This window comes from Microbispora cellulosiformans, from assembly GCF_008728085.1.
Lineage (GTDB): Bacteria > Actinomycetota > Actinomycetes > Streptosporangiales > Streptosporangiaceae > Microbispora > Microbispora amethystogenes.
The window spans coordinates 56,338-114,008 of record NZ_VYTZ01000009.1; the positions used below are offsets into that span (position 1 = coordinate 56,338).

Annotated in this window: 49 protein-coding genes (1 of these 49 running past the window's edge); 30 read left to right on the forward strand and 19 right to left on the reverse strand. The window is 67.3% G+C overall.

The window, feature by feature from the left end:
* Nucleotides 1-663: 663 nt before the first annotated feature.
* Nucleotides 664-963, reverse strand: a complete 300-nt coding sequence (locus tag F5972_RS24825) for a hypothetical protein (RefSeq protein WP_150936433.1) — start codon at nt 961-963, stop codon at nt 664-666.
* Nucleotides 964-1,123: 160 nt separating this feature from the next.
* On the opposite strand from F5972_RS24825, the gene F5972_RS37465 reads away from it, so the two are divergent.
* Both F5972_RS37465 and F5972_RS24835 read left to right on the forward strand, forming a co-directional pair.
* Nucleotides 1,124-1,438, forward strand: coding sequence for a hypothetical protein (locus F5972_RS37465; RefSeq protein WP_191910316.1), 315 nt, complete (start codon nt 1,124-1,126; stop codon nt 1,436-1,438).
* A gap of 780 nt (nt 1,439-2,218) precedes the next feature.
* Nucleotides 2,219-3,925 (forward strand): SpoIIE family protein phosphatase, encoded by a 1,707-nt coding sequence (locus tag F5972_RS24835; protein ID WP_150936437.1) that lies wholly within the window; start codon nt 2,219-2,221, stop codon nt 3,923-3,925.
* 109 nt (nt 3,926-4,034) lie between these two features.
* Here the strand turns inward: F5972_RS24835 and F5972_RS24840 are convergent, their stop codons facing one another.
* Both F5972_RS24840 and F5972_RS24845 read right to left on the reverse strand, forming a co-directional pair.
* On the reverse strand, nt 4,035-5,144 hold the full coding sequence (locus tag F5972_RS24840; RefSeq protein WP_150936438.1) for a fatty acid desaturase family protein: 1,110 nt from the start codon (nt 5,142-5,144) through the stop codon (nt 4,035-4,037).
* An 11-nt stretch (nt 5,145-5,155) separates the two neighbouring features.
* Nucleotides 5,156-6,250 (reverse strand): ferredoxin reductase, encoded by a 1,095-nt coding sequence (locus F5972_RS24845; protein WP_225311830.1) that lies wholly within the window; start codon nt 6,248-6,250, stop codon nt 5,156-5,158.
* Between the two features lie 270 nt (nt 6,251-6,520).
* On the opposite strand from F5972_RS24845, the gene F5972_RS24850 reads away from it, so the two are divergent.
* Nucleotides 6,521-6,772 carry a hypothetical protein gene (locus F5972_RS24850; protein WP_138461629.1) on the forward strand — a complete coding sequence of 84 codons (252 nt, stop codon included), beginning with the start codon at nt 6,521-6,523 and terminating at the stop codon, nt 6,770-6,772.
* A gap of 135 nt (nt 6,773-6,907) precedes the next feature.
* Here the strand turns inward: F5972_RS24850 and F5972_RS38360 are convergent, their stop codons facing one another.
* Together F5972_RS38360 and F5972_RS24860 are read right to left on the reverse strand one after the other, a co-directional pair.
* On the reverse strand, nt 6,908-7,858 hold the full coding sequence (locus F5972_RS38360; protein WP_225311832.1) for an STAS domain-containing protein: 951 nt from the start codon (nt 7,856-7,858) through the stop codon (nt 6,908-6,910).
* Nucleotides 7,859-8,433: 575 nt separating this feature from the next.
* The gene (locus F5972_RS24860) at nt 8,434-9,270 is read right to left on the reverse strand and encodes a sensor histidine kinase (RefSeq protein WP_167521535.1); all 837 of its coding nucleotides are present in this window, start codon (nt 9,268-9,270) and stop codon (nt 8,434-8,436) included.
* A 361-nt stretch (nt 9,271-9,631) separates the two neighbouring features.
* On the opposite strand from F5972_RS24860, the gene F5972_RS24865 reads away from it, so the two are divergent.
* The 8 genes from F5972_RS24865 (at nt 9,632) to F5972_RS24900 (ending at nt 20,809) form a co-directional block, all read left to right on the forward strand.
* Nucleotides 9,632-10,240, forward strand: coding sequence for a site-specific integrase (locus F5972_RS24865; RefSeq protein WP_225311833.1), 609 nt, complete (start codon nt 9,632-9,634; stop codon nt 10,238-10,240).
* A 318-nt stretch (nt 10,241-10,558) separates the two neighbouring features.
* A complete protein-coding gene (locus tag F5972_RS24870) occupies nt 10,559-11,908 on the forward strand; it encodes a hypothetical protein (RefSeq protein WP_150936441.1) in 1,350 nt (449 codons plus the stop codon).
* A gap of 364 nt (nt 11,909-12,272) precedes the next feature.
* Entirely contained in the window at nt 12,273-14,633 is a 2,361-nt protein-coding gene (locus F5972_RS24875) for a hypothetical protein (RefSeq protein WP_150936443.1), read from the forward strand.
* Nucleotides 14,634-14,950: 317 nt separating this feature from the next.
* A complete protein-coding gene (locus F5972_RS24880; protein WP_150936445.1) occupies nt 14,951-15,172 on the forward strand; it encodes a hypothetical protein in 222 nt (73 codons plus the stop codon).
* A gap of 29 nt (nt 15,173-15,201) precedes the next feature.
* On the forward strand, nt 15,202-16,350 hold the full coding sequence (locus F5972_RS24885; protein ID WP_225311835.1) for a hypothetical protein: 1,149 nt from the start codon (nt 15,202-15,204) through the stop codon (nt 16,348-16,350).
* Nucleotides 16,347-17,057 carry an SDR family NAD(P)-dependent oxidoreductase gene (locus F5972_RS24890; protein ID WP_150936447.1) on the forward strand — a complete coding sequence of 237 codons (711 nt, stop codon included), beginning with the start codon at nt 16,347-16,349 and terminating at the stop codon, nt 17,055-17,057. Before F5972_RS24885 ends, F5972_RS24890 begins: the two co-directional genes overlap by 4 nt.
* Nucleotides 17,058-18,037: 980 nt before the next feature.
* Entirely contained in the window at nt 18,038-18,427 is a 390-nt protein-coding gene (locus F5972_RS24895; protein WP_150936450.1) for a DUF397 domain-containing protein, read from the forward strand.
* Between the two features lie 1,686 nt (nt 18,428-20,113).
* Nucleotides 20,114-20,809, forward strand: coding sequence for an AfsR/SARP family transcriptional regulator (locus F5972_RS24900; RefSeq protein ID WP_191910304.1), 696 nt, complete (start codon nt 20,114-20,116; stop codon nt 20,807-20,809).
* Between the two features lie 136 nt (nt 20,810-20,945).
* On the opposite strand, the gene F5972_RS24905 is transcribed toward F5972_RS24900, so the two are convergent.
* A complete protein-coding gene (locus F5972_RS24905; protein WP_150936453.1) occupies nt 20,946-21,329 on the reverse strand; it encodes a hypothetical protein in 384 nt (127 codons plus the stop codon).
* A 264-nt stretch (nt 21,330-21,593) separates the two neighbouring features.
* On the opposite strand from F5972_RS24905, the gene F5972_RS24910 reads away from it, so the two are divergent.
* The 8 genes from F5972_RS24910 to F5972_RS24945 all read left to right on the forward strand — a co-directional run bounded on the left by F5972_RS24910 (nt 21,594) and on the right by F5972_RS24945 (nt 28,813).
* Complete coding sequence (locus F5972_RS24910) at nt 21,594-22,127, forward strand: ATP-binding protein (RefSeq protein WP_150936455.1); 534 nt, start codon at nt 21,594-21,596, stop codon at nt 22,125-22,127.
* Nucleotides 22,128-23,875: 1,748 nt separating this feature from the next.
* Complete coding sequence (locus F5972_RS24915; protein WP_150936457.1) at nt 23,876-25,030, forward strand: MarR family transcriptional regulator; 1,155 nt, start codon at nt 23,876-23,878, stop codon at nt 25,028-25,030.
* Nucleotides 25,031-25,287: 257 nt separating this feature from the next.
* Nucleotides 25,288-26,289, forward strand: coding sequence for a DUF932 domain-containing protein (locus tag F5972_RS24920; protein WP_191910305.1), 1,002 nt, complete (start codon nt 25,288-25,290; stop codon nt 26,287-26,289).
* Between the two features lie 153 nt (nt 26,290-26,442).
* The gene (locus F5972_RS24925; RefSeq protein ID WP_150936461.1) at nt 26,443-26,877 is read left to right on the forward strand and encodes a hypothetical protein; all 435 of its coding nucleotides are present in this window, start codon (nt 26,443-26,445) and stop codon (nt 26,875-26,877) included.
* Nucleotides 26,874-27,533, forward strand: a complete 660-nt coding sequence (locus F5972_RS24930; RefSeq protein WP_150936463.1) for a hypothetical protein — start codon at nt 26,874-26,876, stop codon at nt 27,531-27,533. The genes F5972_RS24925 and F5972_RS24930 overlap by 4 nt, the downstream gene beginning before the upstream one ends.
* An 82-nt stretch (nt 27,534-27,615) precedes the next feature.
* Nucleotides 27,616-27,996, forward strand: a complete 381-nt coding sequence (locus F5972_RS24935; RefSeq protein WP_150936464.1) for a hypothetical protein — start codon at nt 27,616-27,618, stop codon at nt 27,994-27,996.
* 65 nt (nt 27,997-28,061) lie between these two features.
* On the forward strand, nt 28,062-28,463 hold the full coding sequence (locus F5972_RS24940; RefSeq protein ID WP_150936466.1) for a hypothetical protein: 402 nt from the start codon (nt 28,062-28,064) through the stop codon (nt 28,461-28,463).
* Nucleotides 28,460-28,813: a hypothetical protein gene (locus F5972_RS24945; protein ID WP_150936468.1), complete on the forward strand. Its 354-nt coding sequence runs from the start codon at nt 28,460-28,462 to the stop codon at nt 28,811-28,813. Before F5972_RS24940 ends, F5972_RS24945 begins: the two co-directional genes overlap by 4 nt.
* Nucleotides 28,814-28,916: 103 nt before the next feature.
* Here F5972_RS24945 and F5972_RS24950 read toward each other — a convergent pair whose 3' ends face one another.
* Nucleotides 28,917-29,867 (reverse strand): restriction system modified-DNA reader domain-containing protein, encoded by a 951-nt coding sequence (locus tag F5972_RS24950; protein ID WP_165900527.1) that lies wholly within the window; start codon nt 29,865-29,867, stop codon nt 28,917-28,919.
* A gap of 234 nt (nt 29,868-30,101) precedes the next feature.
* Here F5972_RS24950 and F5972_RS24955 point away from each other — a divergent pair, with 234 nt between their 5' ends.
* Entirely contained in the window at nt 30,102-30,824 is a 723-nt protein-coding gene (locus F5972_RS24955; RefSeq protein ID WP_111699066.1) for a hypothetical protein, read from the forward strand.
* A gap of 198 nt (nt 30,825-31,022) precedes the next feature.
* On the opposite strand, the gene F5972_RS24960 is transcribed toward F5972_RS24955, so the two are convergent.
* The 8 genes from F5972_RS24960 to F5972_RS24995 all read right to left on the reverse strand — a co-directional run bounded on the left by F5972_RS24960 (nt 31,023) and on the right by F5972_RS24995 (nt 41,254).
* The gene (locus F5972_RS24960; RefSeq protein ID WP_150936470.1) at nt 31,023-31,940 is read right to left on the reverse strand and encodes a C40 family peptidase; all 918 of its coding nucleotides are present in this window, start codon (nt 31,938-31,940) and stop codon (nt 31,023-31,025) included.
* Nucleotides 31,937-32,830, reverse strand: coding sequence for a replication-relaxation family protein (locus tag F5972_RS24965; RefSeq protein WP_167521540.1), 894 nt, complete (start codon nt 32,828-32,830; stop codon nt 31,937-31,939). The genes F5972_RS24960 and F5972_RS24965 overlap by 4 nt, the downstream gene beginning before the upstream one ends.
* Before the next feature lie 100 nt (nt 32,831-32,930).
* The gene (locus F5972_RS24970; protein WP_138461654.1) at nt 32,931-35,402 is read right to left on the reverse strand and encodes a type IV secretory system conjugative DNA transfer family protein; all 2,472 of its coding nucleotides are present in this window, start codon (nt 35,400-35,402) and stop codon (nt 32,931-32,933) included.
* Nucleotides 35,399-37,219, reverse strand: a complete 1,821-nt coding sequence (locus F5972_RS24975; protein ID WP_138461655.1) for a VirB4 family type IV secretion system protein — start codon at nt 37,217-37,219, stop codon at nt 35,399-35,401. Before F5972_RS24975 ends, F5972_RS24970 begins: the two co-directional genes overlap by 4 nt.
* Entirely contained in the window at nt 37,216-38,163 is a 948-nt protein-coding gene (locus tag F5972_RS24980) for a PrgI family protein (protein WP_138461656.1), read from the reverse strand. Before F5972_RS24980 ends, F5972_RS24975 begins: the two co-directional genes overlap by 4 nt.
* A complete protein-coding gene (locus F5972_RS24985; RefSeq protein WP_138461657.1) occupies nt 38,160-39,803 on the reverse strand; it encodes a conjugal transfer protein TrbL family protein in 1,644 nt (547 codons plus the stop codon). The genes F5972_RS24980 and F5972_RS24985 overlap by 4 nt, the downstream gene beginning before the upstream one ends.
* A 2-nt stretch (nt 39,804-39,805) precedes the next feature.
* Entirely contained in the window at nt 39,806-40,183 is a 378-nt protein-coding gene (locus F5972_RS24990) for a pilin (RefSeq protein WP_225311837.1), read from the reverse strand.
* Nucleotides 40,184-40,429: 246 nt separating this feature from the next.
* Nucleotides 40,430-41,254, reverse strand: a complete 825-nt coding sequence (locus F5972_RS24995; protein WP_138461658.1) for a hypothetical protein — start codon at nt 41,252-41,254, stop codon at nt 40,430-40,432.
* A gap of 747 nt (nt 41,255-42,001) precedes the next feature.
* On the opposite strand from F5972_RS24995, the gene F5972_RS25000 reads away from it, so the two are divergent.
* Nucleotides 42,002-44,320 (forward strand): Hint domain-containing protein, encoded by a 2,319-nt coding sequence (locus tag F5972_RS25000; protein ID WP_138461659.1) that lies wholly within the window; start codon nt 42,002-42,004, stop codon nt 44,318-44,320.
* A 176-nt stretch (nt 44,321-44,496) separates the two neighbouring features.
* On the forward strand, nt 44,497-44,814 hold the full coding sequence (locus F5972_RS25005) for a hypothetical protein (RefSeq protein ID WP_138461660.1): 318 nt from the start codon (nt 44,497-44,499) through the stop codon (nt 44,812-44,814).
* 244 nt (nt 44,815-45,058) lie between these two features.
* Here the strand turns inward: F5972_RS25005 and F5972_RS25010 are convergent, their stop codons facing one another.
* Both F5972_RS25010 and F5972_RS25015 read right to left on the reverse strand, forming a co-directional pair.
* Nucleotides 45,059-45,262 carry a DUF397 domain-containing protein gene (locus tag F5972_RS25010; RefSeq protein ID WP_138461661.1) on the reverse strand — a complete coding sequence of 68 codons (204 nt, stop codon included), beginning with the start codon at nt 45,260-45,262 and terminating at the stop codon, nt 45,059-45,061.
* A complete protein-coding gene (locus F5972_RS25015) occupies nt 45,253-46,080 on the reverse strand; it encodes a helix-turn-helix domain-containing protein (RefSeq protein ID WP_138461662.1) in 828 nt (275 codons plus the stop codon). The genes F5972_RS25010 and F5972_RS25015 overlap by 10 nt, the downstream gene beginning before the upstream one ends.
* Before the next feature lie 280 nt (nt 46,081-46,360).
* Here F5972_RS25015 and F5972_RS25020 point away from each other — a divergent pair, with 280 nt between their 5' ends.
* The 8 genes from F5972_RS25020 (at nt 46,361) to F5972_RS25055 (ending at nt 52,974) form a co-directional block, all read left to right on the forward strand.
* Complete coding sequence (locus F5972_RS25020; RefSeq protein WP_138461663.1) at nt 46,361-46,648, forward strand: hypothetical protein; 288 nt, start codon at nt 46,361-46,363, stop codon at nt 46,646-46,648.
* Nucleotides 46,645-47,154, forward strand: a complete 510-nt coding sequence (locus F5972_RS25025) for an ATP-binding protein (protein ID WP_138461664.1) — start codon at nt 46,645-46,647, stop codon at nt 47,152-47,154. The genes F5972_RS25020 and F5972_RS25025 overlap by 4 nt, the downstream gene beginning before the upstream one ends.
* Before the next feature lie 549 nt (nt 47,155-47,703).
* On the forward strand, nt 47,704-48,408 hold the full coding sequence (locus F5972_RS25030) for a hypothetical protein (RefSeq protein WP_138461665.1): 705 nt from the start codon (nt 47,704-47,706) through the stop codon (nt 48,406-48,408).
* Nucleotides 48,408-49,295 carry a TRM11 family SAM-dependent methyltransferase gene (locus tag F5972_RS25035; protein ID WP_138461666.1) on the forward strand — a complete coding sequence of 296 codons (888 nt, stop codon included), beginning with the start codon at nt 48,408-48,410 and terminating at the stop codon, nt 49,293-49,295. The genes F5972_RS25030 and F5972_RS25035 overlap by 1 nt, the downstream gene beginning before the upstream one ends.
* A 241-nt stretch (nt 49,296-49,536) precedes the next feature.
* Nucleotides 49,537-49,764: a MerR family transcriptional regulator gene (locus F5972_RS25040; RefSeq protein WP_208759079.1), complete on the forward strand. Its 228-nt coding sequence runs from the start codon at nt 49,537-49,539 to the stop codon at nt 49,762-49,764.
* Nucleotides 49,761-51,377: a tyrosine-type recombinase/integrase gene (locus tag F5972_RS25045; protein WP_138461668.1), complete on the forward strand. Its 1,617-nt coding sequence runs from the start codon at nt 49,761-49,763 to the stop codon at nt 51,375-51,377. The genes F5972_RS25040 and F5972_RS25045 overlap by 4 nt, the downstream gene beginning before the upstream one ends.
* A gap of 226 nt (nt 51,378-51,603) precedes the next feature.
* Nucleotides 51,604-52,302, forward strand: a complete 699-nt coding sequence (locus F5972_RS25050) for a class I SAM-dependent methyltransferase (protein WP_208759080.1) — start codon at nt 51,604-51,606, stop codon at nt 52,300-52,302.
* Nucleotides 52,303-52,458: 156 nt separating this feature from the next.
* Nucleotides 52,459-52,974 carry a hypothetical protein gene (locus tag F5972_RS25055; protein WP_138461669.1) on the forward strand — a complete coding sequence of 172 codons (516 nt, stop codon included), beginning with the start codon at nt 52,459-52,461 and terminating at the stop codon, nt 52,972-52,974.
* Between the two features lie 686 nt (nt 52,975-53,660).
* Here the strand turns inward: F5972_RS25055 and F5972_RS25060 are convergent.
* Entirely contained in the window at nt 53,661-55,259 is a 1,599-nt protein-coding gene (locus tag F5972_RS25060) for a ThuA domain-containing protein (RefSeq protein WP_138461670.1), read from the reverse strand.
* 121 nt (nt 55,260-55,380) lie between these two features.
* On the reverse strand, nt 55,381-57,671 hold the 3' portion of the coding sequence (locus F5972_RS25065; RefSeq protein WP_138461671.1) for a PQQ-dependent sugar dehydrogenase. 574 nt of this gene lie beyond the right edge of the window; 2,291 of the gene's 2,865 nt are visible here — the last part of the coding sequence; its start codon lies beyond the right edge, outside the window; the stop codon is at nt 55,381-55,383.

Sequence of the window (57,671 nt, forward strand, 5' to 3'; positions counted from 1 at the left end):
TTGGGCAGCCCTACCTGCCGGCAGCCCGCGGAGTCGGCTCTCCTACGCTCCGCCAACGCGGCAGGAGTGCTGCTCTGGGCGAGGACTGCGGATGGTGGATGTCATGGCGGACGCCTGGGGCGTTCACCATGACGACGAGGCGGGGTTATCTGGTGGACATGAGGGTGGGGCGGGGTGCCGGCTGGATGCTGGCCGGCTCGGTGGTGTCGGTTGCGGGCGGCGTGGCTACGAATCGGGTTGAAGGGCCGTGGTGGGTACAAGGGGGCATGGTTCGTCGCTGCGGTGGTGCTGGCGGTGGTGGGCCAGTGGGTGGCGCGGCGCACCCCCCGAGCGTGATCGCCCTGGCGCGTCTGTCACAGGGTTCCCGGTGGTGGTGCAGGTGTCCGCCGCTGTCTCGGATGAGGCGAGGCAGGGTGAGGGCGGTCCGGTGGTGGTGGGGGAGCTTCCGCGCGAGCCGGTGGGCTTTCAGCCTCGGCCGGAGTTGATGGCGCGGTTGGAGGAGGAGGTCTTCACCGCGGGCAAGCGCCACCTGCTACGCCCATACATGAACAAGTCCTCCGCTTCTAGGCTCCACAGCAGAACCAGTGATCCTGTGTTCCATGTCGGGTGGTCGAACCCGGTTGCCCGAGCCCGACCCCCCACAAGCATCGCCGATGGGCTGCTTCAGCAGCCCGCGACGTAGTTCAAGCTGCCGAGGTGATAGGTGAAGGTGTAGCTGTCGCCCAGCTTGTTCAGCGTGATGCAGTTACTGTCCGGGCCCCAGTCGATGACGACCTTGGAGCGGACCGGGTTGCCACCGCAGTAGTTGTCCCGGTACTCGACGTAGACGCGGCCGGGGGACGGGAAGTACTCGAGGCAGTCGCGGACCTGCTGGTCGGTCGACGCCTGCGAAGGCGTCGGGAAAGCCAGGATGGCCCCACCGATGAAGGTGGCGGTGAGGATGGATTTCAACTTCCGGTTCATCAAACCTCCATGCGTTTCAGGTGATGACCGGAGTCTTGCGTCACACGAGATCCCAATCGAGGAGCTTGACCGGAGGTTAACCGGCATTTACGACTTCCGCCTCAGCGCCCGTACGAGTGACCGATGTGCTCGGCGTTGCTGTCGGCCCTGGCGCGAGGTGATGCTGCCCCGCACCGAGGTGGAGTTCATGGCGGCCGACACGGCGCTGGCCGAGGCCGCGATCCTCGCCGCCGCCATGCCGCAATCACGACCGCTGATGTTGCGGGTGCCCGCCCGGCCGAACAGGTCGGGCGGGCGCACAGACGGCCGGCGGTTCCGCTGGTCGACCGGGCGGCGCTCGGCCAGGGGCCGGGTGGTGTTCGCCTTCACCCCGGCGCACGACATCGTCACGACCGCCCGGCGGGTGGCGCTGTTACGGGAGGAGTTGCGGCGCCGTCACTCCTACTCCCGGTACATCCAGGACGGCCGCGCATGATGCCCCCGGAGCATTTCAGTCCTCACGTGCCGTTTCCTCCCATGCCCACCGGTCGGGAACTCGTTCTGGCCTGGACATGCGATTGCCTGGTGACCTTCTTCGAGCTGATCCAGTCGGGCGGGGTCGCGTTCATCAGGAGAACGATCCAGGACGAGCGTGCCCGCGCCGTCGCGCCTCATCCTGCCCACGGCGCCGGCTGGGCCGGCGCTGTGGGACGAGTGAACCGGCGACTGCACAACTGCAACCGGGCAGGCTTCCGAACGATCACAAGTCGGGAGTCTGCCCAGGTCATTGAGGGTGGGGCGCCAGGGACTCGAACCCTGAACCGACGGATCAAAAGCGTCCTTGATGGGCGTCGCCTAATGTCATCGAGTGCCGCATCATGCCGTTCTGTCCGCCTTTGCCTCCCGGCGAATGTCGGACGATGACGCCGTGTGTCACGCCGTATCCCGTACACGCGAGCGACCACCGAGCAACCATGCGTCCTGACCACTGAATTCGTCGACGACTCTGCGCACTCGCCGACACTGGTGCCGTCATTACAGTCGGAGCGTAGGTCGCTTCGAAAGCGTGGTGCAGGCGCTCAGCGCGGCGTTTCGCCGGGATGACCCACTATGGGACGGCCTCCTCGACGACTATTGCCCACGCCTCGTCGAGATGGGATTCTCAGGCTTCTTCAGGGGAGCCGGCTGGCTCGATATGGCCGCCGGTTGCCCAGCGTGCTCGGCGTATCGGCGGGTAGGGCGTAGGCAGCGATGACCGGAGGGAGGCAGGGCGGCGATGAGGCGGCATCTGCCCAGCGCGCATGGCCATGCCGGGCTGCCCGACCAGAGGTTGCTGCAGGCGGCCTTCGACAGCGCGGGGGCGGGCATCTATCTGACTGATCTTGCTGGCCTTATCACTATGGCGAACCTGCAGGCCGGGGCGTTGCTGGGCCGTCCCGTGGCGGAGATGCTGGGCGCCGATGCCCACGATCTGCTGCACAGGGGTGCTGACGACGGGCTGACTCCTCGCTCCCCCTGTCGGCTGATGGGAGTGCTGGAGCACGGTCGTCCGGCGCGTGGCGACGAGTCGATCTTCCTGCGGGGTGACGGCGGCCTGCTGCCGGTCTCCTTGTCGGCCGCTCCGATAGTGCAGGAGGGCGGGCAGGTACTCGGGGTGATCGTCGTCTTCACCGACATCACGGAGCGGCTGAACCTCTCTCGTCAGCAGGCCGGCCATCTTGCCATGTTGGAGGACTTCAACGCCCGCCTGACGCTGCTTACCGAGATCACGTCCGTGCTGACCCAGACGCTGGAAGTAGACGAGGCCCTGCAACGGCTGGGCAGGCTGATCGTCCCCCGGTTGGCCGACTGGGCGATGGTGGATCTGCGTGTCGAGCACGACGAGGTGGAGCGGGTGGTGGTGATCCCTCCTGCTGATCAGGCGGCGGGGTCCCCGCTGCCCGAGCCTCCCGGTTCCCTGCTGGCGCGGGTGCTGGATCGAGGTGAGACCGTCTTGCTGGGGCCGGGTGACATAGCCCGCAAACCTGACTCCGGCATGGCCGCCGCACAGCGTGAGCTGTTCGCGGCGCGGGGAGCGGTGTCGGCGATCATCACGCCGCTACGCACCCAGCGGCAGGTGCTGGGAGCTCTCACCGTGGCGCGTACCGACCCGGCCCGCCCCTTCGACGCCACCGATGTGACGCTGGTCACCGACATCGGACGTCGCGCGGGGTTGGCGGTGGGCAACGCGCGCCTGTTCGGCCGGCAACGCGAGGTGGCCGAAATGATGCAACGTCACCTGTTGGCTCCGCTGCCGCAGGTGGGCCACCTTGAGATGGCCGCACGCTACCTTCCGGCCTCGGTGGGGTCTCAGGTCGGGGGCGATTGGTACGACGCCTTCCTGCTGCCCGACGGCGTCACCGCCCTGGTCATCGGTGACGTGGTCGGCCACGACATCAGGGCCGCCGCTGAGATGGCCCAGCTGCGCAGCATGGTGCGCACGCTGGCGTGGGACCGCTGCGTGTCGCCCAGCCTGGTCGTCAACCGGGTGGACCAGGCGATGTCCGCCGTCACGGACGTGCCCATGGCGACGATGATCTTGGCACGTGTGGAAGGCTCCGAAGATGGTCCCTGGCGGTTGCGCTGGAGCAACGCCGGGCATCCGCCGCCCCTGCTGGTCACCCCTGACGGGTATGCCCGTTATCTGGAACAAGGGCAGGATCTGCTGCTCGGGCTCCGCCTGGGCATCGAGTCAACCAGGCGCGACGCCGTCGAGCCGATGCCCGCTGGGAGCACCCTCGTGCTCTATACCGACGGCCTCGTCGAAAGTCCCGGCAGCGACCTGGCCACCGGACTGGCCCGGCTGCGGGCGCAGGCCGCGGCCATAGCTCACCTCCCGCTGGAGGACGTGTGCGACGAGATCGTGCGACGCATACCCCACGGGACCACCGACGACGTCGCTCTTCTCGCGTTACGCCTTCCCGCGTGCGGCGCCGGCGCCTGATCGTGTACGCGCCCGGCCTACGGCTTGTTCCCGGTATCCGACGGCCATGCGGCCCCGGACTCTCGCCGAGCCCGGGGCTCTCTCATGCCACAGGTTGACCCGCCCGTGCTCATGCCGCGGCCTTGAGCGCACTCGCCGACGGTTCGGCCGCCGAAGGCCGGCCCGGCCCCGGCAGGGCCATCCGCAGGACACGCTTCCAGACCGAGCCGGCCTGCCGGACCAGTGAGCCGGACACGTAGGGGAGGCCGAACCGCTCGCACAGCGCGTGGACCCGCGGCGCGATCTCGCCGTACCGGTTGCTGGGCAGGTCGGGGAACAGGTGATGCTCGATCTGGTGGCTGAGGTTGCCGCTCATGATGTGGAAGAGGCGTCCGCCGTCGATGTTGCACGAACCGAGCAGTTGGCGTACGTACCACTCGCCGCGGGTCTCGTTCTCGAGCCGGTCCTCGGTGAAGACCTCGGCGCCCTCAGGGAAGTGGCCGCAGAAGATGATGGTGTGCGCCCACACGTTGCGTGCCATGTTCGCGGTCAGGTTGCCGAGCAGGACGGGCAGGAAGGCCGGGCCGGCGAGCAGCGGGAACGCGACGTAATCCTTGATGATCTGGCGCCGTATCTTGGCCGCCACGACGCGAAGCTGGGCCAGCGCCTCCTTCGGATCCTTTCGTCCCGACGGGATGCGCTCCAGCTCCAGATCGTAGATCGCTATGCCGTACTCGAAGAAGAGCGCCAGCAGCGCGTTGTACAGCGGCTGGGCGAGATAGATCGGATGCCACCGCTGCTCGGGGCTGATTCGCACCACCGAATAGCCGATGTCGCGATCCTTGCCGAGCACGTTCGTCCAGGTGTGGTGGACGAAGTTGTGCGAGTGTTTCCACTGGCCGGCGGGGGAGGCGGTGTCCCACTCCCACGTGGTCGAATGGATCTTCGGGTCCCGCATCCAGTCCCACTGCCCGTGCAGGACGTTGTGACCGATCTCCATGTTCTCCAGGATCTTCGCGACCGCCAGTGCCGCCGTTCCGGCGATCCATGCGGGAGGCAACCAGGAGGCGAACAGCAGCGTCCTGCCGCCCAGCTCCAGCTTGCGCTGGACGGCGATGAGACCCCGGATGTAAGCCGCGTCCCGATCACCGAGGCTCGCGAGCACCTCGTCGCGGATCTTGTCCAGCTCGCGGCCGAACCTTTCGGCGTCGACAGAGGCCGGATCGAATGTGGCAGACATGTCTGTTCCTTTCACAGCTCGATCTCGACCGGCCCGGCCGCCACCGACACGCAGGGCTGGATCATCTCCCCTGCGTCTCCGTGCACCTGGCCGGTCCGTACGTCACGTACCTGACCGGAGCGAAGGCGCGCGACGCATCCGTAGCAGATGCCCATGCGACAGCCGCTCGGCATGAGCACCCCCGCGTTCTCGCCGACGGCCAGCAACGGCGTCTCGCCGTCGGCCTCGGCTTCTCGGCCGCTCCTGGTGAAGCGGACGTGTCCCCCCGAACCCGCTGCCGCTGCCGGCACCAGACTGAAGCGCTCGACATGGAGGCCGTCCGCGGGCCCGGTCCAGTACGCCGTGATGTCGTCGAGCATCGCCGGTGGCCCGCACGCCCAGACGGACCGCTCGGTCCAGTCCGGGCAGAGTCGGGCCAGCTCTGCGGGCCGCAGCCGTCCCTGAGAGCGCGTGTGCCGTTCGCGCAGTCGTAGCCGCGGACACCGTTCGGCCAGGCTCCGGAGCCGCCCGCCGAAGATGACGTCGCCGGGTGCCGGCGCCGAATGGACCAGCACGACGTCCGGCCCCGTCACGGCCGGAACACCGTCCAGGAGGCTGTCCAGCATGGCCATCACGGGGGTGATTCCGCTCCCGGCGGTCACGAACAGCAGGCGAGGGGGCGGTGGCTCCGGGAGGACGAACGTCCCATCGGGCCGGCCCAGCCTGAGCACCGCCCCGGGCGCCGTGCTCCGCACGAGGTGGTCGGAGACGAGTCCGCCGCGCACGGCCTTGACCGTGACGGTGACGCAACCACCGGACCTACCCGGGGCCGACGACAGGGAGAAGGTGCGCCAGTGTCGCCGCCCGCCGATATCGACGCCGATCCGCACCCACTGACCGGGACGGTGAGTGACCCAGCCTCGCCCCGGGAGGATCACCAGGGTCACCACATCGGCCGTTTCCGCACGAACCGCCTCGACCCGGCCGCACAACTCCCCTTCCGCCCAGAGGGGATTGATCAACGCGAGGTAGTCCTCGGGAAGCAGCGGTGACGTCAGCCAGTGCGCGGCTGTCGCCAGCCGGCACAGGAGAGTCGCAGGGGACGCGGACGCGCGTGTAAGGATCACGGAGCCTTCCCGAGGCAGTCGAGGATCCAGTCGACGGACGGGCCATCCGTGCGGACATGTACCCGGTGCCCGCCTCCGGCACCCGCAGGCCGGAGCCACGAGGGGCACAGCAAGCGACCCAGGACCGGTAACGGAGTGGTAGGCGGCAGGCCCGTGACAGCACGGCTACGGGAAGAGGTGGCCCGCAGAAGCGGCGACGCGCATGCTACGCGGGGGGCTCTGCGGGGATACCCACGTGGACCCGGTCAATCCTTCGATGAGGAGCAGCGTATGACCACGGACGCTCCCACCGGGCTGCTCCACTTGCTGAGTGTTGGCAAGGAAAAGGAACTGATTCTCCGCGTGCACGGCACGATGCCCGCAGCCGAGAGACTCGTCAGCTGGATGGAGCAGGGCGCCGTCGTGTCCCTTCAGGTCTCTCATGAGGGAGAGCCGGGCACATTCACCTACGTGGTCAACTTCAGGCACGTGGTGGCAGCCCGCTTCGCTCCCTACGCGAGGACACGGATCAGCAGCTTCTGAACCCTCGCGTAGGGCACCTGTGCGGCTACGACGACGCTTCCTTCGTCTTCCGGGCCCACCCCGGCTGGGCTCGTTCGCGGCCCCGCCTCTCCTATGGCGGGGCTTGCCGCCTGCGTCGTGGGTCCGGGCCTTCGGCTACGTCAGCATCGGTATGGTGCGGTCCAGGCCGGTTACATGCAGCAACCGATACATGTACGGGCGGGCTGCGGTCAGGGAGAGAGTGATCCCCATCGTCTTGGCGCGGCGCTGGATGCCGACCAGGACTCCCAACCCGCAGGCGTCGCATGCCGCCACACCCGAAAGGTCGAGAATGAGCAGGCTTCTGCTGTAACGCAGGACGTCGAGCAGATCCTCGCGCAGGCCGGGACTAGTGACAATGTCGATTTCACCGGACAGCCGGATGGTCGTCGGGGCCGACCGGTCGGCTCTGCCAAGTGGCGCGGGGTCGCGGATGGAGACGGAATGCTCCGGCTGGCTACGAGACGGGGCCTCTGGCGGCAGGCTTGGCAGGTGGGCGTCCGATCGGCGGTGTCGGCACCCGTGGAGCAGGTCCGCCGGCAGCGTAGTGATGTGCACCCCCTCGTTCTCCCCGTCCGCATCCCGTGTACCGATGGCGTGGTGGGCTGCGGTGGTGAGGAGGTCGACCGGGAGCGGGCCGAACCTGCCCTGACTGGCGAGCATGAGCGCCGCCCCCGCAGGACCGTCCGCGGTGTATGGCGGGACGACCAGCAGGATGACAGGCTCGGCGTCCGCGAATGTCAGGGTGACGAGGCGAGGATCGGCACTGTGGAACCAGCCCACTTTGACCTGGCGTCCGCCGGCCTCGACACGGTGGGGGATGCGGTCCCATGCGTCGACGTGCACGCCGACGCGCAGCGTCGTCAGGCCCAGTCGCTGGTCGACGGCGGCGATGAGACCCGGTAGTTCCACCGTGGCGTCACGGGAATGCGGCCACCACGCCCCGTCCACGGTGCCCCGCGGGCCAGGGACGGGAGCCAACCGTAGTCGAACCTCAGAGCCGATGACGGGGGCTGTGCCGGCTGGGGCGCTGGGCGGCGTGAAACGAGAGAGCAGCGTCGGTGTCATGATCGCCTGGCCTGTCTTGGTCCTCGAAAGAACCGCGTCCTGATATATCGCCGCGGGCGACGCCGACCTGAGTGCCAACGCACGAAAAATCCTCGGTTCCTAAACGCTACCTCCTGGTTTTCTGGAATGGCACCGTTCCGGAAGTAAAATGTCCCCTATTTTCAGAGACACGCAGGAGCGGGTGCGTGGGTCGGGGACCGTTGTCGCGTCCGGAATTCTATGTGGATTAGGCCACTCGCCGGAGCGGCCTCACTGGCGGGTGAGGTTCGTCGCCGGGCGCGACGTCGCATCCCTCACCCTTATCGGGCCGCCGCCGGAGGCGACTGGGCTCGCGATCTCTACCCTGCCCGCCGCTGTCCCGCCTGGACGGCGGACCCTGAACGAACTGGCCGAGACTGCCCGGCGCGCTGGCCGGCACCCCGCCTGCCTGTGACCGCTCATGGTTTCAGCGGCCAACGATTTTCAGGCTGAGTCTCAACCTCTCGTGTAGCCGTGACATCAGACGTTCGGTCCGAGGTCGATAAATCAGAACAGTTTCCAGTTTGGACGCCATTGCCCTTTACGCCCGTGGTGGTTCAGGGGGCGGCGATGGGCAATTGGAGGATGAAGCAGGCGCCGCCGAGCGGGGAGGGCTCGACCCAGACGGCTCCGTAGTGGGCTTTCGCTATATCCCGGGTGATGGTCAAGCCGAGGCCGGTGCCGGGGCCGCCCCGCTGGGAAATGGCTTTGAGCTGGTACATCCGGTCGAAGATGCGTTCCCTGTCCTTCTCCGGCACGCCGGGGCCATCGTCGGACACCGCCAGCCGGGCACTGCCGTCGCTGCGGCCGACGTGGACCTGCACCTGGTGGGTGGCGTGGTGCTGAGCGTTGTCCAGCAGATTGGTGATGATCTGGCAGATCCGCGTGCGCATGGCTGTGACCTCGACACCGGGAGTGCAGATGACTTCGATCGAGATGGGGTCGTTCCGGTCCGCGACCTCCTGCCTGACCAGTTCGCACAGGTCGATCCGTTCCCAGTCGGCTTGGGCGGCGCGGGAACGGGCGATCATAAGAAGTGCGGTAGCCAGCGCATCCAGTCGATCCACTCCACGTAGTACCGCCTCCAGCACGCGGGGGTAGTCGGCTTCGCCGGGACGAGTAGTCGCTTCTTCCACCGTGACGCGTATCCCGGCCAACGGGGAGCGGATCTCGTGGGCGATGTTGGAGGTGAACTCCCGCTCACGGTCCAGCATGTCCAAGCTCACGTTGATGTTGTCGACCAGCTGCGTCACCTCCTGCGGGCCATGCTGCCGAGCGATTTGGGCGCGTTCATCGCTGACGTTGATCTCGGCGAGGTCACCGGAGATAGAACGCACGCGTCGCAGCAGCCGGCGGACAAGCACCTGGCCCGCAACCGCGGCGGCCAGCACCATGGCGAGATTCCACCACCGTTTGTGAGAACTGGTGTCCCTCCCTGGACTTGCGCGCTCCAGCCGCTCGCTCAGAATTGATCTGCCCATCAGATACTCCCCACGAATCCCGCCGCGTAGGCTCCCTACCCTTCGATCAACCATTCACCACGATCGATTGCCGGCACAGCGGGTCAATACTCCGTCGACCTCGTCGCGTACGTCGAGCTCGGTGCGCGACCTGACCGGCGCCCGCACCGGAGGGCGGATCAACGCTCGGCGCTCGACGGATCGTCGTTCCTCTCTCTGGGAGGAAGGTGATGGCGATGCGTGAGAGCCATCCAGTGGTCTACAAACGGTGCGGGTGCACCGAACGGAGCGGGCGGTGGCCGCGGCACGCGGGCTTCGCCGGGGCGAACTGGCCGGCCTGCGCTGGGTGGATCTCAGCCTGGAGACGGCCGAACTCAACGTGGTCGAGCAGTTGGTGCACGTCGGCTGGAAGTTGGTCCTGTTCCCGCCGAAGAGCGCGGCCAGCAGGCGCACGGTCGCGCTGGATTCGGAGACGGTGCGGTTGCTACGCCGTCATGAACGCGACCGGCGGGCGGAGAAGATCCGTCGCGGGGAGGCCTGGGACGATAGGGAACACGTCTTCACTCGTCCGGATGGCGCTGCGGTGGCGCCGGACTACCTGAGCTACCGGTTCCATAGGCTGGTGCGCAGGAGCGGGCTGCCGCCGGTGCGGTTGCACGACCTGCGGCATGGTGCGGTCACGCTGGCGCTGGCCGCGCACGTGGATCTGCCGGTGGTTCAGGACCAAGTCGGCCACGCCGGCATCGTGTTGACCGCCGATACCTACACCTCGGTGCTGCCGGAGCTGCATCATCGGGCGGCCGGGGCGACGGCGCGGCTGGTGCTGTCGGCAGCGCGCGGGACCGCTCGGAAGGTGCTCAGGGGGCGATGCGGCTGGATGACCCATCCGTGTCCCAGGCCATGATCGAGTGATCTCCGGTTGAGGTGAACACCCAGTTCAGAGGTGGTGGGGCGCCAGGGACTCGAACCCTGAACCGACGGATTAAAAGCGCCCTTGGTCAATGCCGTCTACTGCCGGCGTGTGCCGTCTTCTGTCATTCCGTCCTCCATTGTCCCCCGTGGTCTGCCGCCCAATCACGCTGTGTGCCGCACCGTGTTCCGTACACACGAGCAACCACCGAGCAATCAGCCGTCCTTGACCACCCATGTTGTGGCACTCTGGTCTGCTCGCCACTGGCGCGCCCTGGTTACCAGGCATGCTCGGCGAACAGGAGCCCTGTCAATGACCACCCAGTACGAGGACGTGCGAGAGGCCGCTGCTGCACTCATGGAGGCGATTTTGGAAGAGCTCGCTTCGGTCGAGGTGGAGCCAGCCTTCGTTGAGTATGTCGGCAGGGACGGATGGCAGCGCCGCTTCCAGGAGACACTTGTCGTTGTCCGGCGCACCCGGTGGCGGCACCCTCTGGTGTTGGCGAGTTACGACTGGTGGGATCGCTTGCCGCAGATGAAGACGTTGCGCACGGTGCTAACCAGTCATAAGGAACTGCATGACAGGGTGGACACCCTGATCGGCTTCGACTTCTCGGCCAGCAGACGAGATCTGATTCAGATGCTGATCGCGGACCTTCTCACGCCGCTGGTGGAAGAGTCTCATCGGTATACCTTCGATCGGGCGGCGTTCGATTCCGTGTACGAGCGGGTCGAAGCTGGCCTACTCGCATCGACCGTCCGGCTGCTTCAGGTCGTGCCGCTACTCGGGTTCGACATGGCGCTGCACGCGCAGGTCGTTTTGGGCGACGGACTGGTCATTCGCTCGATGACCGATTTAGAATTATCAGCCGCCATCCAGACCGGACTACCGGATCAGGCGGCATCGAGCACGTTGAGCCGGACGGTGTCGAGGTTCTACCAGCACGCTGTGACCAAGGAGACCACCTACCCGATACGGGTGGGGGATGTGCCCGGCCCTGTCGTAGTGCCGCAGCCGATCGAGGATGATGCGTTACGGCTTCAGACAGCGTTGCGCCTGGTGTGTGGGGGCTCGGTAACCACTGGCCGCCCGTTTCAGATGCAGCACCCTGACGATTTCGGTGCCAACCCTGGGTACTCGGCTTCGTTGAGCTGGAGCCAATCGCCCGACCTGGAACGGCCGACCCTCCTGCTCAGTCCAGCTCAGATCGTATCGATCCGGCAGATCATGGCCATGCTGACCACACCGGTGATTGCCGCTAACCGGCCACTGCAGATGGCGATTCGCCGTTTGGTTTCAGCCGGATCTCGGGGCATACCCGAAGATCGCCTCGTCGATTTGGTGATCGCAGCGGAGGCTCTGTTCATTCATGGTCCAGGGCATGGTGCAACACAGCACAAGAAGGCAGTCATCGCGTCTGGTGCAGCATCGCTGCTCGCGGATGACCCAGAGCTCGGCGCACGTGGCGGCGAGATCTCTCGGTTCTTCCGCGGCGCGTATGAGCGCCGCAACCATGAAGTGCACGCGGACCCCAGACGGCCGGCGACCATTCGTCTTCTCGATGGCTCTCCCGCAGTGACCCTGCATGCCTTTGTGGAGGACCTCGAACGCGTGATGCGCCATGCCGTCACCTTGACCATCCAGGAGCACGCTTCCAGGTAACCGAGCCCGGTAGCGGGCTGACTTGTGACCCTGACATGAAACTTGAGCGCAGCCGGGCAAACTGCAGTGAGGCTCCGCCGACGCCGGGTTTGCTGAAATTGACCATGACCAAATGGACCGTCCGGTACCGTTCTGACCTGTGACGGGCTGCTAGTCGCCATCGTCAGTAACTAACGGCCCGCGCACCATCCGAAGGGCAACGACGGGGTCAGCCGAATCGTCGTTGTGCTCGTGTCCTCTTGAACCAGCGGATCGCTTGTGGTCGACATCCGACGGACATGGCGACGGGTCACAATCAAGGCGCACCGTAGAGCCAGCCACCAAAATTCACCGTTCCACATGCACGGTCAGCAGGAGGCATAACGTGACGGACTTCGCTCTTACGGCTGATATCCCGCTTGGCCCGTTCGAAGGTGCCCCGATCACGGCGTACAGCGCGAAGGGCAAGAACGCTCGGTTACATGCGACGGCGACCTGTCCGCAACTCCGCACGCGTGACGTGCTGATGTCCACGGTGCCTTTGAATGGCATAGCCATGGAGCGGATGTGCAACCGGTGTGCTGCGTGGGGCCGCTGGGCGAGGGCCGGAACGTCCCTTGGCATCTTCCTGGAACAGGTGGGTGGGCTCGGGCTGGTCTACGAATTGGCGAGCTACCGGTCAGATGACCCCGACGAGTTCTCGCGCGAACAGATCGCCGAGGCGGAAGCGCTCCTCCGGAATGCACAATCGAGTGACGAAGAGGAGGACCTACCAGAGGGTTATTGGGAGGCCCGGCAGCTTCGCGAGTCCATACTGCCTGATCAGCTGTGGCGCGCAGCTGACAGCCTTCGGCTGGCCTGGGGCGTGATCAGCCGCTATCCGTGGCTCGAGCAGTGGGCGCGCCCTGCGCTCGATGAGAAGACCGCGCATCTAGAAGATCTCCGATCTTCATTGGCACAGTTCATTGATCCGCGCGCGTTGCTCGAGTCTGCTGTCGCCTTCGTTGACCCTCTTCCTCCGCTGCCGACACCCCAGCCGGCGCTTCAGCCGCTTGGAAACGAACACCAGGTGCGGCAAGTCCTTGAGCGCCTTCGGCGCGACTGGCGTAGATCGGTAGTGCATGGCTGGACTGGCGTAGCTGAGTCCCAATACTCCGGCTATAGGGCTGTCTACGAGGCCCTTGGGAGGAAGCGCAAGGGAGCCGCCGAAGCGCGAACCGCGATCGACGACATGGTCCGCGCCTGGAGAGGCGCGGTACGGCAGTCCGCGGCTGAGGAACATGGATCTGCGACGGCGGACAGGCTCATCGTGGCGTCGATCCCGTTCCGTCAGCACGCTGAAGAGCCTGGGCACGAGCGGCCTTCGATCTGGCAATCGCTCTCGCCGTGGCAGCTCGGCGTGATCTGTCATCACGCGGTAGCGGTGGACTGGGCGCGTCGCCGGGTTCTCCTCCAGGTATCCCCGGTGATAGCGGAGCGCCTCCTCGCAGAAGATGAAGCCTTGGGCTGTGTCGAGGTGACCGACTCGGAACAGGACCACGCCAAGCTCCTCATCACCCCGGCCGACGCTATCGCGGTCAGGTCAGGTGTACTGCTCCCCGGCAGCCTGGATGACGGGCCGATTCATGAGCGCCGCCTGATTACATTGGCCGATATCGAGGCTTTACGGACTTCGCGTGGCGTGGGCAACGATCCGTATGTGGTGTTCTCGGCCATCAACGGAGTTGAAGCGCTGCCGCTCCACGTACTAGGAGATCGCTGCGCGCGCGGCTGGCAGGGGGTGCTCCTGGCGGGCCCGAATGACCTTCCCGCAGCGGTCATAGCCCCGTGGATGGAACAGGTCGCCGCAGCTCGACGCCAACCTCACCAAGCGCCGCTTCCTATGGCTCACCACTCGCTAGACGAGGAGGACTTCGCACAGGACCTATCGATCGCGGCCGGGGAGCGAGTGCTGGAACAGTCGTACGCTTTCGGGTTCCGGCCTGGCGACGACAATGCACGTCTAATATCACGGCACCTCGGCCTTCTCGCCATCGCCCGCGGTGTTCACGATTTACGGAGCCTGACCTACGAATACGGGGATGAGTTGCAGCCCATTCCGGCCGCGGTATGGAAGGCACTGCTCGCCTTCCGTCAACTCAATCTACGCCCTTTCCAGACCGGCCTGCCGCACGGCCGAGGCCCCAGCCTGGGATTGCCACTTGGAACGCTTAGCGACGCCCAGATTTACACTTCCAACGCCGACCCAAATTATGGCAAGGGACACGCGGCATCGTGCCGCCATATACGAGATGGGCGTATCGCACTGCACCCTAGCGATGCTTTGCTCACGGTCGTCGATCTGATCGAGAGGCAGTTCGATTGGTGTCGTCGATGCGGGGGGTATGCGGTGCGCCGCTTCAATACCCATCAGCTTGAGCACTACCGGGCGGCCCATCGACTTCAGGAGATCAGCGATGATGTGAGCTGGCTGACGACTCGAGGAAAAACGATCACTGGGGATGAACCGGCACAAGCGGTGGCGGGCTTCAGTGAAGAGCTCGCGCATTTGCACGACTGGAACCCCGATCCAACTTCAGACACCTACACGCAAGAATTCCATCTATGGCGTGAGGCGGTTCAGTCGGTGAGGGATGCCCTAGACCGTCTTCTGATCGCGGAATGTAATTCCGACTTCCCCTCGGCCCCCGATGGGAAGGTCCTCCCCTTCGCGTCCGCTCCCCGTCGTCCGTCACACGATAAATAACAACAGCAGAGAGACGAAGGCGGGGCAGTTCAGCGCCATTCCCCTCGCCTGGCGGCGTCGGAATCCACGGCTGGCCCGACTCGGACGCCACCGACCTCAACCTACCTCGGGGTCCTCACCGCGACCACGTAATCTCGAACCCGACGGCCGCCCACGATCAGGCGCACAGTCTGAGCACTTGGGCAGCCGCCCAAGTTGGATTCTGGGGCCAATACGCTCGTCGAGAGCCTCGCCAGAAATTACTCCCACGTCTCGAGAACGTCGCTTACCGAGGGAGCGTTCTTTGACAGCGTCGTCCGCCAGTCCAGGCGGCGGCGGTGCTGAAGGTGGCCGATGACGACTATGCGCGCCACGCCAAGTTCGGCGGCTGTCTGGTCGACCCAAGGCGCACTGATGCGGGCTGGGATGTTGGGGACGCCGTGCGGGAACACCAATCTCGTAGCCTCGCGATCCGCGTCCTTCTCCCGTTCTGTTTCGTTGCTTTGAGTGTCATCGAGCCCTTCGACGATGAGGTGTTCGGCGTCGACGTGCCCAAGTAGGATGTGCGCGATCTCATGAAACAGAGTGAATGGGTGTGCCCGCAGAGTTGGTGCGGACTTTCCGGTGGCCTGACTGGCTACCGATCGGTGAGCGGATCGACACCGACGCGCCGTGGACCGTCGAAGGCGGGCTCGCCCTCCTGGACAGTGCTGGAGGCGCCTTGCTAGACCGTCGCGGTTTCCTGATTCTCAGCAGCGGCACGGCGGTGTCCGTAGCCAACAACTGGCTGACCATCGAGCCTCCCCAACTCGTCTCCGCGCTGCGGGGCGGTCGAGTAGACGCCGGACTGGTGAGCTGCTTCGAGCAACGGCTACCTGCTCTACGCCGCATCGATCACACCCTGGGCGGCGGTCACGTCGGGACGGTGGTTGACTCCGAGTTAACGCTGGTGACCAATTTGCTCTCCAGCGGTTCGTACTCCGCGAGCACCGGCCGCCGGCTCTTCGCCGTCGCCGCCGAGCTGGGACGCATCGCCGGATGGGCGAGCTGCGACGCCGGGCTCCACGCCGCCGCCGAACGGTATTGGATCGCAGCTCTTCGGGCTGCTCACCTTGCGAAAGACCGGGGTATCGGGGCCAACATCCTCAAGTCCATGAGCTTGCAGCAGGCCGAGGCCCAGCGGCTGGACGAGGCATTGGCACTGGCACGGGCGGCCCGAGACGGTGCGAGACAGGCACCTGCGCGCGTGGTGGCGATGCTGACCATCCGGCAGGCGCGAGCGCACGCCTCACGAGGCGAAGCCAACGAGTGCGAGAAGCTGCTCGTCGCGGCCGAGGAAGCGATGTCCCGCGCGGACGATGAGCCCGCGCCTTCCTGGGCCGCCTACTTCGACGAGGCCGAGTACTGCGCCCAGGTCGCCGCGTGCTACTTGCTGATGCGTCGTTACAAGGCCACGGACCGCTGGCTGGGCCAGACTCTCGCGCTGCAGCCGGATGAGCGCAGCCGGGACCGGGCGACCTATTTCATCTGGAGGGCCGATAGCGTTCTCAACCTCGGGGAGGTGGAGCATGCGTGCGCACTGCTCGGCGAGGCCATACCTGACATCGCATCCGCCCGTTCCGCGCGTAATCGCAAGAGGCTGCTTGAGGTTCACGACAAGCTCAGCAAGCACCGTCGCCTCCCCGCGGTACAGGAACTACAGGAACGGTTGAAACCCTTGATCACATCAGCGGCATGAGTGAAGACATTCAGCGCGTCGCCGTAGTCACCGGCGGCAACAGGGGGCTTGGCCGCGCTATCGCTTCCGCCCTGGCCGAACACGGCCTTCACGTTGTGCTCACAGCCCGCAGCGAGCAGGCCGCCGAGCAGGCGGCGGAGGAACTGGCTGGGCAAGGACTCTCTGTTTCCGCCCATCAGCTCGACGTGACGGATCCGGCGAGTGTTGTTCGCGCAATGGCCGACACCGGCTACACGTACGGCAGGCTGGATGTGCTGGTGAACAACGCCGCTGTCGCCATCGATCGTGAGCGGCCTGCCACCAGCGCGGATATGGAGAGAGTCCGCGCCACCCTCGATGTGAACCTCATGGGTGCGTGGCGGTGCTGTACGGCCGCCATTCCGGAGATGAAGAACAACGCATACGGCCGGATTGTCAACGTGACGACGCACATGAGTCAGCTTTCTCGCATGAGCACCGGGAGCGCCGCTTATCGCGTCTCGAAGGCCGGCGTCAACGCGCTGACGTGCATCCTGGCCGCCGAACTACGCGAATCCAACATCCTGGTTAATTCGGCATCGCCAGGGAAGGTGTCCACTCGCCTCGCGTACGGGAAAGCCGACCAAACTCCCGAAGCGGCGGTTGACGCTTTCGTCTGGCTCGCCACGTTGCCGAATGATGGCCCCACTGGTGGCTTGTTCTATCGACGGCAACAGTTGGACTGGTAGCCCGTGACTCGAGCCGTGCAGAGCGTGGAAATACCGCGAACTAAGAGTCGCGAGACAACAAGAAGACTACGCGAATTCCCTTCCAGTGCAAGGCGGGATCCGTTTGTCTATCATCTGTGAACAACGCGTTCCTCTGGCCGCAAGGCCCTGATCCCCGAAGGCGATTCCTCATCGGCCATCAGCGGCTCCCTTTCGAGAGCGGCGTGGCAGAGGCTAGGGATTTATCACAGCCCACACCCAGCCTTTGTGATGGGGTCGGCGAAAATCGCAGGAATGAGCCTGTACGCGCGGCTGAGCGGCTCCAGGCAGCGTTGCTGAAACGCGGTCTGGAGACGGATACGCATGTGCTCACTTCGAGCCAGGCGGCGATCTCGGTAGCACCCGGCCTGCTTGTGCGCACGGACGGAAGGTATCTCTGGTGGGTGGTTTGGGGGCCGGATGGGACCCGGCGGAGCACGCCGCGCTTGGCTGTCTACATGACGCCGGAGTTGGCGGCTGAGCGGCTCTCGCAGCACCCAGCGGTGGTAGAGCGCCTTCGATCCGACAGCGGAAGTGCGACGCATGGAGCAGCGTAGGGGTCCGGCAGGGAAGCCGGCGTCCCGGCTACGGGAGGAGTTGGGCCACGCGGGGATCTCGGCAACGGTCAGTTTGGGGTTCGGGCTGGCGCTGGTGATGGCCGACCAGGTGAACGTGTGGGTGGAGTTCGGCCCGCAGGGATGGGGCTTCCGCTGGTGGACTGGCCGGGTCTCGGACCGGGGTCTGTGGGACTACACCTTCTGCCCTGCTTCAGCAGTAGAGAGGGTCGTCCGACTGATCGGGGCTCGTGTCCGTGAGGTGCGTCGGAAGACGGTTTCGGTGCGAGAGCTGGGCCGCTTGCAGCTGGCGGCCCAGCTGGCGGATGCGGCGCCCATGGTGTCAGGGGTCAGGTCGGCCCTGCAGGCAAGCGAGGACGCATTGTTCGGCAGCGAGAGGTGTACGTCATGACGGTGCCGGGTCCGCTCGGGGTGGGCGTGTACGACGGCTTGGAGGTGGAGTATCAGACGCGCGGCGCGCTGGTGTACGTGCGTGATCCCCGCGACGCCTCTCATGGATACGTGCGGGTGAGCCTGGCGCGGTGGTCCCGTTTCGTGGGGGCGGTCAAGGCCCGCCAGTTCGTCCCGCAGCAGGAGGGCGACGTCGTCACGGTCACGATTGGGGACCTGTGGAACGCCGGAATCGTCACCGCGTCCGCCTTCCTGGTGACCAGCGCGCACACCTGGGAGATCTTCTGCAGGGCGGTCAGGGCCGGTGCGTTTGACGCGATCGACGCCACCTCGGCGGCTGGGCAGGGCGAGTACCCCTCGGATTCGGCCGGTCTCGCCAGCGGGTGACCGGTCCGTTGTGAGCTGTGCGGCGGGGCAGTGAGATGCCGGGACTGGCAGGCGTCGCCTTGTTCATCCTGCTTCGCCGCGCGTACGACAGGTGCGGGGGGATCGGCCACAGCCCCGCACCTCTGGCCTGCTCCGTCTCCGGGTCAATGCGCCTGACCATCTGGCCTGATCAGTATTCCTGGGGGTGCTGCCTCCGCGCATGACTCGGTCGCTCCCGCACCCAGCCGCTTCCGGGAGTCGCCTACAGGTCAGGGACGCGACGGTCAGGCATCGGAGGCGGGGGCGGAAACGGCCAGCGTTGATCTCGCGAATAGAATATAGCGGACAAAGGGAAGGGTAAGCCAATTGGCTTGCGCCAATTCTCCCCATCGCTGGTCGTGCCGGGTTGATGGGAACGCAGTCCCTTCGGTTCCTCACTAGTCGCAGTCGATCGCGAGACTGTTGGGTAACATGAGAAAGATGTGTGGATTGTGTGATTTGATAATCGTTGGGTGTGTGACTGAAAAGCGATGTGTCATTAGAAATTCTTGATCGTCCGCAGTTCTTGAAGGTCATCTCTGCAGGGTAGATCGCCGGTGAGCGTCACATATGGCGAAGCCCGTTTTTCGGGGGTGACGAGTGGTCCTATGGAAAGTTACTTCGTCCGAGGGGAAAGCTGAGCGCCTGTCGCTGGCAATCGGGGTCGGCGTCGCTGGCTGGACTGCGATACTGGGCTGCTTGGCCGGGGCGGCTGTGCCATCTTCCCGGGAACCGTGGTGCAATGCGACGATATCCGCGGAGGCGCAGAGGTACTACGACGCTGACAAGTGGTGCGCTCTGATCAAAGAGGAACTCGCGAAAGGGCGTGTCCCTGACTACTGGGGCCTGCTGGAGAAGGCGAGGCGCCGACCGATAGCCGAAACCTCAAATGCGCCTGGGCAGAGATCTGATGTGGAGGCGACGGAGCCGAAGCGACAGAACGCCAAGGGGGCGCGCGGCCCAAGGGATACTCGGCCCAGAACACGTCCCAATCCGCAGCCCCGCCACAATCTGCAGGGGCATGTCCGTCATTCGCTTACCGCTACGAAACCTGCTACGACCAAGGCCGCCGAGCCGAGAAAGAAGCAGGAACGTGAATTCCTGCGGCCGTCCTCTCCTGCTCGGGGCCGACGTCAGGGAACGTCCACCTCGTCGCCGACTCCCGCGCCGTCCACGCCCTACACGCAGCCTGAGCTTTCGTCTGGAGGAGCCACTTCCGTGGGGCGGCCCTCGGGGTTGACGGTTCACCTGGATAGGACCAGTGGAACAAGCGTCGCTGCCGGGTGGGCTCACGCCGCTTCCGCCGTGTTGTTCGGCGTCTTCGTGATGGCGGTCAGCGCGGTCCTCATCCAGAGGTCCCGCGCCCTGACCGGAGGCGCTGTCGCGGGGGTGCCCGGAGCGTCGCTTCCGGTTCCGGTGATTCCCGACACCGATCCCATGCGTGAGTGCAGGGCATCTGCCGAGCCGTCGGAACCTTCGGTTACGCCGCGGCAATCTGCTGAAGGGGCGGCTGGACGCGCTGACATGACGCTTGAGGCCGACCTTGGAGAGGTGGGGGAGACCTCAGTCACCGAGGTTGTCTCGCCTAAGGCGGCCACCTCCCCGGGGCTGCAGCTCAGGGTTCCGCCGTCTGCTCTTGTCTCCGGACGGCTGTTTGGAAGGACCCGGGTGCAGGCAGCGGACCGGGAGGTCGGCTTCACCCGAGCGGAAGGTCGGGACCTGTTCGCGCTGCTGGCCACGTCGAAGGACGGCGTGCGACAGGATCTCGTTATCGAACATCTGTGGCCTGGGCAGGGAGAGCACGGGTCGCAGCACCTGGAGACCGGGGTCCGTGACATCAACGCGGCGATGCGTAGCGCGACCGGGCTGTCTACCGGCGTGAGGTTCGTGATCAAGACCGGGCAGTGCCGGCACCTTGCCTCGGCCTTCTTCGACATCGACCTATGGCGGTTCGAGCAGGCGCATCTGGTGGCGAACACGGCGCCGGGGGAGGACACCCGGGTGCAGGCGCTCAGGCAGATGGTCGCCATCCATGAGGGGCCGCTGCTCGCTGAGCGAGATGATCTGTGGTGCCTGCCGCTTCGGCAGGCCGCGGCCCGGAAGGCGACGAACGCGGTGATGAGGCTGGCCGAGCTGGAGCACAAGACCGACCCGGATCACGCGCTGGATCTGCTGACTCTCGCCGTGGACCGGATCGATCCCTACAGCGAGGTCCTGTGGTGCCGGATCATGACCATCCATGGTGAGCTGGGACGGCTGCCGGCCGTACGCGCGGCCTTCCAGCAGTTCACCGAGCGGCTGCGGGAGGTCGATGCTGAGCCGAGCCGTCAGGCGAGGCAGATCTACCGCGGGCTCGCCGGGTAGCGGCGCGTGACGAGGCGAGGCCCTGGACGGACGCTGGGCCAGGACCTCTCCTCGCGTGGCCAGAGACCGATGCCGGGATGGACCGGGACAGCCCGTCCCAGTCCTGCCGGGGCTCGTTTCCAGAAGCGGATCGAGGTCATGGGCGGAGGAGTTCTCGATCTTCTCGGCTGTAGGTGGCCTGCGTCTCTGGGCTGAGGAGCTGGGTGGGACGGGTGTCGTAAATCTGCGCGAGGAGTCGCACCACACGCGCTGGTGGACGGCGACCGGACTCGGGCCAGCTCTCGTATTCGTACAGCCTGCTCTCGCGTAGCGGAGCCGCCCCCGTGCCCTCAAGGGCGTTGAAAGCAGCCAGGGCCTGGGCGGCGGTGAGACCGGCGGCGTAGCGGTAGAGGCGTAGCGGTGCGACGTCGTGGTCGAGGGACAGTACGACGGCGATCTGGTCGACAGAGAAGCCGTGGCCGCGCAGGTGGAAGCCGCGGCGGCGGCACTCGAGCAGGGTTTGGTAGCCCTTCCCAGACATGATCACTCCCCCTCTGGTGATGTTCGCTGGCCGATCGGGCGGACCGTAGGGCGCCTTCCGGCGAGCTCTCCAGTCGATGTGGGTGATCCATCCGTCGGGACGCGACCCGCCCAGCGCTATGGCGGTGTGTTGGCACAGGTCAACGCCTATTTCGGCGTGGCGGGTGACGGGATGGCTGTGGGGGTTCAATTCGGGCGCGGAGTCGGTTCATGGTGTGGGCCCCATCCCGGGGGACGGCCGGGACGACATGGAGGTGCCCTGACGATGACCGGACGCGAGAACGCGGACGCGATTGTGCTGGATGACGGCGGACGGGACGGATTCCCCGGCCTGCCGCCCGGCCCTGCGCTGGTTCGCCGGTGGTGGAGCGGGCTCGGCGGGCCGATGCTGTGGCGCAGGAATTTCCCCGGGCGGGAGGATCAGGTCACGGCTGCCCGGAAGATGGTGCGCCTGCTGCTGGAGGACACCGCGCGGGCCAGCGATGCCGAGTGGATCACGGCAGAGCTGGCCGCCAACGCCCTGTTGCACTCGCGCTCGGGTCTGGGGGGTGGGTTCTTCCTGGTGGAGGTGCTGCGCGGCCTGCACATGGCTCGTATCACCGTCTATGACCTCGGCGGCGGAGGAACCCCTGCCGTTCAAGCGCGGAGGCCGGGGCAGGACATCGGCGAGCACGGGCATGGCCTGCGCGGAGTACGGCAGCTCGCCGCACGAGCCGGGGTACGAGGAGATGCGACCACCGGGCACGCGGTCTGGGCGCAACTCGCCTTGAACTGCGGTGCGAGCGCGCGGACCGCATGATGGCTTGGAGCACGCGGACTCAGCGGCCGGGTTCGGGCCCAGGACCAGTGCCGGATGGTGAGGAGGTAATTCGTCGCGAGCTGCAGGAGTTGCGGAAGGAGTTCCCGAACTGGGGCTTCCTCGTTCTCCACAAGATGTGGGTCGCAGTCCGTGGGAAGTCCATCATGGTCACCGCCGACACCCCCACGGGGCTGCGGGCCGGATTGCCGCCTGCGCCCGCTGATCCCCCCGTCGTGCCCGCGCTGGCCACGACGTGGCCTATGACGGCCGACGACGTCCTGCCTGGGGCGATGACATGCTCGCCCACGATCGCGGGCGTGTGGCCCTATACAGCGGTTCCACCAGTGACGACGCGGCGGGCCCGGCAGCCCGGCCGCCGTCGCCGTGGCCGGGCGGGTGCTTGACGTCTGGGGTGAAGGTGGGCGTCGATGTCATAGAGCGATCGCAGTGTGCTGTAGCGGCATCTTCGATGGTGCCGCTGGGGCCAGGGCACGGCGGAGACCGAACCCCGCTGCCTCGGCCCTCCAGGCGCGGAAATCCCTGACGACCGTTCCGTGCGCGAGGCCGCCAAGGTGCTCGAGCTTCGCGTTCTGGTGGTGGCCGGACGAGAGGCTGTCCGGGACACCAACGGATTTCGCTACGCGGGCTGTCTCATCCCTGCGGTGTTCGCTGGTGCGTCCCATGTTGCCGCTGGCGTTGCGTTCGCTGTAGCCGCTTGGACCGCATCGACGCCGAGCCGGTGTTCGCACCGGTGAACCCGGTCCGGGGCGATGCGTTGCGCCGCCAGACTCGCCCTACGGGCGACAAACCAATACGTGCGGCGCCGTACGGATGCGGGTCGTCTCAATCCGCGGTGGTTCCCGCCGTACGTAGCTTTCCCTCCGTACCGAGTCGGCCTTGGTCCGGCCGCCGGCCGGACCGCCGGCCGAGACCCATGGGCGATGCCCCGCCAACTCGCCCGGTCTGCGCGCTTGTAGCCGCCTGCTCGGCCTGCGACCGGTCTTCTCCGCTGGGGACGGCGTGATCACCCTGGATGCAATGCGGTATGGCCTCCGCACGTGCCCGCAAGGGACCTACGGGACCTGGGCCGGTGCCCGGGGCGGCGCGGGCGGCCCCAGCGAGCTCAGCGATCCTTGCGACGTGCGGCTTGCCCTCGTCGGCGAGCCACCGCATGCGCTGCAGTCCCTCGTAGATGATCACCTTTCGCAGGCGGTCGTCATCGCCCGCTTCGGCATGCGTGACCAGGACATCGTCACGGCTCCACATCAGCGCCCATCCGTGGCCGTAGATGTGCAGCCTGCGTACGTGCGCCGTGTCCACTTGATCGCGGCCGGTTCCATGCGTGCGCCCCCTTTCGGTCCCTGTCGCACCGCCGAATACGCCCGGCGGCTATTTCGTGGTGCGAATCTATGGACACTCGACGGGGCCGGTCCAGTCAAGTCGATTCGGCAGCTGATTCATGACTCTTTCGGTCTCGGCTGAAAGATTAGGTAGTGCATCCATAGCCTTCGGTGAATTCGCCTCAACGGGACTACCTAAGTGCATCCGGCCTGGAAGCCGCACCTCGGAAAGATGGATACCAGCAGGTGGGGGAGATTCTTGTTAGGCGAGCCTCTCCGAAATGGGGCGGCTGAAAAATGTTCCGCGACATGCTTGCAACGCGCGCCGATGCGAGCGATGGTCGAGCTCCACGAAATCCATACCGGCCAAACAGCGGGCCGGTATGTGGCTGGAAAGGAGCCTTACCAATGGTCGCTATCACCGTCACGGAAAACGCGTACGACATTGACGCGAACGCGATTTCTACCGTCCCGGACGACAACGCCCCGGCCACCCCTCACACCGGCACCGCGCTGAACACCCGTGAGGAGGCCGTATGGGCCGCGCTGGCGGCCAGCCCCGGTACGTCGGTCGCCATGATCGCGGCTGCGGCCGGAATCAGCCGGGTGACGGTGGGAAAGATCCTTAATCAGTTCGAGGCCGAGGGGCGTACGACGCGAGTTCCCGGCGGGCACGACGGCCGGGGCCGCACCCCTGACCTCTGGTACCCCGCCGATGGCACGGTCGTCTCGGACGGGGACGCCCCGGAGGAGGCTCCTGACTCGCCCGGCTCGGATGACCCGGCCGACCCGGACGTCCCCGCCGTGAGCGACGTAGACGACGAGGGCAGTGCGGACGAGGAGGAGGCCACCGATGCAGCGGTGCCCGCAATGGATGGCCACCTCGATCAGGCCGACCCGGAGGGCGCGGTCCCGGCCGACGTAGCCGGTGACACCCCCGGCCTGGACAGCGGCGGCTCGGATGACGCCCCGGACGAGGCCACTGACTCGCCCGCTGAGGTGCCGGACTCGGACGACACGACCGACTCGGACACGACCGACTCGGACACGGCCGACACGGATGCGGACGTTCCGGCCGACGATTCCGAGGATGCGGCCGAGGCCGAGGACCCTGCCTGGGCATGGGCGCGGACGGCCCTGCTGGAGCTGGCCGACCTGATCACCGGAGCAGTCAGGGCGCTCGACGATGAAGGGGACGCGGTCACGGCGTTGGGCCGGTTGGAGATGGCCGTGGCCAAGGCCCCGCAGGCGCACCGGGACGCCCGCGCCGTGCTGACCGGCACCAGTCCCTCCGGCCGGGGAACGGGCGGACGTGGGAACACCGGCGGCGGTACGGGCGCGGGTGGGGCTCGTCCCGGTCACCTGCGAGACCGAGTGCTGTCTCACCTGCTCGACCATTCGGGGAAGGACTTCACCCCGTACGAGATCGGCCGGGTATTGGAGAGCTCGTCCGGTGCGGTCGCCAACGCCCTGGACCGCCTGGTCGGCCTCGGGCAGGCCGAGCTGACCTGCGAGCGTCCCCGCCGCTACGCCCTCGCCGTCAACCCCGCCCCCGGCGACTGACGGCGGCCCGTGGGATGGGCCGTCCCCGAGGCGGCCCACCCCACACAGCACAGCCCCGGGTACCTGAGTCGGCGCGCCGTATGCCCCTCGCATCGCCGCAATCCGGCGGCGGTCCCGCGTCGGCGCAGCATCCATGGCCGAGCGTTCCAACCGCCGTGCCCACCCGGGCACACCGCCCGCTCTCCCCGTTCCCTGATCGCCCACCCCACCCACTCGTCTGTTTGTTCGGTTTCACCCATCGCCAAGGAGGCACTGTCATGGCCCACGAGATCGAGATCTTCGCCGACGGCTCCGCCGGATTCGCCGCCGCGACCAGGCCCGGCTGGCACCGGCTCGGCTACACCGCACCCGGCCCGATGACGGCCGAGGAGCTCCTGACCCGCTCCCAGCTCGCCGCCTGGAACGTCCGCAAGGTGCCGGTCGGCACGGTCACCGATCCGGACACCGGGCGGCCCGTGACCGCAGAGGAGGACTTCCTGGTCGTCCGTACCAACCCGGTGACGGGCGAGCCGGAACGGCTCGGCATGGTCGGAAAGGACTACAAGATCGTCCAAAACGAGGAGGTCGCCGAGTTCCTGCAGACCCTGGTCGACGAATCAGGGGCGATCTTCGACACGGGCGGCTCACTGAACGGCGGACGGCGCGTGTTCGTCACGATGCGCCTGCCCGAGCCGCTGATGGTCGGCGGCTTCGACCGGGTCGACCTGTATCTGGCGGCGTTCTCCCGGCACGACGGCTGGGGCGCGTTCACCACGGTCGCCACCCCTGTCCGGGTGGTGTGCGCGAACACCGAACGCGCCGCGCTGCGGAACCACGCCTCGATGTTCAAAGTCCGCCACACGGGCCATATCGCGGGCCGAATCGCCGAGGCACGTGAGGCGCTGAAACTGACGTGGCGGCACGGCGAGGCGTTTGCCGCCGAGGCCGAAAAGCTGCTCGCCACGCCGATGGACCTGAAGGAGTTCCGGCAGTTCGCCACCGCCCTTCACCCGGTACCCACCGACGCGAAACCCGTTACCCGCCGCAACTACGAGCTGGCGATGCGCCAGCTGGAGCTGTTGTTCACCGACGCGCCGACGAACGAGTCGATCAGGGGAACCCGCTGGGCGGCCTACAACGCGGTGACCGAGCGCCTGGATCATCGCAGCCCGGTCATCGGCCGCCGCGAGGCCGACATCGTGCGGGCCGAGCGTGCGCTGCTGGACGACCACGCCCACTCGAAGATCAAGACGCGGGCGTTCCAGTTGCTCGCCGCCTGACCGGGCGCTCGGCTTCCTCACCTCCCCCTTGCTCGTCCGGTACGGCTCGGCGCGGGGCCGTACCGGACCCCATCCCCGGAACCGCACCTCGGTTCCGGACCAACCACAGCACGGGGCCATCACGCCCGTCGGAGCACCGATCGAAGGAGAACCATGGGGCCGTTCGAGCAGATCGCTATCGACTACCTCATCGACGCCACCCGCACCCTGGACGAAGCCGCCAGCCGCTTCGCGTCCGCGTGGGAGACGGGGGAGTGCGTTACCGCCGAGGATTTGTCTCGCGCCGCCGTCGCGCAGCACCTTCGGGACTGGTGGCAGCAGGTCATGAACCAGATCGACGTCGATGAGGCGGTCGACATCGTGACCGCGATCATGGAGAGCCGCCGGGCCGCCGAAGCGTACCTGATCAGCGCCAGCCAGCTCTCGTACGGCGAACTGTTCACCCAGGCCATGGCCCAGGCCCGCCGTCAGGCCGCCCGGCAGTTCCTGGACTCCACCCGGCATCTCGCCGAGGCACTCACCGGCCCCACCTCCGCAGGCCGCTCCGCCCCCGCCACCGGCCCGGCCGGTGGGGAGCGCCGGGCGTGAACGCCCCTGCGAACCAGCTCAGAAAGGACATGACCACCATGGACGTCGTTACCGAGCCCGCCACCGGCGACGCAGCGGGCGAACCCGCCGGGGGACCGCAGTTCGCCCAGCTGTGGGAGCCGAGCGGGCCTGCAGTGCCGGACAGCTCCGCGACTCCGGACGCGCCCGCCGCCACGACTACCGTCCCGAGCTTCGCGGACACGTTCGCCGGGCCGGAGGCCCCGGACGGCGGCGAAGCCGAAGGGCTGGCGGCCCGGGTCGCTGAGGTCGTCACCCACGCTCGGCACGCCGACTATGCGGCATCGGCCGCGTTGGTCTGCCATGTTCAGCGCGGCCAGCGGCTCACCTCCGAGCCTCTATACAGCGCGGTCTACTCCCACGCCCTGCGCACCTGGTGGGAATTCGTCCCGGCTCAGATCAGCGAGAACAGCGTCGACGTCGCGCATGCCGTCCGGCGGGTGCGGGCGTGGGCGCGACACTACCTGACCGGCGAACCGGCCGCCGCACGGCCGGGCACACTGTTCGACCACGCGCTCGCGCACGCCTCCCGGGCCGCCGCCCGCCACTTCCTGGCCGCCTCGGGCGAACTCCTCGCCAGCCGGGCGGACGCCGAGGCGGCTACCGCCGGGCCAAGCCAGCACCAGACCAGCCGGTGACTCCGCTTGCCACCTCAACTCCTCGGAGTCGGCTTCTTCTCGGCCGGCTGCTGAAGCACCTCGCAGAAAGGACCCGTTCACCATGACCACCACCCGTGCCGACGCGAGCCGGGACGACACCGAGGCGTTCCGCTTCCTGGCCTGGGCCTGGAACGTCACCGTCGCCAAGGCGTACGCCGAAGGCCGGACACCCGAGGGGCGGCTGTCTCCCTGCGCATGGGCAGGCTTCCTGACCGCGATCTGGATCAACGAAGACCACATCAGTGAGGTGGACCTTTCGGTCCCGCTCATCGCGGTCCCTATCCCGAACGCCGGGCCCTTCATCATCGACGGCTGGCACCGCATCGCCCGCACCCTGCGCGAGCACGTCATCGAGCTTCCGGTGATCATCCTGACCGAGCAGGAGGAGTACGCCTGCCGGATCTACGGCGGCGACAAGGCTCCCACCGCCCGGTTCCGCTGACTCCATCCCATCCGGCGGCCGGGCGGAGATCCGGCCCCGTCACCCGTACCAAGGAGAGATGAATTATGGAGACGCTGGAAGCACTCATACGACGCAACGAGCGCACCAGCCGGGCCAAGTACGAAGCGGCTGCGGCCGAGCTGACCGGCCAGCTCGACAGGCGTTACCGGCTGACGTCCACGGTCCTGCAGGAAGTGACCTACGCCCAGGCCCATCACGTGTGGTGGGACATGGTGCTCATGCAGACCGACAAGTACGACGTGGAGGTAGAGGAGGCCCTCGGCCTCGTCCGAGCATGGACCACCCGCTACGTGGAGACCACCCTGCCCCGGGCCGTACCCGTTCCCCGTGTGGCGGAGGCGGGGGCCAGGGCCGCCGACCTGTTCGAGCATGCCCTGTCCGTCACTGGCCTGGAGGCGGGCCGCCGCTTCCTGTCGGCCACCGAGGGGGGCCGAGCGGCGTCATGATGACCGAGGTCGAGACCTTCCGTCTGATGGGGTGGACCTGGGACGTTTCCGCCGCCAAGAAGTACGCGGCAAGTCGTCACCCCGGTGGGCACCTGCGGCCGCGTCACTGGGCCGGTCTGCTCGCCCTGATCGACATCGACCAGGCGCACGCCGAGCTGGTGGACCTGAGCGAGCCGCTGATCGCCGTACCGGCCTCGCCCCGGGGCGGGCCGTTGGTGATCGACGGCTGGCACCGTATCGCCCGTGCGTTGCGGGAAGGGGTCACCGAGTTGCCGGTGATCCTGTTGAGCAAGGAAGAGGAGTACGCCTGCCGGATTCACGGCGGGAGCAGGTGCAACGGCTGGGCATAGCTGCCCGGCGGTGCAGGTGGTGTGCCCCGGTCGCGCAGGACATGTGCGCGGCCGGGGCGTACCTCCTGCACCACCGGACGCCGATGACCGGATCGGACAAGCTTCATTGGGGCGGAGAGGAAGCGGAGGCGGCGCGCTGCTGCTGAAGCCGCTTACGGAGCGCATCGAGGGACACCTTTCCTTGCGGCGTCTCGACCCGCCAGAAGGTCCAGCCGTTCACCTCGTACCCCGCTAGCTCCTGCGCGGGGTTGGACACCGCCTCGCGCCGCGTACCACGGAACTGGAGGCTGCCGTCGGGATTGACCACGGCTGTGTCTGTGTGGGACCGCGACTTGGGGACGAGGACCGTCCCGGGAGGTACCAGGCCCTCTCGAACCAGGTCGATCAACTTGATGTCGCTCTTGGTCTTCGTGGACTTCTTCCCCTTCGGCGTCGTCGCGCTCGGGCTCGAGGTCGCGACGACGGGACGGCCAGTCTCGCGGGTCGTCTTTCCTCGCTGGCTCTTTCGCAAGTCGAAGACCCGCCGCCCGGCGACGGGAGGGGTGGCGGTGAGCCTGTGGCCGAGGATGTGCAGCGTGTGCAGTACCGGGGGAATGTAGGTGCGCAGGCTGAGCTGCTCCTCGACGGAGATGCTGTCGTCCTGGGGCCGGTTGCCGTTGTGCAGCTGGACCTGGCCCGAGGCGTGTAGCAGGTCGTAGAGGTGGCCTTCCAGCCAGCCGGCCTCGGCGCTGTTCAGCGTCTTCTTCGAGTCTCGGCGTATGAGGACGGCCCGGTACCAATGATCTCGGGCCTTGAGATGTTCGCGGAGGCGGCTGCGCAGCCCTCGGGAGGCGGCCTTGCCCACGTAGGCGCCCCACCGGCCCGTGAGGTCGGGGCGGTCCAGGAGCAGGTAGACACCAGGCACGTCCCACTCGGGACCCAGGCGGGTCAGGGTGGCGCGTTCGGTGACCACGATCCCGACCACCGAGTGCTCAACGGTGATCTCAAAAGGGCCGTCCAGCGTCAGGGGAAGGGACACGCTCAGATGCGCGGTGGTGGGCTCCTGTACCTGCATGCCCCGGGCCTCCTTCATCACGAGCGAACCGAGATCTTCTCGGAGGGTACCGAAGCGATACCGTCAAGTGGCCGTGTGCTGCGAACGGTTCGCACTCAACAGCCCGTTGGCGCTGCCAAGCGCTCCGTTTCAGGCTGGAGTCTCTCAGCCGAGGTGCGGCTGCCGACGGTGAGCTAGTTCTGTCGGTGTATGTGCGTACCTTGTCCCTGCCAGAGTCAAGAGCAGGGAGGGGAGATGTTCGATCGCGGCGTGGACTATCCGACAGCGGTCGCCAGCTACGACGACGAGGGTGTGGACGCGGCCATCGACTGGTGCTGCGAGCACATGGAGGACGGCGACACGCTGACCGTGTGGACTAGCTTGAAGTCCAACCTGCGGAACTGCTCGCAGCTGGAACAGCTTGTGAACCGGCACTCCAACGTCAAGCATGTCATCGGCAGGGGCGGCGGATCAGTCCGTGGCAAAGGCCCGGTGCTGATGGCGTGGGCAGACATGGACGACATCGGGAAGCTGGTGCGATACGGCGGCCACAAAATCCGGGCGCTGTGCGTCATCACCTGGAACGAGGATGCGATCAGGCCGTGGGTATCAGCCGCAAGGCCAACGGTCCTCGGCGATGGCTCGGCATGGGAGGACTTGACACCCGAACTGGACCCCGTCGTCGTTGAGGCGATGAAGAGCCTCACACGGACGGTCAACCACAACAACACTATCTCGGGAGGCTTCGAGAAGGATGTGGTGGTGAGTACCCTGCTCGCACTTCACGACGCCGGTATACGAATGGATGGTGAGGCGATGCAGGGCTGGGCCCTCGTAAACGGGTGGTCCGGTAAGAACCCTAAACACCTGGCCAAATACGTGGAGGACATCAACGCAGGGAAACGCCCCCGTTGCAATCACGTGCTCCGAGCGGACTACATCGACAACCTTCGGCGCCGAGCTGCGAAGGGCGAGTAGAGTCCCACCGTCCCTGAGCCTCCTATCCCTCGAGGAATTCTCCGCGATCTGGCTTCCGCCGGGCGAGCTGGGTGAGCGGAGTCTGGTAGCCGCGCCCGAGGCGGCGGGGTTCTTGTCCCCGGAACGAGCGAGCAGGCTGCTGGCCAGTCTTGCCGCTCGCGACCCCGGGACTGTGCACCTGGAAGACGGCCTGTCTCCCTAACGAGCTTCAGAGGCGATCGGCCGCGTGAAGCCGACGAGGTCTGCCCGCTCGTACAGTGCGATTTTGACGACCTCGCGGCTGTTGGGGGCGTGGATCATCTGCCCGTTCCCGATGACGATGCCGACGTGGCCGGGGCCATCCTGCTCCATTCGGAAGAAGGCCAGGTCTCCGGGCTGTTCCTGTCCGGCGGGGATGCGCGGGCCATGTCGCCACTGGTCTGCGGCGACGCGGGGGATGGTGATTCCGGCGGCCTGCAGGGCGCGCATCGTGAGGCCGGAGCAGTCGAAGGCGGCCGGGCCTTCGGCCCCCCACTGGTACGGCTTGCCGAGCTGGGCGTATGCGTAGGCGATGACGGCGGCAACCTGCTCGCCGGGGATGACGGGCACGCAGAAGCCGGTGAACGCGTCGACCACCTGCTGGGCGAGGGCTTCCCATCGCGCGTAGGCGTTGGGAGTAGCGGATCGTTGGACGGCCTGGGCAGCCTTGGTGAGCGGGAGCTGTTCCCATCCGCGTACGGCGACGAGCCGCTTGTAGAAGGTGCGGGTGGCGTAGATCGGGTCGAGGATCTGCTCTGGGGCGCCCCAGCCTTGGGAGGGGCGCTGCTGGAACAGTCCGAGGGAGTCCAGGTGCCCATGGGGGAGGTTGCGCAGCCCGGATTCCTGGAGGGCAGTGGCGACGGCGATGACGGCGGCACGGGCTGGAAGTCCGAGCTGCAAGGCGGTCTGGATGATGAGGGCGGCGTTTCCGCGCTGTTCCTCATCCAGCTCCGCGACAGCCCCGGCCCGGATATCGGCGGACGCGGCGAGGACGCAGGTGGTGTCTCCGCCGGAGCTGGTGAACATGCCGGTGGCTGCTGCCGTGAAGGCGATGACGAAGAGCAGGAGTACGCCGGCGCCGGCCGCGGCGGCATTCATCTCTCCTCTCCTTCGGGGCCGTCCGCGGTCGAGCCAAGGAGCATCTCGGGCCAGGCATCGGCGAGCTCGGCGAGCCGGAGCCTGTTGACGGTGGCACCAGCGGGGAGCCAGATGGGTCCGGCCGGGCCGTCGCCGAGGCTGGTGTGCGTGGCGGTGGCGACCGGTACCTCCACGCGATCGAGCCGCTGGCGGAGGTGGGCCTCGCGGGCGGTCCCGGGCAGCCAGATCAGGACGGGTGTGGTGATGCCGGTGGCCTCGGCCAGGTTGGCGTAGTCGTTGAGCTTGGCGGCCACCTTGGTCAGTGGTTCGGTGCCGGTGTCGTGTTCCAGGAAGAAGTCCAGCTCCCGGCCGTTCTCGGTCCATCGGCCGTATGCGTCGGGGCGGGCGAGGTCTCCCCACAGTTCGACGCAGCGACGTTCGGGCCACCATTTCCGCACCGTCGCCTGGCCTTGCGAGCGGCGGGCGTAGGCGTGCAGGTCGGCGAAGAAGTCGTTCACCCCGACCTGATGGGCCAGCCGGGAGGACAGGCAGATCGCTGTCGCGGTGTCGTAGCGGTAGCCGAGCTCGGCCACGGTGATGTTCCGGTTCGCGGCCAGGGCGGCGGCACCGGCCCGGCCAAGGACCCAGTGCGAGGGGGCTGATCCTGCGCCGTACGGGGTCCAGGGCCGGAATCGGGTGAGGGCGCCGAGCCGGTGCAGGATGCTGAGGCGGCGGCGGGTCGGCTGGGGCAGCGTGAAGAAGATCTTCTGGATCTGGTGGGTAGTGAGTACGCGGTGCTCGTGGACGCAGCCGAGGATCTGGTAGTCGCGTTCGGTGAGGCGGGCGGCCAGCTCGGCGAGGGCGCCGGATTCGAGGCGGGATTGCCCGAGCTGGGCGCGGTGTGCTGGCATCACGTTCCTCCTCGTGATCTCGTACGGGCGGTCACGTACGCGATGGTTCGGCCCACGTGGTCGGTGCTGCATGACCGAAGCTGTCGCAGTGTGGCTGCGGTCAGTCGGCGCGTGGGTCTCGGTCACGTCCGCTTCGTCGTGCCTTCCGCCGGGCATGTTGCTCGCTCGCCCTGCCGGCGGCTGCTGTCCCAGTGGGGTTGGCGGGGGTGGTGAACCGGTCGCGGGAGGCTTGCCGGATCGCTGCCTCGCGGCCGGGAACAACGGGCGGCAAGGGGCGCGTGCGCAGGGTGAAGGCCGGGGTCTGCTGGCCGGTGGCGACCAGCCGGGCGACCGCCTGGAACGCGCCGAGGTGGGCGAGGTCGTACGGGGTGACGAGCGGAGCGGTGTGGGTTTTGAGCTCGCCGGCGTCCTTGGGCGAAACGGAGAAGTAGATCTTGTTGCGTGCGTCGGCGGACAGGGCTTCGCGTAGGTCTGCGGGGAGCTGGTCCAGATGCTGGTGCGCCAGCACCAGCGAGAGGCGGTAACCGCGGGCCTCGGCGAGGACGTCGTTGATGTGGCCCGGCAGGTTCAGGAAGTTGTGGCACTCGTCGATGTACAGGGCCGCGTCACGGCGGTCGGTCTCGGTGAGCGTGGCGCGGCGGGTGGCGGCCTGCCAGGTGTGGGCGAGCAGGATCGACCCGAACAGGCGCGCGGCGTCGTCGCCGAGGATGCCCTTCGGGAGGCGCGCGAGGATCAACCCGCCGCGGTCAAGGAGCTGCCCGATGGGAACGGTTGTGGCTGGACTGGTCAGTGCGCGCCGGATGAACGGCCGCAGCAGGACAGCACGCAGCTTGTTCATGACCGGCCCGATCACGCTGGCCTGCCCGGCGGGGGTAAGCGCCTGGTAGGAGTCCCAGAACCCCCGCAGTAGCTCATCGTCCAGTCGCGCGGTGACGCGCGTCCGGTAGGCGGAATCGGTCAGTAGCCGGGGAACGTCGGCCAGGGTGGCGCGGGGACCGAGCACTTTGGTGAGGGTGAGGCAGGTGGAGCGGAGCAGATCATCCACCCGCGGCCCCCACGCGGAGGAGAAGCAGCGGTGGAAGATCGTGACAATCGAGTCGACCGCGAACGCCGGGTCGGGTCCGGCGAGCACATTGATCGCCGGAGGCCGGGCCGGGTCTTGCGGGTCGAAGACGACCGTACGGCCGACTGCGGAGCCAGGTAGCCGGGCGAGTACGTCGGTGATGAGGTCGCCTTTGGGGTCGATGACCAGCGCTCCACGCCCGGCCTCGGCGTCGGAGAGGATCATGCTGGCCAGCAGGGTGGATTTGCCGACACCGGTCGCGCCGAGGACGTGAACGTGATGGCGGGCATCGGCCACCGTGAGGGCTACGGGCCGCGCTGGGCCGCTGTCGGCGTCGCCCAGCATCCGCACCGTACCGGGGGCCCCGCCGCGCGGTACGGCCGGTGACGGGGCGATGGGACGGGCCGAGGCGCGGGTGATGCCGGGCGCGTCGGCGTCCCATGGCAGGTGCGCGAGCGCGGCCAGCTCGCTGACCGACAGCAGATAGCCGCCGTCCATCCGCCGCAGCGCGAGCACTGAAGCCGGTCGCGGTAGGCGGCGCCTGCGCAGGTACTGGTGGCCTGAGGTGAACACCGCGAAGACGCCGGCCAGCGTGTGCGCCTGCCCACGCAGCCGCTCGCGCGTCACCTCGTCCATCGCGATCGATGTAACGGCGTAGCGCAACGCGATCTGGTAACGCGACTGACCGGATTTGGTGAGGATGGCGCGCACCTGCTCGGCCCGCTCGGGAAACATGCGGGTCAGCTCGCCGGGGCGGGCGTGGCCCGACATCGGCGCGAGCTCGTCCAGGACCTGACCGATAGGACTGCTGGTGGGTGCGCCTCGGAGCGCTGCCGCCGCGCGGTGGGCTCTGCGCAGCCGGCGGCCGGTGGCGGGTCGGGCCAGGATCTGGACGATGGCCTGTTCGCCGGAGCGTAGGCCGCTCACGGCGGTGAGCAGAGGACGGATCGGGTCGCTGGCATGGTCGGTCTTGAGTGGGAAGTGTTCGGCACTGCCCAGCACGAGATGCCCGCCTGCTACTTGGAAGCCGGAGAACAGGGACGGCTCTGACGGACGGGTGGTGACGGTGGCGCCGGGCCACGCCGCCTGGATGGCCTTCTCCACCAAGCCTGGTGGGACGACGCCGGGTACCCACATCCTGATGCGGATCCCGGCCTCGTCGGCGAGGTACTCCCACGCCAGATGCGGCTGGCCGTGGAGGGCGCGCTTCCAGGCAGGGCGCAGCAGGCCGATGAGCTGACTCCAGAACACGAGTGCGGCCTTCGGGTCGCACTCAGGCGGAGAGGAGATCTCGATCAGGCGGGCACCGGGCTTCAGCCAGGCATGCCGCACCCGCGCGAGCGCACCGCGCATCATCGCGAGCGCCGAAAGTGCCACGGCGACGACGAGCGCGACCTTCCAGCCATAGGTCAGGAAGAATTCCGGGAGCCGGGCGGGCAACTCGCGGAAGAAGTCCAAAACAGCCTGCACATCGCGGTCGTCGAGATCACACAGGAGACACGCACTCATAGCGGATCACCGTCCTCCTCGTCTTCGTCCTGGACGAACGTGGATGTGAACGGCGTGGGCGTGGGGCCGTCGCGAGACTCGCGGCGGGCCAGCTCGGCGAGTTCGGCCGGATCGGTGGTGATCAGCTCCGCCTCGATGGGGGAGGCGATCACCTGGAACGCGATCCGGCTGGCCGGCCCGGCCACGAGAAGGGCCTCGCCGCGTTCCGCGGTGAGCAGGAACTGTCGCTCGCCCTCCGACAGGCCGAATGTCGCTCCGATCGCTCCGATCGCCTGCGGTGCTTGGCGGAGCAGGATCTGGCCGGCGGCGTTGGCGACGATGGCCTGGCCCAGTTCGGAGCCGAGCAGGTCGGCGGCGTCCTGAGTGACCACTGCCAGGCCTGCCCAGTGCTTGCGGGCTGCCTTGGCCATCCGGAACAGGAACCGTGCGCCCGCGTCCTCGCGCATAAGTAGCCACGCCTCGTCTACGACGACGAGCCGCTTGCGCCGGTCACGGGGGTTGGCCACGCGCCGCCAGATCGCGTCGAGGGCCAGCAGGGTGCCGACCGCTTTCATCTCCTCGGGCAGGTCGCGCAGGGAGAAGACGATGAGGTGGCCGGAGGGGTGGGTGGTGGTCGGCCCATCGAACAGTTCGCGGTAGGAGCCGGTGACGTACGGCGCGAGCTGCACAGCGATGTCCTCACCCTGTGGATGACCGGTGAGGGTGGTGACGAGGTCACCCAGCAGCGGGGCGGGCCTCGACCAGGTGGCCGGGTCGCGGGTGATACCTGCCTCGGCGTAGGTGGTGAGGACCGCCGTGTCCAGCGTGGCGCGGATGTGCGGGCCGAGTGAGGCTTGGCCGAGCATCGTGGCGATGAGGGTTTGCAGGAACAGTGCTCGCCGGGCGAGCACGTCATCACGGGGGCCGTGGCTGGCGGGGAGGTCAAGGGGATTCCATCGCACGCCGGTCGCACCGAGCCGCAGGTAGGTGCCGCCGACGGCGTGGGCGAGCCGGGCGTACTCGTCCTCGGGGTCCACGACGGCGACCTCGACCCCTTGATAGAGGAGCCGTAGCGTCTCGAGTTTGGTGAAGAAGCTCTTACCGGCGCCGGACTGCGCCAGGGTGACGGAGTTGTGGTTGTCCTGAGCGAAGCGGTCCCACAGGACGACGCCGGAGCTGGAGGCGCTCAGGCCGTACAGCACCGCACTTGTGGAGGTGGGGACGGGCAGGTCGGGCGAGGTGAACGGGAACGCCGCCGCCAACGCGGTGGTGTCGAAGCTGCGCGTCAGCCCAATAGCGTCGGTGGCGAATGGCAGGCAGCTCGCCCAGCCCTGAAGGGCGCGGAAGGTGGTGGGCTGAGCATCCAGCAGGAGCGAGGCCGCCAGCGTGCGGACCCGCTCCACCTCCGCGGTCAGGTCCTCCTGGCTTGCGGCGTGGACGGTGAGGTACAGGCCGACTTTGAACAGGCGGCCATGCCCTCGGGCAAGACTTGCGGCCAGTTCGGTGGCGTCGTCGGCTGCGGCCTCGGTGTCGAAGTCCTGCAGCCGTCCCTGCTGGGTGTCGGCCTGGCTGGACGACTCGAGCCGGGCGAGCTGGCGGCGCAGCCGCATCGCGGCGACCGCTTGCGGGATCGGCTCGATGTGCAGACAGACGTCCAGGCGGCCGGGGTAGGTCAGCAGTGGTTCCAGCCAGCCCGCGCCGACCTCGCGCGGATACCCGGTGACGGCGAAGAAAGCACAGGTGGCCCCGTCAGGGAACGTGAGTGTGCGTGCTCCGATCCCCAGCGCGTTCGGGTGAACGAACGCGCTCCTTTTCTCAGTGGTACGGCGGAGTTTCACTGGACCTCCAGACCGGTGATCAGCTCGTCGACAAGTGCGGTCCCTGACGGATGCCAGCCGCCGGGGTCCAGGCACTCGATCAGGACGCGGCTTGCCGCGTCCGCGTCCAGGACGGCGGTGGTGACGCCGAGGGCGGCAAGGGCGCGTTGGGTCTCGGCGGCGTGGCGCAGCACCACCGCGGCCGAGGCGTCCCGTACGGTCGCGCGCCGCCCGCGAGGCGGATGCGGGTCGCGGACGACAACGAGCACCTGCCGGGCCAGAAGATCCCGGGAGGCGTTGAGCCGACCGAGGAAACCGGCGTGCTCGGCGGCGGCACGAGCCAGCGCCGGATGCTGCAGGCGCCCCGCCTGCTCCTCGATTGCGTACACGACGCCGGCCAGATCGACGGGACGGGCGCGGACAAGGATCTGCACGGAGGCGTCGAGGGAGTTCAGCCACCGTCCGAACGCTCCGACGAGCGACGCCTGCTCATCAGCGGTGCGCAGGTGGAAGGACAGCGTGGAGGTCTCCACCAGCGCCGCGGTTCCGCCGTCCGCCAGCTCCAGCGCTCCGTCGCTGCGGACCGCACGTACGGGCAGGCACAGCGGGGCGGGAAGCTTTCCACACAGCCGGCACCACCTCGGCGGTGGCACGACGCCATCGGGCGCGGCCACTACCTTCTTGGGCGAGCGTAGGAACAGCACGGCGGCGAGGGCGAACCGGTCGAGGGTGAGGCCGTCACGGCGGCCGAGCGCGAGCGCCGCCCCCAGCGCCACCAGCGGCAGCGCCACGGCGGCGATGACCACGACCGGCACCACCTGCCGGAAGACGTAATAGATGGAAGAGGCGATACCGCCGGTGACAGAGAGGATGACCAACTGCCGCGCCGTGAACCCGTAGGCAATCTTGTCTGGGCGAGCGACATCCGCCGGGATGCGGACAATCAGCGGCTCGGAGTCGTTCACTTCTCACCTCGTTTCGGCATCCGGCGCGGCGGAGGGTCGAGCCGTAGACGGAGTTGGCGGGGCCGCGCGGGTCGAACCGGCATGCCGGGCAGCCGGTCCTGCACGTACGGAGGCTTGGGCCTGATCCACGTCGCCTTCACCGGTGGCGGTGCGGCGGCGGGTGTGGGTGGGCGCGGGACGCGGGTCACTGGGAACGGCAACGCCAGCTGCTGCCCCTGACGTTGCCTACGCGAGGACGCTGGGGTGATCCCGAGCGGCAAGGCGAGCTGCTGCGGAGATCGAGGACTTCCCGACGCGGAGCCGGATGGGCTGGGGCGCGTGGGCGAGCTCATGGGTTTGCCTCCCGAGGCGGTAGGAGGTGAACCGGCGGGAGAGGCGGGCCGCGCTGTCGGGCGGGACCGTACGTTCCGTGAACCCGTGCCGTGCCGGTGGGCGGTGACAGTCGGTCCAGGGGAGGGGCGCGTGCGGGCTCCACGGAACACGCCGCCGAGCGCGCCCAGGGTCTTGTAAACGACCACAGCCTTGACCATCCGCATCAGCAGCTGCGGTTTGGCCTGCTGCCAGATACTCCGGGCGACCCACCCCGGGATCTTGATCAACACGTAAAGCAGGCCGATCAGGATCAACACGTCCAAGGCGTCGCCGGGCGACGGCTGTCCCGCGGACCCCATGTTCTGGGCCGCGAAGATCTCGCGAGAATGGGTGAGCTGGACCTTGAACGCCAGCAGCAGCACCAGGGCCTGGAGGACCTGCATCAGTAGCACGCCGCTCAGCGCCCGCCACCACAGCCTGGCGATCCCCTCAGTCTGCGGAAGGCCATGACACAGCAGCGCGAGCGGCGCGGCGATGACCAGGAACAGCAGCAGGGTGATGCGAATGATCGCGACAAAGACCAAGATCAGCGCCATCAGTACCGAGATCCCAGAGATCAGCACCAGATAAAGCGCGGTATCAGAGGAGTCGGTGATAAGCGCCGCGACCTTACCCGCCAGCAGGTCACCGGCCCTGTCGGCATCCACGCCGGTCCCGACCAACCCGTCGACCAGGCCGTTCGCGAATCGGATGGCGTACTCGCTGATCGTCAGCGAGCTGTTGGTCAGAATCGTCGCCAACACCAGGCGCGGTACGAGCTCCTTCATCGTCGTACTGGTCTGCACGCTGCCGTAGGCCATGACGATCGCTCCGCCTGCCAGGACGAACAGCACCAGCAGGGCGTTGGCGACCACCAGAACCTGGCCGTTCAGCTCCTGGACGCGGGACAGTAGCGATGGCGGCGGAGACGACAGCAGGGTCCGTCCGACCATCGCGAAGGCCGGATTGATCGCATCGCGGACCAGATTGGTGAACCAGCCGTTGACGGCCTTGCCTACCTTGCAGCTGACATCCATCCAGCCGCACTCGTCCTCCCCGATGGGCTGGGCAGGTGCTGACGTAGGAGCGATCCAGCTCACCTGCGGTGAAGGAGTCTGTGCCGGAGCCGAGGCTGTCGTCGGTGCCGGGGTCGGCGTCGCATGAGCGGCGGATACGGGGCTCGCCATGAGCAGCGCGAGCGAGGCGGTGGACAGGACGAGAGAGGCAAGGCGACGGATGCGGGCGCCGCATTTGGCAAGGCCCGGTCCGTGAGAGCTGCGGCGGTTCACGGTCAGGCTCCCACGATGCCCTTGAGGATGCTGACCAGCAGCGGCGCCAGGGTCGCGATGCCGTACCCGATCCCGGCGTAGCGCAGGGTCCTTTTGGCTGCCTCGACCTCGCTCGGGTCGCCACCAGCGAGGATGTAGCGGACACCCCCGATCGTCAAAAACAACGTGGCGAGGGCGACGAGCAGGCCGACGATGACGTTGCGCAGGTTGTCGATGACCTCGTTCAGCGACGACAGCGCGGCCAGAACGCCGGAGGCGATACCGGTGTCGCTGATGGCCCACGCGATGCCCGTCTCGATGAGCAGGCCTAGCGCCATACCGCTCGCCACGGCGGCGACGGCCCCCATGGTATGGCGGCGCTTGGTGCGGTGGGATGCCACTGCTGCCTCCTGAGTTATTGCTGCTGATGCCTGGAGGTAGGTGCCGGGAAGTACGGGCGCCGCCGGCCTGCCGTGGCCTGGTGGGCGTCCTCCTTCGAAGGGCTGGAAGTTCCGATGCCGGTGGGTGACAGGGACCGGTGGCCGGAGTGCGGCCCGGCGAGCTCGGAAGATGCGCCCGTACTTCCCTTGCACCTGTGGAAAGACTTGGCTTCCTGCCCCGGTTGGGACATGGCCGCCGGAAATCGATCAGAGCGAGGGCAGGGACAGTTGCCCGTCGATGAGGGCCTTGGCCAGCCGGGCCTCGGCCCGCTGGCGGCGCTTGAGCACCGCGCAGTAGAGCAGGCCGCGGTGGCGGCAGTAGACCGACAGTGGAAGGTTCTCCAGCCGGGTAAGCCCGATCAGCTCGGCCGCCTCCGCCGTAATGATCTGCTGCCGGACCGCCTCCGCCAGGAGCAGGTCAGGGTGGCCGGCGGGGTAGACGAGGCTCTCGTCGTGGGCCGGGTCGGGATCGGTCAGCAGCTCGGGCGGCTTGACGGCGTAGGCGCGGAGGACGGCGAACCGGGTGAGCCGAAACAGCCGCAGCAGCGGGTGCGTCCAGGCCAGGTTCACCCTGTCCAGGGCGTCCAGGTAGCAGGCGAGCACTTCGGCTTCCAGGTCTTCCCGGTCCGCGGTGACGGTCTCGGACAGTGTTCTGACCAGGCGGCGCAGCATCGGTAGGGCGAGTGCGACGACGGCGATAGTCCACCCGCCGTGGTGGGTGCGGGACTGGGTGATGAGGTGCCGCCAGACCTCATCACGTGTCTTACGCCCGCAGGAGGGGTGCAGCAGGATCGCCCGCAGTTCGTCCAGCGGGATCGTTCGCCGCAGAAGGTCGGCGCAGACCCTGCTGCCGTCGACCGACAGCGGCTCCGGACCCTGCATGAGCAGACGGAAGGCGTTCTCCGCGACGTCCAGCGGGAGGTGGGAGGTGGCGGCGGTGCGCGGTGTGGTTTTGAAAGAGGGTGGCTCGGTACCGGAGACTTGGAGGTCGCCGGGGGTGGTGTTGGTGGCGATGGTGTCGGTGGATGGCATTGCGGCCCCCGAATGACGATCGGTTCGGACACCGCTGATCTGCCACCGGGCCTGGTCAGGAACGGGACAAGATCAGTACGGACACCGGACAGCGCGATGATCAGCAAAAGGATTCTTCGACGTCCGGAACACACTCTGAGCTGCGAAAAGAGCGACTAGAAGACCCGGCACCCCTCCGAGAGGGGTGCCCAAAAGGTGTGCCGAAACTGTTTGACCTGCGGCGATGGCTCCAGCACATCGGGACCGGTCAAGTTCTCGTCATCACTGGCCGGAGAAGGGCTGCCCGAACCTTCTTGACCACTCGTACGGCGTCCACGATCACCCGGTGCTGGCCCGCCTCAGTCAGCATGATCGTGAGGGCATCGTCTGGTGGTCGGGCCTTGCCGTGGGGGAGCGGCGTGGGGGTGCGCACCTGCACGAAGGCCCGCACGGACGAGGCGACCCGAGCCAGGGCGCCGGTCCGGGTCGGCCTCCCTCTTGAGGATCTTCTGGACGGCGCCCAGGGACACGCCAGCGCGGTGCCGATAGCGCGGTCGATGTCGGCAACCCGGCCGCTACTGGCATCACTCGCCACTGCGATGCAACAGATTCCACAAACCTTGGTCAACAGAGGCGCAACTCACCAATACTAGTTCCGCGTTCTCCTGACCCACCCAGGCAGTTGAGGCCAGCACCCCCGGATCCGGCCGTCACGGCGGTCCATCTTCAGCTCACGTGAAGACGCGTCATGGACAAGGAGAGGGAGTCATGACGGAACCGAACCCCAGCGGCGAACAGCCACTCACGCGCGGCCCCGCGGCAGACGAGCCGAGCGCGCCGCCGGCACCGGAAGCCCCCTCAATCTCCGACACGCCACCATCCCTCGCTGCCCCGCCACCCCTGCCGAATCCCTCGCCGACGTCCGCCGCCAGCCCGGACGGGACGACCACGCCCGCGGCCCTCACCCAGCCTCCAGTGCCTGCCGGCCCGCCCGCCAGCGGTCCCTGGATAGCGCGGATCCAGGTTCTGACCGGACGCCAACGAGCGGTGCTCGTCGGCGTGGCCGGTTTCGTCGTCGTGACGCTGGTAGCCGGGCTCTTGTCGCTGACGTCCTCGTTCTCCGACTCTGACCAGGCGAAGGTTGCTCAGCGAAACCTCCAGCCGTTCCGGGAAGCCGTTGACGCCCTTGCCGTTGCCCCTGGCCTGCGCTACAAGGACACCTCGGCTTTCGGCATCACCGAGAACGAGATCACCGTCACCGCCAGCGGCAGCCAGTTCGGCACCACGTACTCCGGGCGGCGGAACGACTACGGCCAGGACGTGCTACGCATCGGCGGCAAGACGTTCATGCGGTGGCAGGTCGACCCCGCCCCGAGGGAGGACGTGGCGGCGGGCGAGAAGGCGCCGCCCAGCGAGTGGATGGTGGGGCTGGACGACGGCTCCGAGCTCGTGGACGAGGCGCTGGCCCGCACCATCCCCCCGTCGAAGCTGGCGGCCGTGCTGAAAAAGGCCCTGGTCGACCTGGAGAAGTCACCGCAGCCAGCCAACAAGTCGAAGACGTCGAGCACGTCTGGGCAGCAGCCGCTGAGCGTGAACGGAACGCCCGCGCTCGGCATCGATACCTCGGCCGGTCGCCTCCTAGTGACGAAGGAGAAGCCGCACCAGGTGCTGCGGCTGCAGGCATACGACGCTCTCGAAGAGCTCTCCGCCATGAGGGACCAGCTTGAGAAGGGGGAGGCGCCGACGACTCCCAGCAGGGTGACCACCGGTCCGCTGGCGTCCGGCGACGGCGAGGGAATGGACCTGACCCCGATCCTCGGCGACGCCGTCGACAAGATGTTCGACACCCTCGTGGAGTACGCCAACCAGCTCAAGGACGCGACCGACCACGGCATCACCTTCACCCTCGACGGCGCGGGCGAAATGAACTGCGGCTCGTCAGGCTGCACCGCCACCCAGAACTTCACCGGCAACGTCTCCTCCATCGCCCGGAAGGAACGCGTCACCCAGGGCGAGGTCACCGCCGTGATGAGCGCGACCTTCTCCATCGACGGCAAGTCCGCTGGCCAGTGCACCAGCCCACAGCGCACCTTCCCAGTTAGAGGCACCAACGTCTCGGGCACTCTGACGTGCTCCAACCCAGGGGCCGGGCCGCTCTACTCCACGGTCGCGGCCCATATCAAGGCGCAGGCCGAGGCCCAGGCCCAGGCTTGCGGCTGCACCGTCCGCTACTCCATTCCACTCCGCGCCAACACCCTGATCGACGCCCGCGCGCTGGCCAAAGTCGAAGCGGAGAAGCTCGCAAATCAGGCGAAGTCGGAACGGGACGCTGCGACCTGCGCCAAGCCGCACAGCTTCCCGTCCGGCACCAAAGTGCTGCTCGCGGACGGCAGCACCCGGGCCATCGAGAACATACGTATCGGAGACCGGGTCGCCGCCAGTGACCCACAGGTACAGCGCATCACCGCCACGCAGCCAGTGACCAATACCTTCACCACCGAAGACGACAAAGACTTCACCCGGCTCACCATCACCACCGACCAAGGACCCGCCACCGTCACGGCCACTGACAACCACTCGTTCTGGCTTGCGGACGAGCAGCGGTGGAAGAACGCCGGTGACCTCCGGGTCGGCGACGAACTACGCACCCCGAACGGCGCCAGTGCGGCCGTGACCCAGGTTCGCGACCAGCAGGGCCAGCAACGCACACACGACGTCACCGTCAACGACCTGCACACGTACTATGTGCTCGCGGGTGAGACGCCGGTATTGGTACACAATTCTGGTCCGTGTGATCCAGTTGTGCTGGCATCTAAAATCAGTGCAGACGACCTGAAAATGACTCAGACGGTGGCGAAGCACTTCGATGACATCACCAAGAAGGGTAGGTCGGCGCGGCCATACATGAATTCCACCCTAGTGGTTCGTGAAATCATGGAAGGAAGCACGCCGAGGCTGGACCCGGGAGGAGTTGCCGGGGCGGTTAGATGGGATACTCCAGGTGCCCTCAATGGGCGCTCGGGTACGTGGGAATTGGTGGTTGACACCAACACTAATACGATCCTCCACTTCAACTTCGTCAGGTAGAAATGGCGCACAAATTTACAGCTGAAGCGGCGAACCCGCTAGCGGGCACGCTCCGCTACTCCGAGTCGGACCGAGGGTTCACCTTCCAACTGCGTAACTTGGACGACCTGGCTGGGTTGGTGGGTGAGGGAGGGAGTACGAGTCTCGTTGCTGACACCCTTCAGTTGGAGGTTGCAGTGGACACCGGTTTCGCCCTCTACGTGTGGGGTTATCTACCGAAGGAGTCGTGGCGGCGGGCAGATTTGAAACTGCCGAGATCCGCGAGTGGCAGAGTGAAAGTGGAGCTGGACGACCCGCCACTTGAGGAAGGTATCTCTGTATCGATCGCGCGATCAGACTGGGAGGTGCTGTTCGACGAGAGTTCCGGCTTGGTTCGAGTAGTGCGGGATCGGCAACTACCAGAGGAATTGGTGGAGATTGCCGATGACGTTCATCTCGGCCTGAGTGGGACTATGTTGAATTCGTTCTGGCTTTCCCCGGAATTCTTCGAATAGAACGACGTCAGTGACATCACGGGTCTCGAGGCCGTCGCCTGCGCCCGAGACACCGCGCCTCAGGTCCGTCCTTCAGCTCAAGGTGGACTGGACGCGCGAGGCTGCCGTTCTCGTGAAACGGCTCATGTTGCGCCTTTCGAAGCCCGTGACAGAGCTGCAGTCAATTGTTGCCGGGCGAGGTTGAAGGGCTCTTCCCTGAAGAGGCATAGCGTGGCTGTCGTACTTCGTGAGCAGAAATTGCCCATCAAGCCTGGTCGAACTCTCCGTCTTTGACACCGCTGATGAAGGCTTCCCATTCTTCGGGAGTAAAGAGCAGTTTAGGGCCACTTGGGTTCTTGCTGTCGCGGACCGCAATCACACCAGGTAGATTGGCAGCGACTTCCACGCACTGCCCGCCGTTCCCTGAAGAGCGCGACGACTTCCGCCAGACGGCGGCGCTCAGGTCCATTCTTGCTTCACTTCCTCGATCATTCTGAGTGACTCGTGCTCAGGATAGGCCCACAGCCGTATCGCTTCATACCGGTTTCGGATGGAGGTCACGAGGTTCGGATCCGATGAGACCTGCCCCTCTGCGGGGGAGTCCGCATGAATCGTCTCCGGCTCCCCGTTCGGCAGCTCTGCGATCATGAAAGCGCCCGCCAGACCGGGAAGACACCGGGGGTCGACGACCTGGATGGATATGGCGGGATGGGTGGCGACCTCAAGGAGGTAGCTGAGTTGGTCGCGCATCACCTCGCGGTCGCCCACCTGACGCCGTAGCACGCTGGCATCGAAGAGGACCAAGACCATGGGTGGGTCATCTCTGTCGAGGATCTGCCGGCGCTGCAAACGGGCATGGACGCGTGCTTCAACCTCGTCATCGGCGATTCGGGGTTCCCGGCGGAACAGCTCTCGCGCGTAGGGCTCCGTCTGCAGCAGGCCTGGGATGAGAAGAGGATCCCAGGAGCGAAGCACCGCTGCTGAAGGCTCGATCTCTTCTACCCAGCCCAGGAACCAGCCGGGTCCTCCCGGGTGCGAGGCGATCCGGCGGTACAGGCTAACAAAGTATTGCCTATCGCTCAGTCCAAAGATTTGGTCCAGCTTCTTCGCGTCCGATTTCGACGGCGTTCGCTTCGCCATCTCCAGGCGGCTCACCTGGGTTTGCGTGCAGCCCAGCCGCGAGGCCACTGCGGCTTGTGACAGTTGGGCCGCCTCTCGTAGACGCCGCATCTCGGCACCGAAACGCGCCCGTGGACCCGTGGAGTCGGGGGTCGGCTCGTGGGTCATTTCATCCCTCCAAGGAGCGGTGGAGCCGCCTCATAATGTAGCGGTCATGCCGCTAACCAACCAGCCTAGACCGCTGATGTCATCATCTGGTTTTCGCTGGTATGCAATTCCGGCTTCGAATTCCCGCTAGGTGCGGGCACTCTAGGCGTACGCCGATCCTGTGTCAGGACTGGTGGCAACTGCATACTCGGAAGGCGGGCTGGTGATCACATGGTGGCCCGATGAGCAGGTGGTTCGACGTCTCTGGTCTTGAGCCGCGATGGCATTGGAGAGGTCCGATATGGAAACCAACGAGCGGGAGCAGCAATTCATTCACCTGGTTCGCCTGGCATGGGACTTGCGGCATCTCGGGATCGCTACCTCCGTGATGATGGCCCGCGGTGAGCCCCCGCTGCTGGACATCGCGTGGGGCGTTAGGCGACCTGTTCGCATTCGGGTAATTCGTCGCGCGCATGGCTGGGCATTCATTTGGAATCCCTGGTGGTCGCGATTCTGGCGGCGCGATGAATGTGTGTGGGCACTTGATGCGAGTTCAGCTGAGCGAATCCTGCCGGCGGTGATCGCGTGATTGGGCGTCAGGAACTCCACGAGGCCCGTTTCCGCGATCAGGTTGCGATCGCGAGGGAACTGCGCCTTTTGGGGTGGATACAGTTGCCCGGCCGGGCAGCGTCCGTTGGTGACGCCCGCGCTTGGGCGAGGCGTCTGCTGGCTGCAGAGGTGGCAGAGGAACTCGCCGACGATGCCGTGCTGTTACTCAGCGAGCTGATCACCAACTCCATTGTCCATTCGGACTCGGGGCGTAACCCGGATGGCCTCGTCACCGTGGTTCTGGCCACCGGCGGCGGCATCGCCCACTGTGAGGTGATCGATGACGGCTCCGCGACGAGCGTCCCCGTCGTCCGGGATCTGTCGGAGGAGGATGCCGGAGGCCGGGGCCTGTGGATGGTGAACGCGATGGCAGACGCCTGGGGGTTCCACCACGACGACGAGGTTGGGAACGTGGTCTGGTTTCGGATTGGCGGCAGCCCGGCGACGGCGCATGCCGTCTCAAGCGTGGACGCTACTACCAGCTGATGACAGCCGGTGGTCATGGTTGGGATGGTCCGCTGAGCGTTCCTCCTGATTGACGACTGCCACCGATCCGGCAGACGCCTCATGAGACGACCCGGTGAAGCTCCGCGCCGTCCTGTGCACCCCCAGCTACGGCGGCGCGGTCGCGGTCTCTGCTTTCCCCCATAGCAGGGCCGCATATGGCCTGCTCGCGCGCGGTCTGACGCGCGGCAGGCCCAGCGCGACGGTACGGGCAAGCCCCCGTATTACCCGTACCGTCGCGCCCTTCTCGGCCTCGCCTTGATGTCCTGACGCCGACCAGGCTCCACCCGGTGGGCGCCTTCACCTGGGGCTGTCCCAACGCGGCTCGGGCGGCAGGTATTTGGTTAAGCGACAGGGATCAGGTGGCCGGGGTGACCGGGCCACGCCATCGTGACAACAGCCCCGCACTCCAGTACGGAATCGTCCGGCAGCTCCTCGGAGCGCTTCTCGCCGGTACGGCATCTGCCGCTCAGCGTTTGGCTGACCGCTCCGGAGGGCCAGTCGCCCGCCGCCTGCGCTAATGGCTGCTGCATGCCGATCACCGGGCGGCTGGCTCGCCAACTCATCACCACCTGCAGTCGAGCCGGCGATCTGGTCGTCGACGTTCACCCCGCCGATCACATGGTGGTGGTCAACGCGGTGGTCTTCGGCCGCCGAGTCTCGGCCGTGGTCGTCGACCACGCTGTGGCGGGTGTCATCTGGACGCGGGCGATCTCCGGCCGCGACATAGCCGACCGGCACAAGGTCGAGGTGCGGGTCGCCCGAGCAGAGGCCGCCTACACGGCGCTGGCCTACCGGCGCGGTGAAGCAGCCCTTGTCGTCGTCCGGCGGACCTGCGAGGCGGAGCCGAACACGACCTCGATCGACGGGTCTCCCGGCGAGAGCCCGCTGATCGAGTCTGCTGCTCTGTTGGCCCCCGGCGGCCACCTGGTGGTCGTCACCGGTATGCACCTGATCGAGGGGCGCCCGCGCGACCCGATGCCTGGCCTTATCGGGGAGGCGCAGCGGGCGGGGCTGGTTTACCTGCAGCACATCGTCGCGGTACACGGCCCGATCCGGCGACGCCAGATCGTCTTGTCCCTGCTCCCGGCGCACATCGCCGCCAGGAGAACGCAGGCTGTCTCGCCGCATGTGCCCATGGCGCTACGGGCGCACGCGGATGTGCTGATCTTCAGCAAACCCCTCAGATCTTCGGCGTCCGCCGGCTCCTGCCCGGGTGGAGAGGAGCACTCGTGATGCGTGAGCCGGTCGGATCGGTGTGGGTGACGGGGCAGCAGCCCTCACGGACTCAGCGGCGAGACCGCTACCTGCCCGAGTCGATGAAGCATCCGGGCAAGATGCTGCCCGCCATCGCCGCCCAGGTGATCGCCACCTACACCGAGCCGGGTGAGCTGGTGGTCGATCCGATGTGCGGGATCGGCACCACCTTGGTAGAGGCGATCCACCAGGGCCGGCACGCGGCCGGCATCGAGTACGAGGGGCAGTGGGCCAAGCGCGCGGCCGAGAATGTCGCTCATGCCCGATGGAACGGTGCCCCCGGAGCGGCCCAGGTTGTGATCGGCGACTCCCGGAACGCCTCCCGCCTCCTGCCCGGTCTGGCGGGTACGGCGGCGCTGATGCTCACCTCCCCGCCGTACGGGTCCTACACGCATGGGCATATTCGTTCCACCCGTGACACTGGGGAGCCGGGGATCCGCAAGTGGAACCACCACTACTCCTGCGACCGGGCCAATCTCGCCCATCAGCGCCTGCCGGTCCTGCTGGAGGGCTTCGCTCAGATCCTGGCCGCTGCCACGACCCTTCTCCGACCGGGTGGCGTGGTCGCGATCACCGTGAGGCCGTACCGGGTGCGGGGCGAGCTGGTCGATCTGCCCGGCCGGGTTCTCCGGGTGGCTGAGCAGATCGGGCTGGTCTTCACCGATCGGATCGTGTGTCTGCTGTGCGGGATCGACGACGGCCGTGTGATCAATCGGGCGTCGTTCTTCCAGCTTCACGAGGCACGCAAGGCCTGGGAGCGCGGGGTGCCGATCCATGCGCTCGCTCACGAGGACCTACTGATCTTCCACAAGCCGCTCACTGAGTCCGCCGACCCCGGGCGGTCTGACGATCGGGGGCACCGGTGAGAACGGGACCGGTCCGGCGACGCGGGGCTTGTGACCAGCGGATATTGCTTGACACACACCGCCGAGGTGGGCGTCGATACCGGCGGCCACGGCCGACCGGTCTCCCCACGGCCAACGACGTCCGCGTACAGCGGCGGCGGGGCAGGGGGCGGCGGGTCGGCCGGGCCACGGCAACGACACCACGCCACGCCGCTTCGGCGGCCTGCCCGCGCCCGTGCGGGGGCGGGCGATGACGTCCCCGATGCGGGCGGCTGACCTGGGAGACCTCCCGGCGGTGATCGATGTGGTCACCGCGGGGCGGCTGCTGGGGTTTGGACGGACCAAGGCCTACCAGTTGGCCAAGAACGGCGAGTTCCCCTGCCGGGTGCTGCGCATCGGACGTAGCTATCTGGTGCCGACGCGGGAGGTGTGGGCGTTGCTCGGCTACCACGACGACGGCACACGCCGTCCCGACACTGAGGAAGGGTGACCAACGTGGCGAACGGCACCACCTACAAAACCTGCGGCTGCCGCGACGCGGCCACGGGCAAGCAACTCGGGAAGAAGTGCCCGAAGCTGCGCCGCTCCGGCGGCGGGGGCGAGCGGTGGAGTTCCACCCACGGCACGTGGGCCTACCAGCTTGAGCTGCCCCCGCACGCCGACGGGCGACGGCGTAGCCCGCTGCGGCGTCAGGGGTTCGCGACCCTGGAGGATGCCGAGGCCGAACTCGACCACGCCCGCGGCCTGCTTGCCCTGGACGCCGACCCGCACACTCGGCGGAAGATCTGCAAGCTGATGCTGTCGGTCCTGAAGGACACCCGGGCGCTGCCGTCGATCGAGGAGGTGAGACGCAAGGTCCGCACCCACCAGGACCTCGACCGGGTGGTCACGGTCGCCGAGTGGATGGCCGAGTTCCTCAAGCGGAAGAAGAAGATCGATCCGACCACCCGGCGGTCGTACGAGACGCACATCCGGCTCTACGTCGTCCCCTACCTCGGCGACATCCGCCTGGACCGGCTGCGGGTCTCCGACGTCAGCGGCATGTTCGACGCGATCGAGGAGTTCAACGATGTCATCACCAGCGCCTACGCGAGTGGGAACCCGCAGGAGCGGGCGAAGGTGAAGTACCGGCGGCCGGTCGGACCCGCGACGATGCACCGCATCCGCGCCACCCTCCGCCATGCGCTGAATGTGGCGATCAAGCAGGATCGGCTGATCGACTTCAATCCTGCCGCCGTGGTTGAACTTCCCGCGGCCAGCCAGCCTAAGGGGCTGGTGTGGACCGAGGAGCGCGTCGCCCGCTGGAGGGCCGACCACGCCGCCAACCGGGCCGCAGAAGACGAGCGCCGGGCCGGGCGCAGCGTGGACGTGATCCAGGTCTACCTCGGCACGGCCCGGCCGTCACCGGTCATGGTGTGGACACCGGAACAGACCTCGGCGTTCCTGGCCTACGCGCGCCGCCACCGCCTGTACGCGCTGTACCGGCTGATCGCGTTGCGCGGGCTACGCCGGGGCGAGGCCGTCGGGCTGCGCTGGCCGGAGGTGAGCTTCACCTCCGGGACGATCGCGGTGAACTGGCAGATCACCCAGCTCGGCTGGACCCCGGTGCAGGGCAAGCCGAAGACCGACGCCAGCGACCGCGTCATCGCCCTCGACGCCGAAACACTCGAGATCCTGAAAGAGCATCGCAGGCGACAGGCGAAGGAACGCCTCAAAGCGGGCGAGGACTGGACCGACAGCGGATTCGTCTTCACCGACGAGTACGGCAGGCCGCTGCACCCGCAGCACGTCACCGACCAGTTCTACTGGATGTGCTACGAGGCGGACCTGCCGCCGCTTCGGCTGCACGACCTCCGGCACGGCGCCGCCTCCCTGATGCTCGCCGCCGGCGTCGAGCTGAAAATCGTCCAGGAGACACTCGGCCACGTCTCCTCCACCTTCACCCGCGACACCTACACCACCGTCTTCCCCGAGGTGGCCAAAGCCGCCGCCGAATCCACCGCCGCGCTCATCAACGTCCCGCCGAGCGCCAAGGGTTCAGGAACAGCCAGGAGGCGGCGGCTGGCCAGCGTGCCCAGCGGGGCCGGTGAACGCTCAAGCTGACTCGCTGCGGCCGAGTCGGAGAGGCTCGCTTGATTCCGGTCGCGGATCTGCGTCGAATGCCGCAGGTCCGCGACCGGAATCTCGGCGATGAGTAGCTCCTCCATGAGACTCGGAGCACTTCGGACACGTTTGGTGGGGAGCCGACGCTAGGGCAGCGGTTGTGGAGAACGAGTCCAATGCCTCGCTTGGCGAATCCAATCGCTGATCGTGTCGCATGATGGGGATCATGACCTCCAGAAAGCTCGATCACGGCACCGGCCCAGGGCCGATCACTCCGGACGGCTGCGCAGTGGACTACTACGCCCTGCTCGCGCCCCGCGGCGAGCCGGAGCTCATCCACGCGGCGATCCCCGAGGGTGCGGCCATTCTGGAGCTCGGCGCGGGCACGGGACGGATCACTCATCCTCTGCTGGCCCTCGGCCATGCTGTGGTCGCCGTCGACGAATCGCCTGAGATGCTCGCGCACGTGAAGGGCGCCGAGAGGGTCTGCTCCACGATCCAGTCGCTGGCCCTCGACCGGACGTTCGACGTCGTTCTGCTGATGTCGTTCGTGGTCGACACGGCCGATGACGAGCTCCGCCAGGCGTTTCTGCGCACCTGCCGCAGCCACGTCGCAGAGGGCGGGTGCGTGATCCTGCAACGCAAGCCTCCCGAGTGGTACGACACGGTCCAGCCGTTCGAACGTGAGGCTGGTGACGGCCATGTCGTTCGCATGACGGAGGTCGGCAGGCCCGAGCCCGGTCTCCTTCTGGCCACCATGGAGTACACCGTTGGTGACCGGCATTGGACGCACACGTTCCTCAGTAAGCGTCTGGATGACGACTTTCTGGCCGTGTCGCTGCGCGCGGCGGGCTTGAGGATGTCTGGGTGTTCCTGGACGGCGACCGCGGGTGGGTGCGTGCGGTGCCGGTCTGACGCCCTGTGAAGATCCGCGCGGATCGTCGAAGGCAATCCTCATCTCCGCCCGGCCTCGGCAGGAAAGGCCCTTGGTTTGTCCTCCTGTTGGTAAAGGGATCCTGCCGCTGCGATGCGGGTGCCTAGGGTGGCGGCTGCCGTTGGCATTCCCCCGGGAGGTGGTCGTATGACCGATTCGCTGCCGCTGCGCGCGCCTGCTTATGTTCGTCACTTCGGCACGCTCGTCGATCTCGCGCTTGCCGCTTGCACCGTGGTGGTGTTCGTCGCCGCCGCTCTCGCCACGGGGGTGCCCTCCCCCTGGCCGGCCACGATTCCTTTCGCGCTGGTCCTCGGCGCGCTGGTGCTCTTCCGGCGCCGCTGGCCGATGGTCGTGCTGGTGCTGTCGGTTGCCGCGGTCTTCGCCTATCACCTGGTTTCCTGGTCGCCGGCCGGGTGGATCTGGCCGGCCTCGGTCGCGTACCTCACCGCGGCCGCCACCCCTCGGGTGCGCTGGGTGGCGGCCATCGGCATTGCCCAGCTGGTCTACTCCGCCGTCGACGCCCGGTGGATCCTCGCCAGGAATCTGCCTCGCTACCTCATCCACACCGTCGGTGAGGCGCTGCTGCTGGCCATCCTCATCGGCGCGGGACTCGCCTACGCCGCGACGCTGCGCTGGCGCGGCCGCCACCAGGCCACCGGGTGAGCCGGTGTTTGCTTGCCACGAGTGTTGGGCTCGCGCAGAGGGCACAGCCTCCGGGCAGTTCGGGGAGCGAGAAGGAGTAGCGACCCAGCAGGTTCTTATCTGGCGGACGAACGGCGACAGCCGGGCCGCGTTGTCCTCCCGGACGTCGAAACTGTCCAGGCGCAGCTGGGCCAGGGCGGCGTCCGAGCATTGGCTCTGTGAAAGATGCGGTTACTCCTTCACGCCGCACCCATGCCCCACGTGCGGGTACTACAGGATCGACGGGGCCAACGGGGTCTCCGGCCAGCCGTTCGCGCGGTCCGAGCTAACAGTGACGTGCTGGGACTGCCACATGGAGTTGCCTCCGCACAGCTCCATCGTGGCTCACGGCCCTCAGTAACTGACCCTAGCCATCGGGCCCCCAGATACCTGACACGAAGGTCGTACGAGTAAACGAAACCGGTCGCGAGCATGCGGGGGGACATCGAGCTGGGCCCGGGCCGTGGATGCGAGCCAAGAACAGCCAGGTCGCGACGCTGGTCGACCGCAAGTCCCGCTACCTGACCATGGTCGCGCTACCCAGCCGTCACACCACGACGGTCATCCCCGCCCTGCAGCAGGCGCCGTTCCGGTGGCCGGCGGGCCGTCGGAGCGGAGACGGCCGTGAGACGGCCCGGCGGCGAGGACGTCTCGCCGCCGGGCTGCCGTCATCGGGTGACGGTGATGGTGTCGAGGTCGTACAGGTAGCCGGTGCCGTTACCGGTGAGGACGAGGTACAGCGGACCGGACGCCGAGCCGGTCAGGGCGGTCGAGACGGTCGTGAAGGTGTCCCAGCTTCCGGTGGACGAGACCGCGACCTGGCCGAGCACCGTCCCGTTCTGCGACCCGGACCGGATCTGGATCGTCCCGCCCGAGCCGCCGGAGGACACCCGCGCCGAGAACGTCTTCGCGCCCTGCGTGTTCACCTGCGAGTACGCCGCCCAGTCGCCGTTGTTGATGTATCCGGCGGTCCTGCCGCCGCTGGCGGTGGAGTGGTTCGCCTGCTGCAGGCCCGACTGCGCGGTGTACGCCTCACCCTCGACCGTTTGGCTGCTGGGCGTGGGGCTGGCGCTCGGACTGGGACTCGGACTCGGGCTGGAGCCGGACTTAGTGAGGGAGAACGAGTCCACGTTAAACAGGTAGCCGGATCCTCCGGTGAAGGCCAGGAAGAGCGGCCCCGACCCCGAGCCGTTCAGGGTCGCGGACACGGTCCTGAAGGTGTCCCAGCTTCCGGTGGACGAGACCGCGACCTGGCCGAGCAGGGTGCCCGTCTGCGAGCCGGAGCGGATCTGAATGGTGCCGCCCGAGCCGGCCGAGGAGACGCGCGCGGTGAACCGGGTCGCGCCCGCCGTGCTCACCGAGGAGTAACCCGTCCAGTCGCCCTTCTCGATGAAGCCGACCGCTTTGCCGCCGCCGGCCGTGCTCTGGGTGGTCTGCTGGACTCCCGACTGCGAGGTGTAGGACTCGGCCTCGATCGTCGTGCCGTTGCTGTTGCCGGGCGGGGCGCAGTCGGCCTGCACCATGCCGGCGGCGTACCTGATGCCGCCGAGCAGCAGATTGCGGAGGCCCTGCTCGGAGTAAGACTGGATCGAGTGACCCATGCCCGTGTAGAACGACCGCCCGGACGCCTGTGGGTGGCACCAGGTGATCGGGTGGTCGCCCATGTTCCCGCCGCTGTAGCTGGTCTCGTCAAGGGTCTGCAGCACGTGGGTCGTGGACCGCGGGTTGGTGCGGTAGTTGTACCACTCGTCGGTCCGCGACCACGCCGCCGCGAGGCCCGCGGTCGCCGGATGCGTGCTGTCCTCGGTCCTGACGGTCGCCTGCTGGATCGTCGGGTGGTTGTTGAACCAGGCGCCCACCAGCTGCCCGTAGTAGGGCCAGTCGTACTCGGTGTCGGCCGCGGAGTGGACGCCGACGTATCCGCCGCCCCCGTCGACGTACGACTGGAAAGCGGTCTGCTGGGTGGCGTTGAGGACGTCCCCGGTGGTGCTGAGGAAGACCACGGCCTTGTACTGCGCGAGGTTGCCCGACGTGAACGCGTTCGCGTCCTCCGTGGCGTCCACGGTGAAGTTGTTCGCGGCGCCCAGGTCACGGATAGCCTGGACGCCGGCGGGGATGGAGTCGTGCCGGAACGCGGCCGTCTTGGAGAACACGAGCACCTTGTAAGCCGGGTCGGCGGCGTAGACGGCGGTCGGGAGCGACACGCTCGCGACCAGCGCGGCGGCGGCCGCCGACGCGCTCAGTAAGACCTTCGCGGCTTTCCGCATGGGTGTCCTTTCGTCGCGGCGCCCGGCGCGGTTCCCGTTGTCTCGTGGTCGAGGGCGGGGCCGTGCCGGGCGTCGCATCAGGTGGTCGGTCGGATGGTGGGGAGTGGTCTGCGGGACAGCTTCAGACGCGGGTCCACTTCTGGTTGGTCTGGCCGGTGCAGGACCAGATCTGGACCTTGGTGCCATTGGCGGTGCCGTAGGCGGACACGTCCAGGCACTTGTTCGCCCCGACCGCGGTGATCGTGCCGTCGGAGTTGAAGCGCCACTTCTGGTTGTTCTGGCCGTTGCAGTCCCAGATGACGACCGCGGTGCCGTCGGCGGTGCCGGCGCCGATCACATCGAGGCACTTGTTGCCGTAGACGCGCAGCTCGCTCGCGCTGGTGGAGGTCCACTTCTGGTTGCTGCCGCCGCTGCATGCCCAGATCTGCAGCGTCGCACCGTTGGTCTGCGACACGTCCTTGACGTCCAGGCACCGGCCCGACGGCACGCCCTTGATCGCGCTGGTGGTCCCCGTGGGCGGGGTCGGCGACGCGGATGGGGAAGCGGACGGAGAGGTGGGGGTGCCGGTGTCGAGGGTGAAGGCGTCCAGGTCGAACAGGTATCCCTGCCCGGTCGCCCCGCGGAACACCAGATACAGCGTGGTGGTCCCGGCCGGCGCTCCGCTGAGGTTCGCCGAGACGTCGGTGAAGGTCTCCCAGCCGCCGGTGGGCGACACGTTCACCGTGCCCAGCAGCGTGCCGGTCGCGGAGCCCGCCCGCACCTCCAGCCGGCCGCCGACGCCACCGGACGACACCCGCGCGGTGATGCGCGTGGCGTTGGAGACGTTGTAGGGGGTGAAGGAGATCCAGTCGCCGTCGTCGGTGTAGCCGACGGTCTTGCCGCCCTCGGCGGTGGTGTGGTCGGCCGTCTGCACGCCCTGCTGGGCGCCGAAGTGCTCGGCCTGGCGGTGCCGCGGCTGCAGCGTCCGGACGACGGTGGTGGTCAGGCCACCCTTGTCGGTGTAGGACGCCTGCAGCACCCCGTAGATGTTGGCCGCCGAGTCGTGCTCACCGTCGACCGGCACCGCGATCGACCCGGAACACCCCGACTTGGAGGTGATCTGGTGGGCGTGGCTGTCGTGTCCCAGGAAGTAGGTGACCGTCACCTCCGAGCAGTCGATCGTCCCGTCCTCCGGATCGGACACGCTGACCTGGAAGGGCACCGTGTCGCCGAAGGAGAACAACTGCCCCTCCACCGGCGAAGTGAGGGCCACCGACGGCGCGGTGTTGCCCACGTTCACGGTCACACTCGCCGTGCCGGTCAGCCCCTGCGGGTCACGGACGGTGAGCGTCGCGGTGTAGGTGCCGTTGGTGGTGTAGGTCTTGGCCGGGTTGGCCGACGTGGAGGTGGTCCCGTCCCCGAACGCCCAGGAGTAGCTCAGCGTGCCGCCCTCGGGGTCGGAGCTGCCCGCGGAGGAGAAGTTCACCGTCAGCGGCGCCGCGCCGGAGGTCTTGTCCGCGCTGGCTTTGGCGATCGGGTTGCGGTTGGCCTTGCCGATGTACTCGACCCGGTACAGCGCCTGGTTGTTGGACCCGGTGCCGTAGTCCAGGACGTACAGCGCCCCGTCCGGGCCGAAGGCCATGTCCATCACCTGCGTGCCCGACCAGGGGAACGCGCTGATCTCGCCGTACCCGCCGTCGGAGCGGACCTCGATCGCCTTGATCCACTTGCGGCCGTACTCACCCGCGAAGAACCGCCCGTCCAGCGCCTGGGGGAACTTCACCGACGAGTTGAGGTTCGGGTCGTACCGGTAGACCGGCCCGCCCATCGGCGACTCGGACCCGCCGCCGAACTCCGGCGGTGAACCGGCGTCCCCTCCGTACCGGATCCAGGCCGGCTTGGCCGCCGGGAGCGTGGTGAGCCCGGTGTTGCGGAAGGAGTTGTTGGTCGGGCCGCCCGCGCAGTTGTACTTGGGGCCGGTGCTGTTGGTGGCGAAGTTCCACTCGTTGTAGGTCTCGTTCGTGCTGTTGGACCCGGTGCAGTACGGCCACCCGAAGTTCCCCGCGCTGGTGATGCGGTTGAACTCCACCTGCCCTTGCGGCCCGCGGTTGGAGTTGGTCGACCCCGCGTCCGGTCCGTAGTCGCCCAGGTAGACCACCCCGGTGGCCTTGTCGACACTCATCCGGAACGGGTTGCGCAACCCCATCGCGTAGATCTCCGGCCGCGTCTTCGCCGTCCCCGGCGCGAACAGGTTCCCGCTCGGGATCGTGTACGACCCGTCCGGCTGCGGCTTGATCCGCAGCAGCTTGCCCCGCAGGTCGTTGGTGTTGGCCGCCGTGCGCTGCACGTCGTACTGCGGGTTGCGGTCCGTGCGCTCGTCCAGCGGCGAGTACCCGCCCGACTCGAACGGGTTGCTGTCGTCGCCCGTGGTCA

Bases quoted from the DNA above. Each gene is read 5' to 3' on its own strand.
- F5972_RS24995 (WP_138461658.1), bottom strand. From the start codon at position 41,254: ATGCCATCCACCGACACCATCGCCACCAACACCACCCCCGGCGACCTC.
- F5972_RS24850 (WP_138461629.1), top strand. From the start codon at position 6,521: ATGACCACGGACGCTCCCACCGGGCTGCTCCACTTGCTGAGTGTTGGC.
- F5972_RS25050 (WP_208759080.1), top strand. From the start codon at position 51,604: ATGACCTCCAGAAAGCTCGATCACGGCACCGGCCCAGGGCCGATCACT.
- F5972_RS25035 (WP_138461666.1), top strand. From the start codon at position 48,408: ATGCGTGAGCCGGTCGGATCGGTGTGGGTGACGGGGCAGCAGCCCTCA.
- F5972_RS24960 (WP_150936470.1), bottom strand. From the start codon at position 31,940: ATGAATGCCGCCGCGGCCGGCGCCGGCGTACTCCTGCTCTTCGTCATC.
- F5972_RS25055 (WP_138461669.1), top strand. From the start codon at position 52,459: ATGACCGATTCGCTGCCGCTGCGCGCGCCTGCTTATGTTCGTCACTTC.
- F5972_RS25000 (WP_138461659.1), top strand. From the start codon at position 42,002: ATGACGGAACCGAACCCCAGCGGCGAACAGCCACTCACGCGCGGCCCC.
- F5972_RS24840 (WP_150936438.1), bottom strand. From the start codon at position 5,144: ATGTCTGCCACATTCGATCCGGCCTCTGTCGACGCCGAAAGGTTCGGC.
- F5972_RS24935 (WP_150936464.1), top strand. From the start codon at position 27,616: ATGACCACCACCCGTGCCGACGCGAGCCGGGACGACACCGAGGCGTTC.
- F5972_RS38360 (WP_225311832.1), bottom strand. From the start codon at position 7,858: ATGACACCGACGCTGCTCTCTCGTTTCACGCCGCCCAGCGCCCCAGCC.
- F5972_RS24860 (WP_167521535.1), bottom strand. From the start codon at position 9,270: ATGGTGCTGGCCGCCGCGGTTGCGGGCCAGGTGCTTGTCCGCCGGCTG.
- F5972_RS24835 (WP_150936437.1), top strand. From the start codon at position 2,219: ATGAGGCGGCATCTGCCCAGCGCGCATGGCCATGCCGGGCTGCCCGAC.
- F5972_RS25060 (WP_138461670.1), bottom strand. From the start codon at position 55,259: ATGCGGAAAGCCGCGAAGGTCTTACTGAGCGCGTCGGCGGCCGCCGCC.
- F5972_RS24905 (WP_150936453.1), bottom strand. From the start codon at position 21,329: ATGTCTGGGAAGGGCTACCAAACCCTGCTCGAGTGCCGCCGCCGCGGC.
- F5972_RS24970 (WP_138461654.1), bottom strand. From the start codon at position 35,402: ATGAGTGCGTGTCTCCTGTGTGATCTCGACGACCGCGATGTGCAGGCT.
- F5972_RS24920 (WP_191910305.1), top strand. From the start codon at position 25,288: ATGGCCCACGAGATCGAGATCTTCGCCGACGGCTCCGCCGGATTCGCC.
- F5972_RS24915 (WP_150936457.1), top strand. From the start codon at position 23,876: ATGGTCGCTATCACCGTCACGGAAAACGCGTACGACATTGACGCGAAC.
- F5972_RS24965 (WP_167521540.1), bottom strand. From the start codon at position 32,830: ATGCCAGCACACCGCGCCCAGCTCGGGCAATCCCGCCTCGAATCCGGC.
- F5972_RS25020 (WP_138461663.1), top strand. From the start codon at position 46,361: ATGGAAACCAACGAGCGGGAGCAGCAATTCATTCACCTGGTTCGCCTG.
- F5972_RS24945 (WP_150936468.1), top strand. From the start codon at position 28,460: ATGATGACCGAGGTCGAGACCTTCCGTCTGATGGGGTGGACCTGGGAC.
- F5972_RS25015 (WP_138461662.1), bottom strand. From the start codon at position 46,080: ATGACCCACGAGCCGACCCCCGACTCCACGGGTCCACGGGCGCGTTTC.
- F5972_RS24955 (WP_111699066.1), top strand. From the start codon at position 30,102: ATGTTCGATCGCGGCGTGGACTATCCGACAGCGGTCGCCAGCTACGAC.
- F5972_RS24950 (WP_165900527.1), bottom strand. From the start codon at position 29,867: ATGCAGGTACAGGAGCCCACCACCGCGCATCTGAGCGTGTCCCTTCCC.
- F5972_RS25040 (WP_208759079.1), top strand. From the start codon at position 49,537: ATGCGGGCGGCTGACCTGGGAGACCTCCCGGCGGTGATCGATGTGGTC.
- F5972_RS25010 (WP_138461661.1), bottom strand. From the start codon at position 45,262: ATGGACCTGAGCGCCGCCGTCTGGCGGAAGTCGTCGCGCTCTTCAGGG.
- F5972_RS24890 (WP_150936447.1), top strand. From the start codon at position 16,347: ATGAGTGAAGACATTCAGCGCGTCGCCGTAGTCACCGGCGGCAACAGG.
- F5972_RS37465 (WP_191910316.1), top strand. From the start codon at position 1,124: ATGCTGCCCCGCACCGAGGTGGAGTTCATGGCGGCCGACACGGCGCTG.
- F5972_RS24940 (WP_150936466.1), top strand. From the start codon at position 28,062: ATGGAGACGCTGGAAGCACTCATACGACGCAACGAGCGCACCAGCCGG.
- F5972_RS24925 (WP_150936461.1), top strand. From the start codon at position 26,443: ATGGGGCCGTTCGAGCAGATCGCTATCGACTACCTCATCGACGCCACC.
- F5972_RS24825 (WP_150936433.1), bottom strand. From the start codon at position 963: ATGAACCGGAAGTTGAAATCCATCCTCACCGCCACCTTCATCGGTGGG.
- F5972_RS24910 (WP_150936455.1), top strand. From the start codon at position 21,594: ATGACCGGACGCGAGAACGCGGACGCGATTGTGCTGGATGACGGCGGA.
- F5972_RS24895 (WP_150936450.1), top strand. From the start codon at position 18,038: ATGACGGTGCCGGGTCCGCTCGGGGTGGGCGTGTACGACGGCTTGGAG.
- F5972_RS25030 (WP_138461665.1), top strand. From the start codon at position 47,704: ATGCCGATCACCGGGCGGCTGGCTCGCCAACTCATCACCACCTGCAGT.
- F5972_RS24885 (WP_225311835.1), top strand. From the start codon at position 15,202: ATGGGTGTGCCCGCAGAGTTGGTGCGGACTTTCCGGTGGCCTGACTGG.
- F5972_RS24870 (WP_150936441.1), top strand. From the start codon at position 10,559: ATGACCACCCAGTACGAGGACGTGCGAGAGGCCGCTGCTGCACTCATG.